The organism is Geofilum rhodophaeum, from assembly GCF_002210225.1.
GTDB classification, from domain to species: domain Bacteria; phylum Bacteroidota; class Bacteroidia; order Bacteroidales; family Marinilabiliaceae; genus Geofilum; species Geofilum rhodophaeum.
This window is the reverse complement of sequence record NZ_MWUJ01000010.1, coordinates 57,672-115,342: the sequence shown is the minus strand read 5'-3', so window position 1 is coordinate 115,342 and position 57,671 is coordinate 57,672. Positions and strand designations below refer to the sequence as shown.

The 57,671-nt window shown below is 47.3% G+C and carries 31 protein-coding genes and 1 tRNA gene (2 of these 32 cut by a window edge); 9 read left to right on the top strand and 23 right to left on the bottom strand.

What is annotated here, in order from left to right:
• From B4W65_RS10670 to B4W65_RS10635, 8 genes are all read right to left on the bottom strand, one after another.
• Positions 1 to 2,834 carry the 5' portion of a SusC/RagA family TonB-linked outer membrane protein gene (locus tag B4W65_RS10670; protein ID WP_088655145.1) on the bottom strand. The gene continues 382 nt to the left of window position 1, outside the view, so 2,834 of the gene's 3,216 nt are visible here — the first part of the coding sequence; the start codon lies at positions 2,832 to 2,834; its stop codon lies beyond the left edge, outside the window.
• 17 nt (positions 2,835 to 2,851) lie between these two features.
• Positions 2,852 to 4,414 carry a fasciclin domain-containing protein gene (locus B4W65_RS10665; protein ID WP_088655144.1) on the bottom strand — a complete coding sequence of 521 codons (1,563 nt, stop codon included), beginning with the start codon at positions 4,412 to 4,414 and terminating at the stop codon, positions 2,852 to 2,854.
• A gap of 44 nt (positions 4,415 to 4,458) precedes the next feature.
• On the bottom strand, positions 4,459 to 6,462 hold the full coding sequence (locus B4W65_RS10660) for a fasciclin domain-containing protein (RefSeq protein ID WP_088655143.1): 2,004 nt from the start codon (positions 6,460 to 6,462) through the stop codon (positions 4,459 to 4,461).
• On the bottom strand, positions 6,431 to 7,984 hold the full coding sequence (locus B4W65_RS10655; RefSeq protein WP_088655142.1) for a RagB/SusD family nutrient uptake outer membrane protein: 1,554 nt from the start codon (positions 7,982 to 7,984) through the stop codon (positions 6,431 to 6,433). The genes B4W65_RS10660 and B4W65_RS10655 overlap by 32 nt, the downstream gene beginning before the upstream one ends.
• Before the next feature lie 13 nt (positions 7,985 to 7,997).
• Positions 7,998 to 11,306, bottom strand: coding sequence for a SusC/RagA family TonB-linked outer membrane protein (locus B4W65_RS10650; RefSeq protein ID WP_088655141.1), 3,309 nt, complete (start codon positions 11,304 to 11,306; stop codon positions 7,998 to 8,000).
• 100 nt (positions 11,307 to 11,406) lie between these two features.
• The gene (locus B4W65_RS10645; protein WP_158522836.1) at positions 11,407 to 14,067 is read right to left on the bottom strand and encodes a fasciclin domain-containing protein; all 2,661 of its coding nucleotides are present in this window, start codon (positions 14,065 to 14,067) and stop codon (positions 11,407 to 11,409) included.
• A 67-nt stretch (positions 14,068 to 14,134) separates the two neighbouring features.
• Entirely contained in the window at positions 14,135 to 16,849 is a 2,715-nt protein-coding gene (locus B4W65_RS10640) for a glycosyl hydrolase (RefSeq protein ID WP_088655139.1), read from the bottom strand.
• 265 nt (positions 16,850 to 17,114) lie between these two features.
• Positions 17,115 to 20,306, bottom strand: a complete 3,192-nt coding sequence (locus B4W65_RS10635) for a cadherin-like beta sandwich domain-containing protein (protein ID WP_088655138.1) — start codon at positions 20,304 to 20,306, stop codon at positions 17,115 to 17,117.
• Positions 20,307 to 20,640: 334 nt separating this feature from the next.
• Here B4W65_RS10635 and B4W65_RS10630 point away from each other — a divergent pair, with 334 nt between their 5' ends.
• The 4 genes from B4W65_RS10630 (at position 20,641) to B4W65_RS10615 (ending at position 26,549) form a co-directional block, all read left to right on the top strand.
• Positions 20,641 to 22,614 carry a LamG-like jellyroll fold domain-containing protein gene (locus tag B4W65_RS10630; RefSeq protein WP_088655137.1) on the top strand — a complete coding sequence of 658 codons (1,974 nt, stop codon included), beginning with the start codon at positions 20,641 to 20,643 and terminating at the stop codon, positions 22,612 to 22,614.
• A 13-nt stretch (positions 22,615 to 22,627) separates the two neighbouring features.
• Positions 22,628 to 23,656 carry a hypothetical protein gene (locus B4W65_RS10625; protein ID WP_088655136.1) on the top strand — a complete coding sequence of 343 codons (1,029 nt, stop codon included), beginning with the start codon at positions 22,628 to 22,630 and terminating at the stop codon, positions 23,654 to 23,656.
• 33 nt (positions 23,657 to 23,689) lie between these two features.
• Positions 23,690 to 25,606 carry a family 43 glycosylhydrolase gene (locus tag B4W65_RS10620; RefSeq protein WP_088655135.1) on the top strand — a complete coding sequence of 639 codons (1,917 nt, stop codon included), beginning with the start codon at positions 23,690 to 23,692 and terminating at the stop codon, positions 25,604 to 25,606.
• A gap of 91 nt (positions 25,607 to 25,697) precedes the next feature.
• The gene (locus B4W65_RS10615; protein ID WP_088655134.1) at positions 25,698 to 26,549 is read left to right on the top strand and encodes a tetratricopeptide repeat protein; all 852 of its coding nucleotides are present in this window, start codon (positions 25,698 to 25,700) and stop codon (positions 26,547 to 26,549) included.
• A 110-nt stretch (positions 26,550 to 26,659) separates the two neighbouring features.
• On the opposite strand, the gene B4W65_RS10610 is transcribed toward B4W65_RS10615, so the two are convergent.
• From B4W65_RS10610 to B4W65_RS10545, 14 genes are all read right to left on the bottom strand, one after another.
• Positions 26,660 to 28,696 carry a RagB/SusD family nutrient uptake outer membrane protein gene (locus B4W65_RS10610; protein WP_088655133.1) on the bottom strand — a complete coding sequence of 679 codons (2,037 nt, stop codon included), beginning with the start codon at positions 28,694 to 28,696 and terminating at the stop codon, positions 26,660 to 26,662.
• 11 nt (positions 28,697 to 28,707) lie between these two features.
• Positions 28,708 to 31,950 (bottom strand): SusC/RagA family TonB-linked outer membrane protein, encoded by a 3,243-nt coding sequence (locus B4W65_RS10605; protein ID WP_240509548.1) that lies wholly within the window; start codon positions 31,948 to 31,950, stop codon positions 28,708 to 28,710.
• 365 nt (positions 31,951 to 32,315) lie between these two features.
• Entirely contained in the window at positions 32,316 to 33,452 is a 1,137-nt protein-coding gene (locus B4W65_RS10600) for a glycoside hydrolase family 88/105 protein (RefSeq protein ID WP_240509547.1), read from the bottom strand.
• 10 nt (positions 33,453 to 33,462) lie between these two features.
• On the bottom strand, positions 33,463 to 37,632 hold the full coding sequence (locus B4W65_RS10595; protein ID WP_088655130.1) for a hybrid sensor histidine kinase/response regulator transcription factor: 4,170 nt from the start codon (positions 37,630 to 37,632) through the stop codon (positions 33,463 to 33,465).
• Positions 37,633 to 37,820: 188 nt separating this feature from the next.
• Positions 37,821 to 40,958 carry a glycoside hydrolase family 2 TIM barrel-domain containing protein gene (locus B4W65_RS10590; RefSeq protein ID WP_088655129.1) on the bottom strand — a complete coding sequence of 1,046 codons (3,138 nt, stop codon included), beginning with the start codon at positions 40,956 to 40,958 and terminating at the stop codon, positions 37,821 to 37,823.
• A 201-nt stretch (positions 40,959 to 41,159) separates the two neighbouring features.
• Positions 41,160 to 41,894 carry a LytR/AlgR family response regulator transcription factor gene (locus B4W65_RS10585; protein WP_088655128.1) on the bottom strand — a complete coding sequence of 245 codons (735 nt, stop codon included), beginning with the start codon at positions 41,892 to 41,894 and terminating at the stop codon, positions 41,160 to 41,162.
• Position 41,895: 1 nt separating this feature from the next.
• Entirely contained in the window at positions 41,896 to 42,936 is a 1,041-nt protein-coding gene (locus B4W65_RS10580; protein ID WP_088655127.1) for a sensor histidine kinase, read from the bottom strand.
• A gap of 38 nt (positions 42,937 to 42,974) precedes the next feature.
• The gene (locus B4W65_RS10575; protein WP_240509546.1) at positions 42,975 to 44,123 is read right to left on the bottom strand and encodes an ABC transporter permease; all 1,149 of its coding nucleotides are present in this window, start codon (positions 44,121 to 44,123) and stop codon (positions 42,975 to 42,977) included.
• Between the two features lie 77 nt (positions 44,124 to 44,200).
• Positions 44,201 to 44,941 carry an ABC transporter ATP-binding protein gene (locus B4W65_RS10570; RefSeq protein ID WP_088655125.1) on the bottom strand — a complete coding sequence of 247 codons (741 nt, stop codon included), beginning with the start codon at positions 44,939 to 44,941 and terminating at the stop codon, positions 44,201 to 44,203.
• Between the two features lie 25 nt (positions 44,942 to 44,966).
• Positions 44,967 to 46,154 carry an efflux RND transporter periplasmic adaptor subunit gene (locus B4W65_RS10565; protein WP_088655124.1) on the bottom strand — a complete coding sequence of 396 codons (1,188 nt, stop codon included), beginning with the start codon at positions 46,152 to 46,154 and terminating at the stop codon, positions 44,967 to 44,969.
• A gap of 28 nt (positions 46,155 to 46,182) precedes the next feature.
• A complete protein-coding gene (locus tag B4W65_RS10560) occupies positions 46,183 to 47,478 on the bottom strand; it encodes a TolC family protein (protein WP_088655123.1) in 1,296 nt (431 codons plus the stop codon).
• A 190-nt stretch (positions 47,479 to 47,668) separates the two neighbouring features.
• A tRNA-Arg gene (locus B4W65_RS10555) sits at positions 47,669 to 47,742 on the bottom strand.
• 139 nt (positions 47,743 to 47,881) lie between these two features.
• Positions 47,882 to 48,229, bottom strand: a complete 348-nt coding sequence (locus tag B4W65_RS10550; protein ID WP_158522834.1) for a DUF4907 domain-containing protein — start codon at positions 48,227 to 48,229, stop codon at positions 47,882 to 47,884.
• Positions 48,213 to 49,223, bottom strand: coding sequence for a Kelch repeat-containing protein (locus tag B4W65_RS10545; RefSeq protein WP_205741257.1), 1,011 nt, complete (start codon positions 49,221 to 49,223; stop codon positions 48,213 to 48,215). The genes B4W65_RS10550 and B4W65_RS10545 overlap by 17 nt, the downstream gene beginning before the upstream one ends.
• A 272-nt stretch (positions 49,224 to 49,495) precedes the next feature.
• On the opposite strand from B4W65_RS10545, the gene B4W65_RS10540 reads away from it, so the two are divergent.
• Both B4W65_RS10540 and B4W65_RS10535 read left to right on the top strand, forming a co-directional pair.
• Entirely contained in the window at positions 49,496 to 50,827 is a 1,332-nt protein-coding gene (locus tag B4W65_RS10540) for a DUF4270 family protein (RefSeq protein ID WP_088655121.1), read from the top strand.
• Positions 50,820 to 52,037, top strand: a complete 1,218-nt coding sequence (locus B4W65_RS10535) for a hypothetical protein (RefSeq protein ID WP_088655120.1) — start codon at positions 50,820 to 50,822, stop codon at positions 52,035 to 52,037. Before B4W65_RS10540 ends, B4W65_RS10535 begins: the two co-directional genes overlap by 8 nt.
• A gap of 15 nt (positions 52,038 to 52,052) precedes the next feature.
• On the opposite strand, the gene B4W65_RS10530 is transcribed toward B4W65_RS10535, so the two are convergent.
• Positions 52,053 to 52,724, bottom strand: a complete 672-nt coding sequence (locus B4W65_RS10530) for a NigD1/NigD2 family lipoprotein (protein ID WP_158522833.1) — start codon at positions 52,722 to 52,724, stop codon at positions 52,053 to 52,055.
• A 163-nt stretch (positions 52,725 to 52,887) separates the two neighbouring features.
• Here B4W65_RS10530 and B4W65_RS10525 point away from each other — a divergent pair, with 163 nt between their 5' ends.
• The 3 genes in view from B4W65_RS10525 to B4W65_RS10515 are tightly spaced (at most 6 nt apart) and all read left to right on the top strand, a layout consistent with a single transcriptional unit that may run on beyond the window.
• A complete protein-coding gene (locus B4W65_RS10525) occupies positions 52,888 to 54,633 on the top strand; it encodes a M23 family metallopeptidase (RefSeq protein WP_088655118.1) in 1,746 nt (581 codons plus the stop codon).
• Positions 54,634 to 54,639: 6 nt separating this feature from the next.
• Complete coding sequence (locus tag B4W65_RS10520; protein ID WP_088655117.1) at positions 54,640 to 56,763, top strand: tetratricopeptide repeat protein; 2,124 nt, start codon at positions 54,640 to 54,642, stop codon at positions 56,761 to 56,763.
• On the top strand, positions 56,760 to 57,671 hold the start of the coding sequence (locus B4W65_RS10515; RefSeq protein ID WP_088655116.1) for an ATP-dependent DNA helicase. Its footprint extends 1,092 nt past the window's final position; only the first 912 of its 2,004 coding nucleotides appear in the window; the start codon lies at positions 56,760 to 56,762; the stop codon falls past the right edge of the window. Before B4W65_RS10520 ends, B4W65_RS10515 begins: the two co-directional genes overlap by 4 nt.

The window sequence follows — 57,671 nt, the reverse complement described above, 5'->3', positions numbered from 1 at the left end:
CGGCGATGATGGTTATAAATATCATTGCCGTAGGAGAAGTTAAACAATGCTTCCAGGGTAAAATTACCGTAGCCAAGCAAAGTATTAAAGCTTCCAAAAAAATCAGGATTAGGATCTCCAATAATCTGGCGATCAGCTTCATCAATAACATTATTCTCATCAAGATCCTCGAAAAGCACATCTCCAGGCAAAAAGAAAACATCTTCCCCGGTGGTAACATGTGGCGTTTTTAATGGCTGCTGAATTAGAGCAGCATCATTCTGAATTACGCCCAGAGACTTGTAACCATAGAAAACACCAGCTGCAGACCCCTCTTCACTAAGTAATTCAGCACCAAGCAAGGAGGTAGTAAAACGACCATTAGGTAAGCCGACAATCTCGTTCTTATAGTGCCCTACGCTGGCACCGACTTCCCACCAAAGACGCGTTAGATTAAGCACCTTCAGATTAAGGGCTACTTCTGCCCCGGTATTCGACAAACTGCCATCATTGACCCAATAATGACCCTTGCCTAAAACCTGAGGATATTCTTTCAACACCAACAAATCATCAGTAGCCTTATTGTACCAATCGGCACTCATGGTTAATCGGTTGTTAAACAAGCTCAAATCCAAGCCAACATTACTGCTGGCAGTTCTTTCCCATTTCAGACCGCTGTTACCAATTCCACCCAAAACCAAGCCATTGCCACGATCCATGTATCGTTGAGAAACCAAATAAGTAAAACTCGCGTAAGGATCCAGATCGTCATTACCTGTGATGTTGTACCCAGCCCTTACTTTCAACTGATTAAGAAGCTTGCTTTTAGGAAAAAAAGATTCCGAAGACGCCACCCAAGCTGCATTTACACCAGGAAAAACACCCCAACTACTACCTAAAAAATCGAAAGCACCCTCGGTGTCTGCACCATAGCGGGAAGAAGCATCGGCAGCGGCCGATAAGGAAACGAAGTAACGGTTGGCATAATTATAATCAAACGTGAAATATCCCGACAAATATCGACTATCGGCATTATCTCCCTTTACACGCCGATATTCTAACTCATTAATCAGATTCCGAACCTGATCGGTTTTGGAGTTGTGGCCTTCGCCATATTCAACACGGTAATTGTTCATTAGATACCGCACCCCCATTCGTCCCGCCAAGATATGCTCCCCATTAACTACATCATTAAATTGTAATCTGGCGTCATTGTACAATCCGACATTACGGATAACCTGTCCGCGAAAAAAATTCTCAGAATAGTCGTCGTTACCTGGAAACAAAATGGGGGCTACACCTTTTACCGGACTGTAATAAGTTTCCTTACTTTTATCGAGACTGTAATCGAAATAATTACTTAAAACGAAATGCTCGCTCAAACGGGCTTTGGGCTCAACACCTACGTTAAAACGATAATGCTTATTGGTATTCAGCGCCAACTCGATAAGGGCATTGGGATTGCTTATTCCGAACAAGTCATAATCTTCCAAAACCGAGGTCTCTGTCCCCCCCAGCGTGTAAGTATAGGGATTTAAAAAGGGCGCCTTTATGGAAGCCAGATAGGAAGGCGAGGAAGACTCGGCAACTCCATCATCCAGTAAATTCCGGTCAACCGTAGTAAAGGCAACATTCATAGCAAGATCCAGGCCATCTCTCAAGTTAATATCGGCATTAAAACGAGTATTCAAGCGCTGCATATCGGTGTTACGCACCACGCCATCTTCACCGGTATAACCAAGCGAAAATGCGTAAAAAGCTTGCTCATCACCACCATCCACGTTAATGTTGTAACTTTGAATAAAACCACTCCGATATACTTCATCGTTCCAATCGGTTGCATTATGATAACGACGGTATTCCAGATTGCCGGGATCATCATTTAGAAAAGCTAACTCCGCAAGGTCAGATGGATCACGGCCAGCAGAAACCAATTGGTCAGAGACATAAATCCGATAGGCATCCCCATCCATTACAGGAATCTCGCGTCCACCCACTTCGCTGATGCCGGCAAAAGCATTTACTTCAATTTTGGTAACCATACTTTTGCCCCGTTTGGTACGAATGTCAATAATGCCGTTGGCCCCCTTACCTCCATAAATAGGAGACCCTTCTTTTATTACATTAATACTTTCAATATCGTAAGCACTCAAGTCGGCCAGGCGATTCCCAAAATATCCTTTATGTAAAGACACTTCATCATAGGCACTATTAATGGGCACCCCATCTACAAGAATAAGTGGCTGACTATTGCGATGAATGGAGTTATATCCACGCAAAAACATAGCACTTCCCAAGCCGCTGACACCGGACCGACGGAGGGAGCGTACTTCACCACCGGCGTACCCATGAATAAACTCATCGGCTGAAAGGTAAGCGCCATGCTTAAATGCATCCAATTTCACCGACGACGCGGGATTCTGACTCTTACGAAAATTAGCCAACAAACCCTCTTCTTCCCCAACCTGAGCACTAAAAAAATCAGGATACAGTTCTACAAAAACCTCGGAACGCCCTTGCAAAGGAACCTCCACACGATTGTAACCAAAAGCTCGAACCTCCACAACATCATAAGGCACTGTGGCAACAATCGACATTACACCGTCCTGATCACTGGTCCCGGCAGCTTCAAACAGCAGCGTTTTGGCCTGTGCAGCCTCCACGGGTTCTCCACTATTTGCATCTACCACCTTTATTACAACTGTATAACCTAACGAATCCGCTGCTGGTGCCTGGGCGCTTAATTCCAAAGAGCCGTAAAGGACACTCAGACAGAAAATCCACAAAAAGACATGCAAACCCGAATGCTTAAAAATCCGGCCCCTGCTTCTATTGCTTATTCTATTCCTTATCATCGTATATGATTTATTGCTTATTCTACAAAGGATTCAACAACGGGTTCCAATACTATTCTATCTATTCGCATCGAACGAGTATATGCTCCGGCTGTTTCCTCCTCCAACTTTGTCTCGTTTGTTATTTGAATGGTCATGGCCGGGGCACTATGCTCATCGGATTGAATATTGGCATATGGCAAATCCAACTCAGTTACAAACAACTTCGTTTTCGAAGCAGGATTGGTTTCCAAAGGACCACTGACACGAACACGTCGCGAACCACCAGCATCGGTATTCAAATGCGTTATCATAAAACTTGCCTTCGAAGGCAGTTGCTTATTTGGATCATTAATGGTTGTGGGCAAAAACTCTACATACAACCTATACTTACCCGCCAAAATATCAGGCAAGGTAAAAGTCACACTGGATTTGGGACTATTACCTGGCAACGACGATTCCAGAACAAGAAAACTTCCGGAGACTTCTTCCTCTACACTCCTTCCCGACCGCACTGAATAAAAGAAATTGGTAAAACTTCGGCCGCTGGGCTCCTCGGCTTCCAGTTCAATTGGCTGTAACCAAGTCAGGGTATCCACAAAAGGATAATGGGATGTTCTGAATCCGCGTCCGTTACTTAAGTCGACAAGCTCAGCTCCCGCAAACAAATATCCCGGATTGTAAAAAATCTCATCAGCCGTACTAACAACAGAATCCAATCCGGAGACATCCCTCCCGTCGGTTCGCAAAACCAAATGATCAACCATAGCCTGACGCGACAATTCCTCAGAACGCTGAAGACCACCGCGGGCTGAAGGGAAATTGTACCTGGGACGAATTTGTGCATAAGCCTCCGTCCAAGCCTCATCCGACAAAAGCAGAACACTGTAAATACTGTCCTCCGAATTTAAAAAACCACGTGTATTCAGAAATGAATTGCTCATAACAAAAACAGAGTCGTATACGGCATTGCCCTCCTCATTAAAGCCAACCTGTACACTTTGCTCAGGATCAAAAACCATCTCAGTTAGAGAATTGATATAAGTCTGCAATGAATCAAACTCATTTCCTGTGGTTAGAAATTCCCAAAGATTTGCAGTATAAGGGACATAACCATCAAGCCGATGAACCAAGCCGTTACCTGCTCTGATGTTATTGCTCTCAAAAGACACGTCGTTGTACAATAACTGCTCTCCATCACCGTGCAAAAACACTCGCTTTCCGTTCATCAGTGGAACAAGGCGATCGGCCACAAACAAACTGTAGGGAAAACTGCCCCTGGTAATATGATTTTCTACAAAATTTCGAACTGCCAGCGGCCCTTCCAGCTCAAGATCGGCCAAAGCAGTGTTAAGCGGAGCCCATACAGTGTAGGTCTGAGAAGCTCCCAAGAGGGTGTCGTAGCCAGCCTCCTTTACTAAAGAGGTAAAAGTACTGAGCTCAGCGTCCGCTTCCAAATAAGTCCAAATACTGGCATAAGCAACAGACTCATTAGCGCTTCCCGTATAGTGCTCGTCCCATTTGTCTTCACATCCGGTTCCCAAAAACAGGGTGACCAGCAGAAATCCTATCCAGGCAAAGCTATCCTTAAATAATTTCATGGATATTTCTTTTATAAAATTAATATTGTAAGGCAACTCAAGTCCTAATCGATGCCTTCAAATTCAATCAACTCAATGGGCATAAACTCCAGATAATCGAGCATAAACTCACCTTCACGTGCAGCACGAACCTCAAAAACATGGCGGCCATCTTCTTCGAAAGTGAAAATCCCTAAAATCTTTCGCAAAGCAGCCGGACTCTTGCGGGCGCTTTCTAACGCTCCTCCACCGTACCACTCAGGGTTAAGCACCTTAAAACTAGCCGGTGCTTTCATGTACCCCCTGTTTCGCATCATGCGATCGTTATCAAAACCATCCGGATCTGTAGGATTATCTCCAGGGGCCTCATAACCAACTTTTCCGCTCGAACCGTCTAGGCGCAAATCCAAAGGAATACCTACTGGCAGTCCATCCCAATACATTTGAGCCGCTCCTCGGAAAGGTGTCGGCTGGTAACCGAAACGAATTTCGTAAGTGCCTGCTGGAATCGGTGGAGTTTCAATCTTGAAATGGTACAAACCAACCAACCAAATTTCGTCACCCTGATAATCCAGAAAACGATCATCGGCTGTCAAATAAGTAAACTGCGTACCTTCAGAGGTCCAGAGTCGCTCCATATAATTAGGCGGAAAATAATAACTCTCTCTGGGATAATTTATCGAATCCAGCTCGGTATAACGTTTACCAACCCGCATATCGTTGTTGCGCAGCTCTCTGAAAAAACTGGCTGCATCCATCCTTATACGTTTGCTGGTTAGCATATCTACCACCTCTTGAGAATAGACCAACACGCCATCAATACCATGAACAATACCGTTCACCGCATCCATATCCACAAAAGTCCCATCTAATCTTACCGCTTTACCGTTGGGCAATTGATTAAACACATTGTATTCATTGGTACTTCTAATCACTTTTACTTCCATTAAAGCATTGGGTGCTAAGGTCTCCAAATACTCGGACATGTCGAAACTCTTGACAGAATGGCTGGTTCCGATTTTAAATCCGGTATTATCGTAGGCTTCAATAAAATATTGCTGAGGAATGGTGCGATCCAACAAGTGATAGGCGACAAAACGATTCAGACTGTTGCGACGATCGGTAATATCCTCAACATCAGCATCCTCAGGATACATTGCATCATACACCTGGCGGGCAAAGTTTTTCATTGATGCCAAATCAGTAATATCATTTTGTGCCAAAACAGAATTACTGGGCACCAGTGCGGTAAATCCGTATTTCCGTTGCCGGGGCACACGCTTAATGACCCCTCCCTGTCCGCCATCCTTATCGGCATGATCTTCGATTAATTCAACAGGCAACTCATAATCGGTATCCTCAATATCCAGCATCAGTGCATACAAGCCTGTTTCGGTTAAGGCTTGACTAAACAAACTAAACTCAGGAATTTCAGCGATAACATCGGGCACTGTATTATCTGTGGGAGAGATTACGCCTTCCAGAATATGTACCATTCCGTTGTGCAATTCAATATCGCCACGCTGAACAAGAGCGCCGTTAATCAAAAAAACATTACGTCCCAACTCATCCGAATCAAAAGCCACACTGATGTTCCTTCCATTCATCGACAAATTAGAAAGCATCCCCTCTCTAAAGGACTCGGTTGAAACCAGAAAATCTTTGATCAAATGGTTATAGGCCATAATGCGCAATGAGTCAACGGTGAAATCAGCAAGCGATTCCTTCCCCTTAGCGGCATAATAAGCACGCAGCGCCTCATTGGTGGGCACAAAACAAGTATACTGTCCATAAGCATTTAACAGCCCCATAACCTTGGTGGTGTCCAATATACGTGTAAATTCAGAATATTCGGGGTTACTGCGAATATAGGCGCCTACTGTTTCTCCCGAAAAAGTATAGTAATTTCCGCCTATATCGTCGCTGTTGCAGGAACCCAAAAAGAGTACCCCGGCAACAATCAACATTTGCATGAGTCGCATCCATTGACCTGCAAACGAGTTTCTAGCTTTAAACACTGCATCCATCGCCATATATTTACTTATTGATTGTTTCACTTTCGATATCATAAAAGGGGTTTTGCTCCAATTCCTGATTGGAGTTCAGTTCGTCGATGTGTATGGGCAAATACAAGGCATCCTGAACCTGCCAGGTGAGACTGGTTCCACCGGAAAATTTCATAGCCACCTTGGCTGCTACAGCCCCTGCATCATCAAGTCTGCGGCCGTACCTTACCAAATCGAACCATCTTTTACCTTCAAACATCAATTCCCTTTGTCGCTCTCGTAAAACGAGTTCGCGCATGCGTTCTTTTGTTGAATAATTACTCAGCTCCAGAAGTGCATTATCTTCATAATTCATGCGGCCATAAACCTGATTTACAAGAGTAAGCGCTTCGGCCAGGCGATCAAGCTCAACCAAGGCTTCGGCTTTTAAAAGCAGAATGTCGGCCAAGCGATAAATAATCCAATTTGGCGTACGGGTACCGAAAGCATAAGAACTGCTGCTTCCATCTGCCGATTCAGTCCGGAAAGCACCACTGTACTTGAAGGCACTATAATTTTCCGAAGTAAAAGGATAAAGAAAATCCTTTTTTCTAAAATCATTGGCGCTTTCGGTACCAGTACCCTCCTTACGGTCAAAAATACGTGGCAGTGGATTTCCCTCTCCCTGTATCAGATTCATAGGAAAGGCCCAGAACCCGTTAGGCACCTGATAAAAACCCAGATACTCGTTTACCCTGTTGTTGTTTTGCACATCACGATCAAATTGCAATTCAAAGATACTCTCCACGGAATTACCCATAAAGAAGACTTCCCGAATCAATTCCTCCCCGGGGACCAACTCCAGGTCCTCATTAGTCAATACAAGATCACAGTACTTCACCGCATTCTCATAGTCTTCCAGCCACAAATAGATATCTGCCATTAAAGCCCGTACAGCCGACCGGGTTATTCGCCCTTTGGTCAACTCATCGTTCTCGAATCGATCGCGACTGTTCTTTTCTGCAAAGGAAAGGTCTTCCAACAATCGATTCAGAATGACAACATCGGGAGATGCCGCAACCTGATAATCCTGGTTATCATCCACACTGGCCGTTTCAATCCAAGGCACTTTTCCAAAAGTCCTAACCAGATAAAAGTAAGTAAGTGCTCTGATGGTCAGGACCTCAGCTTTTATGGAATTGAATTGGGCCTGACTAAAATTTTCATCCTTTTCCACGACTTCCGGCCCATACAACAACAAAGTGTTGCAATAATTAATCACCGAGTACATACTTCCCCATTTGGAAAAAGCATTATTAACAGTAATCTCGCCATTAATCAGGCGAAACATTTCGTAAGGAGCTCCTGCCGTATTGGACACCACATTATCGGAGCGCACTTCGCCCCAAACCAGTATGCGTTCCATATACCCGTCTTCGGTCATTGCCCGATAACAACCAGCCAACACCTGATTTACATCGTTTTCATCCTGCCAGTAATCCTCCAGTACAATTTCACTTTCGGGTCGCAAATCCAGCCAATCGCTGCAGCCTGAGAAAATCATCAAGCCCGGCAACAGAAATAATATAAACAATAGCTTCTTCATAGTCCTTCAAATTTTAAAAACCAACCGTTAAACCAAAAGTAAAATCACGTGATCGGGGAGTCCGATTGTTGTCGGTACTGACACTGAAACTTCCGTAGCCCACCTCGGGATCTACCCCTGTGTATTTTGTTAAGGTAAACAGGTTATTAAACGTCATATACAGGCTCAACTGTTTCATATTATAGCGCTTGAGGATATCCGGAGCTACCGAATAGCTGACCGTTAAATATTTCATACGCATGAAGGTTCCATCCTCGACGTATCGGTCGCTGCCCAACCAGTTGTAGCCATGTTGAAACAGGGCACGAGGGATGTCGGTAACATCACCGTCTTTGCGCCAGCGCCAGTTTACCGCCACACTCTGGTTGTTGTTCGAATGCATATTTTCTGCATACATTCGGGCTGCATTAACAATTTTATTTCCATAACGGAAATTAAAAAATGGAACTATTGCCAGCCGTTTGTATCTGAGGGTTAACCCAAATCCACCATTAACCTTGGGGTTGGAGTTACCCAAATAAACAATATCCAACTCATCAATACTGCCATCACTATTAATGTCCTCATAAATGGCATCACCTCCGCGAAACTCATACTCATTAGTACGATTGTAAGCAAAAACCATGGGCAAAGGCTCTCCATATTCATCAACAAATACATTACCATCTGCATCGCGGGCAACCGGGGCATTTTCCTGGACACCGGGAATATATCCATCGTACTGATAAACGCCCTTGTAGCGGAACCCATAAATGGATCCGTAAGAGTTCCCCTCCTGAATCCGCGAAAGATAACTTCCGTTATCAAAGTTGTAATCTCCATTGTGGCTGCGCAGCACATCGTCGCGCAACTCAACAATGGTATTGACATAGTTACTCAAATTGAAATTAAAGTCGAGTGAAAAATCGCTGCTGCGAATGGCATTTACCGTATAAAAATTAAACTCCCAGCCATTGTTGTCCATAGTACCAACATTTTGCCAGGCCACACCTGAATACCCGGAAGAAGCCGGAAGCCCCAGATTCTTAAACAACAAGTCTTCGGTTCTGCGGTTATAAAAGTTTATATCGAACATATACCGATCATCAAACAAACCAAGATCCAGTCCGTAGTTCCAGGATTCAGTTTTCTCCCATCTCAAATCGGCCAAACGCAAGGTTGTGGGACGGGTAGCAGGCATCCCGGCATAACTGCCGTAGGAAGAATAACGACTGAAGTGCAGATACTCCTGGCCGGGCTGGTTTCCACTGATACCCCAGCTTGGGCGTATGGCCAACATGCTCAACCAATGGCTTGTATTGTCCATAAAGGCTTCATCGGAAATAATCCACTTGGCCGAAACTCCGGGAAAAGTACCAAATTTCCTGTCATCACCAAATTGAGTACTGCCGTCACGCCGTACAGTGAACCCCAGGATATAACGTGACAAATAAGAATAATGCCCACGAGCCAATAAAGCATTAGATCGATAAGCCGAGCGACTGGTTCCCATACCACTTATAAAACCTTCACTACCCGGGTTGGTGATAAGATTGGATGGAAGGTTGGTGGTTCCGTAGCCCTGACTCGAACTATTGCCAGTACGGGTTTGAAAGGAACCGTACAACATAACACTGTGATCGGGATTACTTAATTTGGGCTGCCAGGTGATGTTGTTATCCATCATTACTGTTACACTCTCAGAATCGGCCGTCTCAGCACCATTAACCCCATCGGCATTCCAAAAGTTATTGGTGGCTTCTTTCGGCAAAAAACGATGTATCTTGTTATTGTTCACATCAAAGCTCACATAAATGTTGTATCGCAAGGTGGATTGATAGGGATCCACCAGGTCATACTGCAAACGAAAGGTGGGCAAAATCCTATAATTCTCATGACTGTTGGTTGCTAAATTGGCTACCCCTACAGGGTTGGGCATAAATTTCTGAGAATTATGCAATTCCGAATCCCGTTGAATATTATAATAAACGTCGCTTTCCCGGCCAAGGGCATCTTGTTGGTAAATACTGACGTTGGGCATTTTCCGATAAGCCATTTCCAACAAATTCAATTTCCTTTTATTGTTGTCAGGGTCAGGAATCTGATCGTAATTTCGCGCATTCTCCGAGTAAGTATAGGAGAATTCACTAATGAAACGGATACGATCCGAGACCGAATACTCGAGATAGGAACGAGTGGTAAAACGATCCATTTTTTGACCAATAATTGTGCCCGTTTGCCCCAAATACCCTCCGGAAACCCGAAAACGAGCCCGCTCACCGCCACCCGAAAGGGTAACATAATGATCATGCGAAAAGCCGGTTTGCGTTATGGCATCGAACCAATTGGTATTGTTGTTAAAATTTTCGTACTCTGCAAAATTGGGGTCGTACATAAATTCACGGATGTTCGCAGCTGTTTCGTTTTGCTCACTATTAAAATAGGCCTGTTTCATTAACATGGTGTAATCGTCACCATTCAACATTTCCACGCCCTGAGGCTGAACGGCACGAGTCATGCGATAAGAGTATTGAACACGGGTAGGCCCGCGAACCCCCCTTTTGGTTTTAATAACTAAAACCCCATTGGCCCCTTTAGCTCCCCAAACAGCGGTGGAAGCAGCATCCTTCAACACCGTAATTTCCTCAATATCGTCGGGGTTAATACTCAACATATTGGCAAACTGCTCTTCATTGGCACTGGCAAAATCAAAATTAGGATCAATTTCAACTTCATAAGGAATACCGTTTAATACGATCAACGGCTCACTCGATCCGTTAATCGAGGAAATCCCCCGTATACGCATGCTGGTGCCACTTCCCAGGTCACCTGAATTTCCCACAATATCCAAACCGGCAATCCGGCCCTGAAGAGCGTCATCCACGGAGGTTACTTGAACCCCCTCAAACTCCTTGGTACTGATGGTTTGCACGGCCGTGGAAACCTCACGTTGCGGAATGGCGAAGGTCCCGTCGTTGTGCATGCGGGTTGCTGTAACGACCACCTCATCGACCTGTTGCAGCTCATCCTCCATCACCACATCAATCTGCCGACGGCTGCCAATAGATTCCTGTTTTGTCACAAAACCTATAAAACTATAAACCAATGAATTATCAGGATTCTTAACCCGCAGCACGTATTGCCCGTTGATGTCGGTAACCGTCGCTCCTACAATCCTTTTGGTAGCGTCCACTTCAATAACATTAACCCCAATAAGGGTTTCGCCTGTGAGTGAACCCGTCACCGTTCCCCGAATGATCAAATCTGAACCACCAGCCTGCCCCAACAACCACAGAGGCACCAAAAGAAAACTGAGCAGTATAATACCTATTTTAACTTTCATCAGATATTGTTTTTATTAATTCCTTGTCCTCGATCACAAGCATATGTGCAAAACACCATGCCGCATCTGTCTTTTTCTAAATAAACCTATGACTACTACACTACTCACCACCGTCGACACCACCAAAAGTCAAGACTTTGTCTATTTGATGAATTACCAGGGTGGAAGAGGTGACAATTCGCGAGGTATTGTAGTTGGGGGCATTTGCAGAACCCGAACCCGTAATAGTAAGAAAGAAGTTAGGATTACCATTAGTAAAATCTACATTAAAGATATAATCTCTGGTAACCAGGTTAGAACTCCCCCCATCGGTCAAAACTCTGGCGGTATCCCCATTTTCAGTTTCAATGGTTAAATCATTACCAGACCCGGAAACTCTCAGCTTATAATATTTATTTTTCCTTGTTCCGAATAAGGAAACGGCATCATCGGTTTTAATGGTTGAGGTTTGGTATAAGGCAGGCACCCTAGTGCCACCAACTGTAAGGGCATAATCCTGAAAATGATACCTCAAAAACCGCTCAAGATGTTCAATTGCCGCTTCCTTATTTTCAATATCCTCGGCTGTTTCTTCAGGCATATCGTTAATTCCTACAACACCGGGATAGTCCATTCCGGATTCCCATGGCTGCACAACACCATTCATAATAGCTTGGTTGAGTGCAGCATTGGTCGGCACGTAAAGGGTGTAATGAAAAGAGTTCACAAAGCGAAGGTTTTGGTCTATTCCTACATTATTCGGCCGCAGAACAAACATTTGTAAATCATCTGTAAAACCGCTCATCAGATCAAAAAACACCGAGAACTCGGGGCGGGTACTTAAAACAGAATAAGCGGAGTTAAGGGGGGACTGTAAGGGCCGGTCGATAAGATAGGTCTTACCATTGGCTTGTTCAAAGATGTGCGAAACACCAACCTCCTCACCACGTTCTGCATTACCCATCCCTTGCACGGTCATATTGGGGCTGTCTGGGTTGCGAACACGCAGCAGGGTACCACCTTTAGTAAGCACATATTCCGAATCGGTGGGGAGTGGGCCTACCACAATGTGGTTTTCCAATAAATCCCACAAACGATTTAAAATAAAATCATTCTGTTCATTAACCTCACGGGGAGATGAATATGATATGGTACGCAAAGAATCTCCAACAGTATTGGTCTCAGGATCCCATTTGTAGACCACAGCCTCAACATTTGCAAAAGTCTCATTGTAGCGATACTTAATAGCACCCTTCTGCATAATACTTCCCTCCTTGTGAATTGAGGCAACCGGATCGATGTAGCCTTCGAAAAAGGCATCAGTGGGAACAAAGAAACTGTATTCGCTTTGGAGGGAATTCAGATAAAAGGTATAATCGAGTTTACTCACTATCCAATCGAAGATTCGCGTCGTACTATTGCCTCCAAATAAAACCGGAGCATAAACCGAAATGTAATCGCTGGGCGGATAAACAGTATTGGTTTCATATACCAAGCCGTTTACAGCCATATAACTCTTGTCAATATGACTCAGCTCTATGGGCAAATCATCATTGTTGCTGTCGGTCATCCGATCAAAGCGTGAAGGAACCGAATTAATGAAGGAGGTGCGCATGTGTCGTTGCAGGAACTTCATGACAATATGGTCAGGCACCCCATCCCAGTCACCAAAATAGTCCCTTAACACACGGCCCTCATCTGTGTCGTTAAGAAAGCTCTCCATTGCAGCGTCATTAGGCACCAACATGGCAGCCATATCACCCTGCATAGCAGTAAATTCACTACGGTAAGCATTCCAACCTGGGTTAAAGGGTAAAAGCAAATTCTCAGGGACGGCATTACCATTATCGGGAAACTGTGAAATCCCACCCAGGCTGGCAAAATACTCCTTCACAAACAGAGAGTCATTAAAGCCAGGATTAATCTGACGATATTCCTCCTGAAAATCTCCTACATAAAGGGGAACACTGAATCGTTCCAAAAGCGAAGAAAAGAGAGAGGTTGAATTATTTTCACGCAAATATTCGGCCATATTATGGGGAGGCAGCAACACTTCCGACAAAACGTTCACATAGCCGTTTTTACAAACCACATCGCGTTCTATAATTCGATTGCCAAATATATGCGCATCGCCATCCTGCCGCTCTGAACCCGTAAAGAGTTTAAAATCATTATTGCTGATCCCCACATTACGCATAGGACGGTCCAAAAAATAGACCATCGGTTTGGAGGTGTAATCCTTTAAAAGAAAGGCACCCTTATTCTTTAAACCCTCCCACCAGCGGGTATTCGGAAAAACGGAGCCGTTTTCAAAAGAAACACTATCATAAGGCGATAATGCAGTTGCTCTACGAAACGCACGTCCTTCGAGAAGTGCTCCGTCATTATAATTCGCAAAAGTCTGCATCAAATAGGCATTGTCAACCATGCCATAGTTCAGAATCAGTTTCTTTTGAGTTAAAGAAAGATCTTCGTAACGAGACACACCCCATTGATTATCAGCAAAAAACCTTGAGAAAGCATCATCATCGGCAACAAACAGGGTTTTACTCCCAGTATGCTTTAACACCTCACCGTAACCAACATCGTCGATCAACTGAAGATAAATACTGAAGCGATCCTGCTCAACCAGATAATCATAAATACTGGAACCAAGCCAAGTAGGCTCTTCGTCGTTGTATATATAATCATCCTCACAGGAAACAAGCCACAAACTTCCAACCAGCAGCAATCCCAATAAAAGTGCTTGCCGAACATTTTGTTTCCAAAATCCCTTTTTCATTACTTGTGTCGATTTAATTAACATTCAAAAACAGTAGGACTAAGCCTGAGAAACTCAAAAACCTTCTTCACCACTTAACCATCTGGTGGGTAATCCCTTCAGCCCTTATCACATAATTTCCGGGAGGCAAGTCCCCCACATTTAGACTTTGCTGCACCATCTGGCGCTTAACAAGTACTCCTGTTGTGGAAAATACGCTCACCTCGATGGGATGTAGGCTGTTAACAAACAACTGATCCTTTACAGGGTTAGGAAAAAACTTTAAATCTGCCCCGACTGCCCTGTTCGCAACAGCAACATTTTGTCCAGGCGCCAAATCCATAATCATCCAGGCGACTTCATCGGCCTGCACTACGCTGGCACCACCAGACAACTCTCGCTGCCGAAACAAATTAAACTCGGGACTTCCTTCAGTGGGGTAATATCTAAGCGTGGAGGCAAAAGAATTGTTGTCTGTCTGGAAACTGCCAAAAATTACAGGCCTGGAAAAACCCTCATCTGTGGCAACTTTAATCAAATCGGTGGTTACTGCGCCATCAGCTCCCGTATCGGCCGCTACCATTCGGAAACTACCGATGGCACCCTGACCTCGTTCAATGGCTAAATAATTAACTAACTCCCCAAGGGTAGCAGCTGTGACAGCTTCCTCGGATTTCAAACGAACTTCAAATCCAGTTGTGCTTATATTTCTAATAGCAAGTGCAGTGGGAAATGGAGAACCATTCGAGGCCTGGGTAACGAAGACCAACGGCGCCTCATCAAAAGTTCTCTCAAAGACCACGGGAAACCATTCCCGCTTGACTCGACCAACTTGTCCGACCTCCCCTTGCAGTCCTCCAAAACTATAATCCCCGGCAGGCAAGGAAAGAAGGGCCAATGAGTCTCCCCCCGCAAAATTAGGATTCCTATAATAATTCCAAGACTCCACTTTATATTGAAGATTGCTGGTGGTGGTTGTTCCTATTCGAACAGTAAGCGGCATCACCGACTTAAATCGTGGAACGCCTAAAAAGGCAAGCGGAACCGATGGATAGGTTTCCGAAAAGACCAATTGTGACCAGTCGGAATCTAAAATGGGGAAAAGTCCACCTTCAACAGCTCCGGTGCCCGCTGTCTTCATATACAACACTTCATCGGAATACAACCATGCATCATTGGATGTTTGAACCCCCATACGATACCTAATGGTACCGGCAACCATATCACCAATGGGGTCCAAAAAAGACAGAGTACCCAAATTTTCACTCTCATAAACCGGAGAAAAACTACTTCCATTTATACTACGCTCCAAACGGTAAGCTTTTACCAAATCGCCATTGGGATTGGACCATGCGAGGCGCATGCTGGAAGTAGACCGGTGATAGGAAATAGAGAGTGTTGGCGCAACAAAGGTATATCCTGGAATAACTTCGAACCGGGAATCATAAGCAACTTCAGATTTGTTGCTGGCATAATACTCTCCTGCTAAAGTAAGCTCACCATTTAACACCACGGCCCTGGCATCCTCCACCCAATTGTATATAGAATAACGCTCTATAAAACTGGTTGTATCCAAGACAGTTAAAATAGCCTTCAAATCATTCAATTGCTTTTGCGCATTGGCATCGGTATACGCCCGTGAATCATCTGGCCACCACTCATTGGTCCAATTGGCGCCATTGTTCCATTCTGTAATCCAAATAGGACGGCCGGTACGCTCATGAATGTATTTCAAATCGTTGTACCACTGTTGAGCCGATTTGGCCCAATAGGCATGAATGGCCACAAAATCTACACGATAATTCAACTCATCACAATGATCAATAAAATTAAAAAGTGACCAATTGTTAAAAGGATCTGAAGTGGCCGGTGCCCCCAAACGCAAACCGGAAGCCATAAATTGAGGCCACATAGCAAGCGCTTGATCAAAAGTCAAATTTGATTGATCGGGCCTGTCCGGCTCATTAAATCCAAGCAAATTGGATACGTCGGCTTTATTATTAATAAGATCCCAGGAAGGCCATCCCCCATTTTGACGAATAACCGCATATTCCTGATCGTGCGAAGTAGCCCCTTCAGCATTCCAGTCGTAATACCATGTAGCATTCACCATTTGGTATTCACCGGCATTCCATCCAGCCCATCCTTTCTTTGTTACCCATTGATGTTTAAACACACGAATAAACGAAACATTTCCATCCAGAAAGTCAGGCATGACTTCAAACTCCAAATCCTCTTTGTCCGCAATAAAAACGCGACTGTAACCAGAACCATCAGAGTTGGTGGCTAATGTAGCTTGATAACCCCGCTTTAATTTAAAGCTCCGAATGGCATTATCAAAATCACCCAGTTGATTATGGTGTGTGTGCAATGAAAAAGACTTTGTTTCTCCATCAAAATAAGCTGAAGTGAAAACAGTTAAAGGCTCATAAGAGGCGCTGTGAGGCATTAAAACTGTACCGTGCGCAAAAATGGCAACCCGACCGTTAACGCCATCATAAAAAGGGGATCCCTGAACTTTTACCTGTCCCAGAAAATTGGCTACAACTTCGGAAGGTTTGATGTTCTCAAAAACCACCCAGGCATCTTCGTGATTCAAAGAAACATCAACGCCCGCAGCAAAAGGCGTTGTTTCAGAGGTTATATGCAACTCAAGCGCCTGATCCAAAACCCGGCTTTCGGTTATTTGAACAAGCTCTTCGACCGGAACTGCAGATTGCAGACTGGCGCTACTAAGCAACCAAAGAACCAAAACAAAACCTGAGCACCTAAATACCGAAGGGTAAAAATTATTCCATCTCATAAAGAGCGATTTGTAAAAATTAAGTTAACAACACAAAACAAAAGTAACCGAAGCCAACCAAACCGGATATTCATAAAATTAAAAATGCTGTTACAAATTCGACATAGCCCAAAAAAATCGGAGAACGAGACAAACACCCACAACCACATACCATACTAACAACAAACACATTAACAAAACAACAAACCACAATCTCCAAGAAAAAGAACGGGCTGCCCAAAGGCAGCCCGAAACTTTTCATGAAAAAAGAAAGAATAACATTTCCTTACTTTTTAACAAGCTTAATAATTTGAGAACCCTTGGCAGTATCCACACGCAACAGGTACATGCCAACTGAGGGCAAATCAAATCCGAAATCTGAACCATTCAATGGCGTAGTCAAAACCACACGCCCACTCAGATCGTAAACCGTTACAGTACCTACTGCACCGTTGGCAACCAAATTGAAACTGCCGGATGTTACAGTAGGATAAACCGCAACACGACTGACTTCAGCAGGTTGTGCAACCGAGGTAAGGAAGTCGAAATTAAGCGTATACACCAAAGTGGTTTCACCATCTGCGGCAGTAACTGTAACAACAGCCTGTCCGGGCAACTCCGTAACTTGAACCACCTCGGCAACAGCTGAGCTACCAGTAGCAACCGCGGTGACATAGGGCAACTCTGCGCCTTCGTCCAGTAAAATGGTATAGTCGTACACATAGGGACTGAATCCTTCAATGGTAAGGCCATCTACTGCAAGATCCATCAATGAAGCATCAGCAGAACCGTCCTCAATTGGAGGACTGGTGGCACGTAAACCGATCTCCTCTTCAGACATGCGTCCCATATAAATATTGTACTCATAGATTCCTCCCAGCCAGGTAAGGTCAGCGGTATAGCCACCTTTTGCCAGGTAAGCAGCAGCATTGCTTAGGTCAAACACTTTATTTCTATCGCTCAAAGGTTGCGTACCTATAGCTACACCGTCGATATAGAAGGTCATCTGCTCATTGTCGACCACAGCAACAAAGTGGTGGGGAAGATCATCGTCATATGGCTCAGAATTGATTCCGTCAGCACCAGACCAAGGCTCGGTGTATTTGTTGGTTGAGAACGACAAAGAACTCTTATGGTTCATAAATATGTAATCCACACCCAGATCATCCTGCGTATCACCTAAATAGGCAATCATGGTATTGTTGTTGCCGTTGGTTCCATCTCCACGGAAATAGAGTTCCAGGGTAAATGCAGGATAAGTATTAATGGCAATGGTTTCTGCATCCAACGAGATGTAATCTCCTTGCTCAGCCGTAATGTACTCACCAGAAACAATGGTACCACCCATAATGGTTCCGTGGGCCTGTCCTACCACATCCCGGGCTGTTCCGTCCGCAAAGGTATAAGAGTGACGCAAAGCAAAGGGTTGTTCACGAATGTAATGAACCACGTATTCTGTAGAATAGTTGGCATCCTCGGTAGAAGTAACAGTAACAGTAAAACTGCCACTGTCGCCTTCCAATGCAACGGTTCCAGTACCGCTAATCTCAGTGGCTGCATCAACTGCAGTTGCACTCACCTCTGCTTCGGTAACTTCTTCCCCAATTACCACGTGATATTCTTTGGTAAAACTGTCAAAAGCGGGAAGCAGCTTAAGGCCATTAACAATAAGAGTATCCAAACGAGTTTCGTAAGGATCAACCAGATCCAACACCTCGTAGAGGTTCCAAACAATATAACTGTTGTTCGAAGGTTTGTCATTATACACACCTCCTGCCAAATTATCGTTGTTTGTTCCCAGATACTTGTTGCTTGTATTTGATGCGTATTTTTCGCGCGCAACAGAAATAATATGGAAACGATTGGGCTCAAACTCTTCCACGCGGAAACGGGCACTATCAAGTTCAGCAGGCAGTTCGGCCTGCGGATACATTTCTATATTCCACACCGGATCCTTGGTTATGGCCATGTACTTATCGTTTCCATTACGCAGAAAGTATTCACCCTCCACACCACTTTCTTCAAAAGTATAGACTAAAGAAGGATTGTTGATTTCAGGACGATAAATATAGATTAATGTGGTATCTACTCCTTCACCAATAACAAACCCGGTTCTTTCATGAGTTAGGAACAACTCCTTATTGGCGGCAAACTTGGAAATCCCATAGGTAATGCTATACACCATAGTAGTATCGCCATCTTCGGACACTGAAGTCACCTCTACGGTCCCTCCTTCGGGATTTACCGTATGTCCGCTTACGTTAGTCACCGTTGCACCTGCCCATAAAGCAGTACCAGTTACATCAAGAGTGCTTACGTCACTAGGCAAAATGGAGGTATACTCAGTAACATGTGTATTAAACTCCGGCATCAGCGTACCTGCAGAAAGCTCAAGTCCCGATAGGTTGGCAGAGGTAGTTCCCTCAGCACGTACCACGGTTACGTAGTACTGACTTTGTGTAACACCATCGGCAGCCGTAACCATAACATCAACATAAGTGTCGCCTTCCCCTTCCAATGGTATAGGACCAGCGGGGTAAGGATTGCCCTCTACATCCAGTAAGGCTGCATCGGCAAAATCTACTTCCGGTATGGCCTCTAAAGACACTTCTGTAGCGGCATAAGGCACGGTAAGCGTATAGGTATCCTGAGCCGGATCAAAAACCATATCCCAAGTACCTTCTTCCGCGGTAAGATCAGCCAAATTGGCATTAAAATAGTCCTCTCCCATATAATCAAGAAAACGCTGACCAATTACTTCGGCCGACATCGTACCTTCATAAATATGATACTCCTCTATAAATCCCTTCCATTTTGGGTCATTACTGTAGGGAGTCCATCCTAAAAAGGCCTTCTCTGGACTAATCGACTCTCTGCGATTTGCTTCAGACAGAGGCGTAGATCCACTAAATTCCCCATCCATATACAAGATAATTTCAGTATCGGTAAGGATGGCCACCATATAATGCGTACGCGAGTCGGTATACATTTCACCCTCCACAGCACTTTCTGAAGACCAGGGGTTATCCACAGTGTTAGCTGATATCGCAAGTCTGGAAATGCCATCCTCACGAGAGGGCTGAAATTGAAAATAGTCCTGACCTTTCCAACCTTCAACTGTCCGCCCAAATGAGAATATCGTGGTATAAGAGTTGGGCGCATTGGCGCCGGGTTTTTGCCGGAAAAACAACTCAACAGTTACCGCATCCTGGTATTGAGCAATGTCGAAACTGTTTGCAGGAAAAGTAACATAACCACCATCCAAATCAAGATTCCCATCAACAACACTTGCCGCATCAACCAGCAAGCCTTGTACCCCACCTTGGGAGTCCACCACATAGTTTTGACCATCAATGGTCACTGCCTCCTGAAAATCAAAGGAGTGCTTAAGGGTCTGGGCCATGAGCTGTACAGAGGTACTCCACCCCAATGCAAGCGCAACCACCAAAGACCTCATCAGTAAATGTCTCATTTTCATACTAAAAAAGATTTAGATTAAAAGTACAAACGACGTGTAAACAAATTTTAACACTAAATCAAAATTATGCAAATAAACCTGAAGTAAATAGTAGAAATTCAAAAAAACCTTTCAATTATTAATGCTTTACGCAGACCCACCAGCAAATCATTCGGATCAAAAAAAGGACGGTCAACAAGCATTCAATCAACAAAAAGCGTTGACGACTTACAACACAATTGGACTTCCAACTGGTCGAAAAACTGCCATTTTTTGTACAATTACTACCAAAGAGCACTAACAATATCAGGTAATTTTACAGAAACGTACACAGCAATTAACTGAAATTTTTGAAATGCAAAAAGAACTACGTAGAACAGCGATTTCCCTTTGCTTGGGAATGATGGGATTGCTCCTGCCCTCCCTCAGCCCGGCTGCTCCCATATTGCACTATCGGTTTAATGTTACCGACGACCTTTGGGCCGTGAATGAATTCGCAGAAAACCACAACGGACAGCTGGTGGGTAGCCCATTGTATGTTGACGGGTTTGAACAGACAAGTCTGGAACTAACTAATCACGGACAATATATAAAAGCACCAGAAGATCTTACCGCGAATCTGACTTCCTTCACTTATATGAGTTGGGTCAAACTGGAGACTTTAAAAAAATCGACCCGCTTTTTTGATTGGGGGTCGGGAATTAACGGAGACAATGCATTTATTGCAATGATTCCAAGTTATGGAAGCGACAACGGGGTTATGGCGCTGCGTTTCAGATCAGCCAACGGACAAATTGCCATGGCTTTCTCCAACAAACGATGCCCGATTGGCGTATGGACCCACATTGCACTGAGCTATGTTTGGAACGAAACTACGGAAACCGGCACCGCCACCTTTTTCATCAATGGAGAAGAGGCCGGATCGACCAACAACCTGCCCCATCGACCCGATGATTTTTTAGGAACAACCACCGACAATTATTTTGGCTATTCGCGTTACGAAACCGACACCAATGGCTTTGGGGGAATGGTGGACGAAATAAAACTTTTTTCCACCCCCTTGTCCAAAGAAGATATTCAAAAAGAAGCCGGTCTGGAAGGTCGGGCAGGAGCTTTGCTCATTCACCACAACTTCAGCACCAACCAAGCTGACGACGAGATAATGGATGCAAGTATCTTTAAATTAAAGGCCACCCTTAAAAACGATGCCAACATTATAACCCTTGGCGACAACGAGAGCGGGTATATTAACGTACTAAACTTAGGCGAAAACAATGGATATCTGGACCTGGGAGCAGCTGCAGGCAGTATGCTGGCCCAATGCCAGGACTATACCCTATCGGCCTTTTTCAGAGTAGATAACACCTACACTCGCATACAACAAAACGGCAATTACCTGTGGACCTTTTCCAATTCGGTTAATATGACCAACGACCAAAATGGTTACCTGGCAGCTGATTTAAAAAATCAAGAGCAGGCCATCAGCCCCAAATCCAACACAACTGCTTCGGGGCTCCAAAAGGTGACTTTTGGCCAGGAAGCACTGCTTGGAGGCTGGCATCACATGACCTATACACAAAATGGCCAAACAGGAACGCTGTTTATTGATGGTGTTAAAGTGGCCCAGGAATCCATTAGCAACACCATTGCGTCCAGTCTGTTAAAAAACACACCCACGGGGCCTCTGTATAATTGGCTGGGACGCTCCTGTTTTTTTACAGACGGATACCTGGGAAGCACGTTCATTTATGATTTCAGACTATATAGAAAAGCGTTAACGGAAGCAGAAATCGTAAAAGACGAATTAAAAGTAGAAGAAACCATTGCGCTGTTAGAGCGAGCAACCGCAGCCAATATCGCGACGGAACAAATTGCTGAAAGCTCCAATTTATTCACCAAAAGCAAGCCATTCGCAAGTCATTTAATTACCACTAAAACCGACAACACAGAACATCCAACCCCCTTGGCTGAATTGAACACCTTAACCTTTACGCCAAACTCAATGTTGCTCAATACCATCAATGGCACTTCAAAGGAAATACTCCTGGGGGAAGTTCAAAAGCTAACATTTGCAGGCCTGACAACTTCCATCCAGCTTCCTACAGCAAATCAGAGTCTACAATTACACCCCAATCCTGCTCAATTGTATTTCACCCTTTCTCCCATTCCAGATAGCGGCCTTGCAGTCAAAATCTACAACATAAGTGGTCAATTGGTGGGCCAGCAACTACTCTCTGCTGATAATATGACTGTGAACATTTCAAGCCTGCCAGCTGGCTGGTATTTGATCCAAACCAAACTGGCCAACTTCAAATTATTAAAAAACTAAACCCTGTATAATAATGAGAACGCTCCATTCGCTCTTTTTTGCTCTTCTGCTGCTTTTCTCCATTAATGCAACAGCAACAACGCTCAACCTGCATCGGACAAACAGCCTGATTCAGCGCATACAACTCAGCAGCATTGTGAACATTACAACCGATAACCAAGACAGCACTTTGGTTATTGCAACCAGCGACCATCTGATTTTGCGCATTCCAATCGTCGAAATCGACAGCATCACCTATGGCGAGGCAAGCTATGCCTTACCCGGAGTAACTACGCTTTCGATCGACCCCATGGTTCAAGGCGGAAAAACCAACGGACTGGTAGATATACACGATGACGGCGGGTGCCCGATACTGGAACGGGGTATGGTTTGGGCGGCCCACAGCTACCCTACTGTGGCTGATTACAAATTTTCCGCTGGGGTAACCAGTGGAAAGTTTTACACCTTTTTAAGTGATTTGGATCCGGAAAGGAACTATTACGTCAGAGGCTTTGCCACAAATTGTGAAGGCACCGCCTATGGCGAAACCATAAAACTCGAACAGAAAACCGGCAACGTCACCTACAACCTGGCCGTTGACCCCAGCGCGGCATTCTACGACCAATTGAAGCAGGCTCTGGACAGTGCCTGTTACTATTACAACAGGTACACCACCTTCGAGGCCAACATATATGTGTATTATAACGAAGGCATCCCTACGGCGCAAGCCAGTTACCGCGGCAGTATAGGCTTTGGACCCAACACTTCCTATATGTGGGTAGGAACGGTAATGCACGAAATGGCGCACTATTTTGGTTCGGGAACAACCCAGGCGTGGAAAAACCTGATGGTAAACGGAGTTTGGCAAGGAGCTGCTGGTCAGGCTTTGTGTCAGGAGTTAACCGGACAGACACTCAAGGGCGACGGGGGAACCAACCCCATTCACTATTGGCCCACAGGCATCAACTACCGCAACGAAGTTTCTTCCGTGCAAGACTTAATCGAACACGCCCGTATTGTACAGGCCATGCTGGTTGAAGATGCCAAAATTCCGAATAAGTAAGTTTAAACAATCAACACAACTAAACATAAAAGCATGAAGAAAAGGACGTCATTGTTTACCGCAGTACTGACAGCAGTACTGCTGTTTGTAGCCCCCCCGCAGGGAAAGGGACAAAGCAACAATGTGAAGGAGAAGGACTATGTGGCCTATCTTTTTTCGTATTTCACCGGCAACACCGGTGATGAAGAGGCTGTTCGTTATGCCATAAGTGCCGACGGTTTCAATTACCACAGCCTAAACAACAACCAGCCGGTTATCGATTCAAAGGTCATCAGTTCAACAGGTGGCGTGCGCGATCCGCATTTATTAAGGGGTGAAGACGGCGAGACCTTTTATATGGTGCTGACCGACATGGTCTCGGCCCGTGGCTGGAGCTCAAACCGTGCCATGGTGCTGCTTAAATCGACCGACCTGCTAAACTGGAGCTCCACAGTCATCAACATTCAGGAGAAATACCACAATCAGGAGGATTTGCTGCGCGTTTGGGCACCGCAAACCATCTTCGACAAGGAAGCCGGGAAGTACATGGTTTACTGGTCGATGAAGCACGGCGACGGGCCCGACATTATTTACTACGCCTACGCCAACGAGGATTTTACCGACCTGGAGGGGGAACCTCAAACGCTGTTTCTTCCTAAATCCGGACGCTCCTGTATCGATGGCGACATCATTTTTAAGGACGGCCTTTACCACATGTTTTACAAGACCGAGGGACATGGCAACGGCCTCAAACTGGCCACCACAAAGTCGCTCACCTCGGGCGAGTGGACCGAGTACGACGACTACAAGCAACAAACCACCGAGGCCGTGGAAGGGTCATCTGTTTTTCGCCTAATCAACAGCGACACCTACATTCTGATGTACGATGTGTATATGGCCGGGCGCTATCAGTTTACCGAGAGTACCGACCTGCATAACTTCTCGGTCATTGACGAAAGCATCTCTATGGATTTTCATCCCCGACACGGCTCCATTATCCCCATTACACGTAAGGAACTGATGCGGTTGACCGACCAATGGGGAATGCCGGCTGAATTTCCGGGAATTCCAAATAACCCGGTGTTGGAGGGCTACTTTGCCGACCCCGAAATCATTTACTCCCACCAACATCAGAAGTACTACCTCTATCCAACCAGCGACGGCTACCACGGTTGGAGCGGCACTTATTTCAAGACCTTCTCGTCGGAAGACCTTGTTACCTGGGACGAAGAAGCGGTAATTCTCGACCTGAAGAAGGATGTGGCCTGGGCCGACCGCAATGCCTGGGCGCCTTGTGCCATTGAGGTGAAAAAAGGTAAGAAGTACAAGTACTACTACTACTTTACAGCTGCCCAGAAAATTGGGGTGGCCGTGGCCGACCACCCTGCCGGTCCCTTTACCGATTCGGGCCAACCGCTCATCAATTTCAAGCCTGAGGGCATCAACCGTGGTCAGGAAATTGATCCGGACATCTTCATCGACCCCAAAAGCAAAAAGCCTTATTTGTATTGGGGGAATGGTTACCTGGCCGTGGTCGAGCTCAAGAAAAACATGACCGAAATCAAGCCCAAAACCATGAAGGTGCTGACCCCTTCGGACAACACTTTTCGCGAGGGCGTAGAAGTCTTTTACCGCAACGGATTGTATTATTTCCTGTGGTCTGAGAACGACACCCGCGATGCAGATTATCGCGTACGCTACGGCACTTCTACCTCCCCCACCGGTCCCATTGAAATTCCCGAAAACAACCTGATTCTGTCCAAGCGCCCCGAAAAAGGCATCTACGGCACCGGACACAATTCGGTTATTCAGGTTCCGGGCAAGGACGAGTGGTTCATTGTTTACCACCGATTCAGCCGTCCTAATGGCATAAAAATGGGTGGCGATGCAGGCTTTCACCGCGAAGTGGCCATCGATAAAATGGAGTTCGACGAAGAAGGCCGTATCAAGGTAATTGAGCCTACCATTTGATAAAATACAATTTTGGCACTTACTTTGCCGCATGTTATTGGCTGCTGCCAAAACATGCGGCAAATTGCGTTAAATCCATAAATACAGCATCATGAAAAAAAGCATACTCATTTTAGCCCTGGCTTTTCTTCTTCAGCCGGGAAAAGCTCAAAGTCAGGATCCGGATGTACTCAAAAGCGACGCCTTAATGGCGCAAAGCATCGACGATTTTACCTCAGCTGCCCAGCTCTTTGAAGCAGCCGTTCTGGCCTACGAAGAAAAAGGCGTTTTCGACACCTTAAGTGTTTATCGGGCCGGCATCAACAACATTCGTCTTAAGAAACACGAAAGAGCGCTGGAATTTCTGAACAAAATGGTGCTACAAAAGATCGAGTCGGCCGATTTATATCACGCCATGGCCGATGCCTTTATTGGTCTCAACAACTTTGCGGAAGCCCAAAGTCAGCTCGAGAGAATACCTGAAATTAATCCCGAAGAAGCCCCACAGGCCTATCGCAAACTGGCCACGGTATGCTTCAATGGACGTAATTTTGAGGATGCCATTATGTATGCCGACAAAAGTCTGGAAAACCAATCCGGCGACAGCCACATTTTGCTCATTAAAATGATGGCCCAGGCCCAGTCGGGCAAGGTCAATGAAGCCATCAAAACGGGCGAGGACTTGCTGGCCCTTGACCCAGAAAATCCCAGAGCCAACGAACAGGTAGGCCTGTTATTAAGCCGCATTACCGATATGCAGTACGACCGGGAAAAGAAGCGCTACGACAACCTGGCAAACCCTACCCGGGTGGATTATTCCAATACACGGAAAAAGCTGGCCGATATCAGTCAACAATACCGCAAAGCCATCCCCCACCTCGAAAAAGCATTGGCGGCCAATCCCAACAACACCACAGTAAAAAATGCGCTTGAAAACGCCCGTCGCCGTCTCAACGAGGAATAGCTTTCTAACGGGGCTTGTTCAAAAATATCATCCCCGCTAAAAAAAACGCAAAAGGGCCGGCGCTTTCGCCGGCCCTTTCTTTATAATCAACTCTCCAATACGCCCTTAAATTAATGCCCAATGGGCCCCTGGTTGGCAACTGTAGGCCATCCCGGATTCTGATAAATGGGCGATGTATTCACATCTTCTCCATCTTCTGACGAGATAAGAAAGTGCTGTATGGCAATCGGCTCAAGGTAATGCGCCTCGGTAAAGAACAATCCATTGTAGAAGTTGTTGTTGGACTGAACGATCTGGTAGGGACGCAAATAATCACTTAGGGACGGAGAAGAAACGGTGTTCTTACTCTCATCCGCCTGATCAGCAATTAAAATACCTGCTTCATACTCAGCATTAACCGGTCCCCAGATTTTCATTCCCTCAATCTGGAAGCCATTCAACTGATCCATAGCGCGCCAGCGCAACAGATCGCTGTAACGGAAGCCCTCGCCAATAAACTCATTACGGCGCTCACGACGAATATTGAACAAGGTCGCATCTACCATTTCACCTTTAGAATAGGCACCCCAGTCGACCAAAGCCTCCTGAGCCATATCCGTTGCGGCAATAGTAACGCTGTAATCGGGATTAATCCCTGCGCGTTCACGGATGGCCCGCCAGTAGGCATCGGCCTTTGAATCAATAGTACCCTTAAGCTCATAACTGGCCTCCAGATAAATCAAATAGGCCTCAGCCGCTCTGAAAATAACGGGAGCAGTAATGTCCTGACCCAAAATCTGCATATTGTAGTCAAGCGCATAACCTTTACCCAGCATATAACCAGTAGAGGTAGAATACTTACCATCAGAACTGTAAACCACAGGAGCGGTTTCAAAACGCTCAGGATTGGCAATGTTCTCAAAAGCCTTGACCTCTCCGGGAGCTTTCATAAACAAACGCCAACGCCAATCGCGATCAACCTTCGTGTCCTGAATGTAATCATCACCGGCATATCCACTGGCTGCAGCATAAACAGGAAGCCCATTCTGCATCAAAAACGACTGCTCCATTTGGCGGGTATACCCTTTTTGTGCGCCATGATACAAATAATGGTTGTAACTGTGGGCTCTTCCCAATGCAACATCGTGTTCACGATACATCAACACCTCAGGATAGGCCGATGGGTTGGCTGTTGCAAACATGTTGTAGTAAGCATTCGCCGGCTGATCGGCAGCCTCTTGAATAACCTGATTATTCTCAGTCAACTGCACAGCATCAGCCACTTCAGCAGCGGCCTCCATGGCTTCGTTCAGGAAAAACTCAATTTCACCATCCAGACTTCCACTGGGGAAGCTGTAGTTCTTATTATAGTCTTTTGAAGCGCCTGGCCAACCCGGACCGTTAGGAACCAACGCAGTACCTGCATGATACTTCTCCCAGGTGCCTTCAAACAAGGCAACACGTGCCTTCAAAAGCAAAGCAGTATTACGAGTGATTCTTGTTTTCCCACCAACAGGATTGTCGGTAAGCAACTCAATCGCCTTATCCAAATCCTCCAAAATAAAACGAGCCACCTCATTACGCGGCTGTCGTTTAGAAGCTTCCACCAGCACCTCATGATTATCGGGCTTGGTGTTGGTAATAATCGGAAAGTCACCGACTTTTCTAAGGCGATAGAAATACTCATGCGCCCTTAAAAAATAACCTTCACCCACATAGTGCGCAACATTTTGACTGTTTCCGGTGATTTGCCCCTCCTCAAAACGGGGAACAACCGTCTCCAGATACTGATTGAGTGCATAAATATTGGAAAAATTCCAATGACCGCCAGTCGCACCCACTCTCCAAAGGCCGGGCACATAACGGTTGTTCGACCCCCTGGTTGTGGCATTATCGGTGGCCAGGTCGTTAAAATAGAAAGTCTCTCCGCCACTGCCATAATGAGAGGGCAACTGCCCGCCTTTATCGTGACTGTTTTCGTTGAAGTTATTGTAATCTGCATAGTATTTAATGGTGTAGGCAGCCAAATGCGCCTCATCCCACAAATACTTTTCAGGAGAAATCTGAGATGGCGGTGTCACGTCCAGGAAATCGTTACATCCCGACACAAACAGCACCCCCATACCCATAGCAAAGCCTGCAGCTTTTTTTAATATCTTGTTTCTCATCTTTATTCCTTTTAGAAATTAACACTCATACCAACACTGTAAGTCTTCGAAAGAGGATAAACCGTTCCCCCCTGACGACCGATGCCGGCAGTTTCCGGGTCCATCGTCTTGCTCAAACCCGTAAGAGTAAGCAGGTTTTCTCCAGAAACATAAACCCTGAAATTTTTCAAAGCTATACGGTTGGACAGTACCTCGGGAAAAGTATAGCCAATCTGCAGATTTTTCAAACGCATATATGAAGCATTCTGCAGATACCTGTCCTGCGTTTTATGGTTTTTATTGTTGAAGAGTGGACGTGGGTAGTAAGCATCCAGGTTTTGCCCCAAAGCATGGTTCTCATCGGCTCTAAAATAGTCCAGATGCTCCTTCATAGCTGTTGACCACCACTGACCACTTCCGGTAGCGCCCCAAAAAACCATACTGCCTTCGCCGGGGTCGAAGTCACGTTTTAATACACCCTGCCAAAACATCTGTACATCAAAACCTTTCCACGAAGCATCCAAATGCACACCGGTCAAATAACGTGGCGTATTGTTGCCCAGCTTCCTCAAGTCGCCCATATCCTCCATGGTGTTGCTCCCATTATCCACACGGCCATCGCCGTTTAGGTCGGCATACATAATGTCACCGGCCGCCCAGTTGCTGCCCAGTGCATTCTGTCCACCATTGGGCAAACCGGCCAAATGAGCATCCATTTCCGCATCGGTTCGTGCAATACCAATGGTTTTATAACCGTAAATATCACCAATCAATTCGCCTTCGCGATAACGGCCCAAATCCCCAGTGGGGTTACCGTAGCGCAAGATTCGGGTCTGAGAATCGGCCATAGTCAGGCGTGCGCCGTAACGAAAATCACCAATGCGATCTCTCCATTGCACATCAAACTCCCATCCAAAAGTCTCCAGGTCGGTATTGTTGGTATAAGGAACACCGGTTCCCAAAATAGCAGGCAGTTCTACACCAGGTCCCATCATATCTTTGGTCTGACGCACAAAATAATCGAACGAACCGGTCAGACGATTATTCATCGCACCAAAATCAACCCCAATATTAGTGGTATTGATCTTTTCCCAGGTCAGGGCCGATGAAATAATGCCCACAGCATTGGCCGTATTGGGACGGGCACCATTAATCAACCACAAACCATCAGATGCACCAGTCGACATGGTCAGATAGGTCGGATACCATCCAGTGGTATTTTGGTTGGCCAATACGCCATAAGAAGCCCGCAACTTAAAGGTGTGTAACCAATCGGCTAAACCGCCCCAAAAATCTTCCTGAGCCACATTCCAACCCAAAGATGCAGAAGGGGTCCATATCCAGCGTTGATCGGCCCGATAGCGTGAGGTTCCGTCGTAACGCAAGTTCAGCTCTAACAGGTATTTAGAGTCATAGTCGTAATTCACACGTCCAAAGAAGCCCGCAGTGCTCCATTCTTGATAATTACCCCCAATACTCATATTATCCATATTGGTTGTCAAATCCAAAATAGGCAATTCGGTGGTAATCATATCGGTACGCTGAGCATTCACCCTACGATTCTTAAACTGTTCGGCCTGAAAACCAAAAGTCCCGCCAAAAGTATGGGCGTCAATACTCTGAGTAATGTTGGAGTAAATATTGGGATTTAAAAAAGTATACTTATACGATCCCTCATAAACCTGGTCGTTATTGGGACTGGTAAGCGCTTTATAGGTCGCTTCAGGATTATCCTCGTAATGGGAATACACTACTCTTTGATCCCAGTGCGTCCAATCGTTTCCGCTTTTGACATTCATCTCAGCAATAATGTTCCAATCTTCAACAGGCGTAAAAGTGGCTCTAACCTGCTGGTTAATAGCATCCTTCTGGTCTTTATGACGTCCCCCTTCAGCCATAGTCTGGATATAGTTAATGTCCGACATATAATAACCATTGGGATCCTTAATGGCCCGGGTGGGACGTGCTCTACGTAAAATGTGATCGTAGAACCCCTCGTTCATATTAGAAGGGCGACTGTAATCGGTACGAACAAAACGACTCGTGTAATCCACCTTCACATAATCACTCAAACGGGCAGAAACTTTACCGGTTAAGGTAAAACGGTCAAATTGCTCTGTACCGTAACGCATGAAACCATCCTGCGTCATGTAGTTGGTCGACAAATAGTAGGTTAAATCCTCGCTACCTCCACTCATGCTGAAGTTATGCTCCTGAGAGGGCGACCAGGTTTTATAATACTCTTTCAACCAATCCACATTGGCGTAAGTATAATCATAATTCCATTTACCTCCACTTCCGGGATAAGCCACATCGGTGGGATCAAGCTTCCCATCAAAATAATCCTTCACCAGCTGCTTATAGGATTCATTGTACAAGTGAGAGTTGGACCCGTTAAACTCCGCATCATCATAAAAGTTGACAAATTCCCAGGAGTTTTGCATCTCAGGCATCATTACCGGAGTATTGAAGCGAAAGCTGTTGTTGTAATTAATGGTGGGTTTTCCAGCCTTTCCCGATTTGGTGGTTACCAAAACAACACCAAAAGGCGCCCTGGAACCATAAATAGAAGACGACGCGGCATCCTTCAAAACAGAAATGCTTTCGATATCCTGAGGATTAATGGCGTTGATGTCGCCTTCCATACCATCAATCAAAACCAGAGGGGATCCGGAAGATCCTTGGCCGATGGTTCCGGTACCACGAATATTGATGGACTTTTGGGCATCCAATTCACCCCCAATACCACTGTTGGAGATATTTAGGCCTGGAATGACTCCCTGCAAAGCCTGAACGGCATTGGCTACCGGACGCTCCTCCAAATCGGCAGCCGTCGCGGTACCCACCGAACCGGTAAGATTTACTTTCTTTTGAACACCAAAGCCCACTACTACAACTTCCTCCAGTGCCGAAACCTCTGAAACCAGTGTAATATCAATAACCGAGCGACCTGCAACCGCTACTTCCTGAGTTTCGAATCCAATAAAGGAATACACCAATACCGGATCGGTTGTATTGTCAAGAGGAAGCACGTAGCGTCCGTCAAAATCGGTAATAACGCCCCGGGTAGTCCCCTTTACCACAACATTGGCACCAGGGATAGGCTCTCCTGTTTCATCAACAATCAAACCGCTGACCTGCTGGCCAGTCTGAGGTAGAGCTGCTTTAACATCGGAAGACGTCCAGCCAAAACCGGGAAGCAGCAATATAACAATGGCAAACATTCGCAACAAGAACGATGGGTGCCATATTGTACGGCAATTTAATTTCTTCATGTTTTTCATTCGCTAAATTCATATCAAATAATTCTATTCATCATCTACAAAAAGAGATGCTAAATTATGGCGGTAAAGCCAGAATCTTGATCCTACACCTAATTCTTCTCATAACTTAAAACTGATGTTTAGTTGGTTTATAAATGAGTTGTAATTTCACATAAATTTACACTCCTCCTCAGCTTATGGCTACCACAAAACCATCAGATGGTAGTAATAATTCAATGGCCCATTTTCATTTTTTCAAACACCACCAAGACACTGTTTGACAGCGCAAGGCAAAAAAACATGTCGAGAAAGTACCAAAGAAAAAGCCGGATGTCAGCAAGTGACACCCGGCTTTAAAGCCAAAACAGGCCTTAAGATTATTTCACCAAACGGTACATTTCAGAGGCCGCCAGCAAGAAGGCGCCTACGCCGAAGTTGGAAGTAGAGTTCACATCCACCACCTGACCGGGAATGGCGCGTTCGCCGATGGGTTGCACATACCCCAGGCGACCATCTTCCTGAACCGCCACGTTAACCAAATAGTCCCAGCTTTTGAGTGCTACCGGCAAATAAGTGTCCTTGCTGAGCAGTCCGTTGTTGATGCCCCACAAGTAGCCATAGGTAAAGAAGGCAGTACCGCTGGTTTCGTAGCCGGGAGCATGCTCGGGATCCAGCAGACTGCGGGTCCAGTACCCACCCTCCTGTTGAATGTCTGCCAGTGTTTCGGCCATCTTCTGGTAAATGGCCAGGTACTCGGCCCGGTGCTCATGATCGGCCGGTAAATCGGCCAATATTTTAGCCAAACCGGCAAAGACCCAACCGTCGCCTCTGGCCCAAAAATCCTTAAGGCCATTCAAACTCTTATGTTTGGGATAAATGTACTTTCCGTCGCGGAAAAACAGACCAGTTTCTTCATCGTACATAATGGATTTGGCATAGCTGAAGTACTCGTACAACTTATCCAGATAAAGCTCGTCCCCGGTATGCTTATACAACTTGGTCATTACCGGCATTACCATATAAAGACCATCGGCCCACCACCAGTAATCCGAAGAGTCGGTAGCCATCTGATATTCCATGACCTCAAGCGCACGGGCTATCATGTGCTCTTCCTGCTTAATGTTATAAATATCGATGTAAGTCTGAAAACAAATTTGCCAGTCGCCAAACAGCACAAAATCGTGCGATTCGCCGTAATGGTATTTCCATTCAGCACGGTTGTCCGACTGCGCACCCTTCCATTGGTTGCGCTCCGACCAGGCTATGGAATAGTTTAACCACTCCTGGTTACCGGTAACAAAATAGGCTTCCATATTTCCGGTATGGTAAGCGGCATTGTCCCAAAATGCCCGACCATGCTCGGGATTACTGCTTTGCCAATGGTTATTGACACGGGTCATCACTTCCAACACATCCGCTGCCAGGGGCAAATCATTGTTGTCCGAAGAACAACTGGTGGCGGCAAACAGCAGAGACGCTGCTGCGAGTGTCAATTTTAATCGATTTTTCATCATAGCTATCTAATTAATTATCCAACTTTAAATCTTGCTTATCGATGTACTCCGAAGGGGTACACCCATATTGGTCTTTAAAACAACGCGAAAAGTAGGAGGGGCTCGAAAACCCAACCATGTAAATTATTTCCGAAATGGTACGCTTCTTTTGCACCAGCAATTGTGCCGCAATTTTGAGTCGCTGTACCCGAATAAATTCTTTGGCGGTGTAACCGGTCAAGGCTTTAATCTTTCGATAGGTCTGGTTCGACGATAGGGACAACTCTTCGCTGAGCTTTTCCACATCCAGACCCGGGTCGTCCATAAACTTATCGACCACGGACACAGCGTTGCGCAAAAATTCTTCATCGAGCGACGACAGCGTAATCTTCTCCGGCTCCAGCAACTCTTCGGTCCGGTATTTTTCCTTCACACTTCCACGTGCTTCGAGAATATTCACCACCTTTAAACGAAGACTCTCCATACTAAAGGGTTTGTAAATATAATCGACTGCTCCAATACGCAAACCTTCAATTTCATCTTCGCGCATGGTTTTTGCGGTTAAAAATACCAGGGGGATGTGCGAGGTATCCAAATCGTTGCGTAAAGATTTACCCATTTCAAAACCATCCATTACAGGCATCATAATGTCTGAAATAATGAGTTCCGGAGCAAGTCTCCGCGCCATTTCAAGTCCCTCACTACCGTTGGCCGCAACGTGCACCGAAAACAAGGTCGATAAACCTTCCGAAATAAAGTCCGACAAATCGGCATCGTCTTCTACCACCAGTACCACAGGCTTTTGCTCGTCCTCCTCCTGCCCGGGATCTTCACTCAGCGTTTCAGCTTCACCAACATCTTCTTGCCAGGGCGCCGAATGCTCCATATCCCCAGAGGAGCGTACGGCACTGCTTCCCAATCGCTGATCAAGGTCTACAGGTATCTCAAAACGGAAGGTGGTCCCCTGTCCCGGTTCACTTTCTACCTCTATGCGCCCCAGGTGCTGCTCTACAAAGGACTTGCACAAAAACAGACCAATACCTCCCGTGCTCTGGGTCAACTTTTCATTGACCTGATAAAAACGGTCAAAGATAAGCTCCTGCTGATCCTTACGAATACCAATACCCGTGTCGCTGACCTCCACCGCAAGAACCGGGGCAGCCAGGGCCGGACTGTCTTCCAGGGCAATATGTAAATCCACCTTGCCCTCCTCATCCACAAATTTAAAAGCATTCGACAACAAGTTGTACAGCACTTTTTCAAACTTGTCGCGATCGACCCACATCCTGATTTCTGAGGGTTCGTAATGCATTTGAAAACCAATGTTGCGCGAACGGGCAATGGGCCGGAAGGCTTCCTCCATTTCGTTGAATATGGGCACCACGTTGCAGTGCTGCAGAAACAGCTCCATCTTTCCTTTTTCCACCTTCCTAAACTCCATCAGCTGATTAACCAAACGCAACAGACGACGGGTATTCCGCTGAATCAGCTCGAAGGATTTTCGCACGGGAGCCGGCAAGTCGTTTCGGGCCAGGGCTTCTTCGGCAGGCCCCAGAATAAGGGTAAGCGGGGTACGAAACTCATGGGTGATGTTGGTGAAAAAGTGCACCTTCATTTCGTACAGCTCCTCTTCCTTATCGTGGGCCACCTTTTCGAGCATCAACTTACCCTTTTCTTTTTGACGAATAAGCGAATAGCGCTTGAAAAAGTACAAGAGTCCCAGTAAGACCAACAGGTAAGCCGCATAAGCCCAGGGCGTCTCCCACCAGGGAGGCAGAATATGGACCCTGAGTACTGCGGCTTGTTCACTCTCCATTCCATCGCTGTTAACCCCCTTTACCATAAAGCGATAGGTACCGTGCGGCACATTGGTGTAGGTCGCAGTATTGCGCTGTCCCACGTAATTCCATTCCGTATCGAAGCCCTCCAGAATATAACTGTAGCTGTTGCGCTCAGGACTTTTAAAATCCATAGCTGAGAATACAAAAGTTATGATGCGGTCGTCGTACGAAAAGGTCAGCTCCTCAGCATAAGGCACCGAGGTATCGAAGCCCTCTTTTTTGCCTTCGGGCAAAAAAGTCCTAATGCTCTCATTGGTCAGCAACACATCGGTAAGAGTTACCTCCGGTGGCAGCGACAGATTATCTAAATCCTCGGGATAAAAAGAAATAAAACCATTGGTTCCACCCATAAACATTTTATGGTTAACATCTACAAAGGAAGCATTTCGTTCCATCCCGATGCGCTGATACTCACGCATCATATAGGTTTCCACCACCTCTTCCTTCTGAAAATCGAACTTTACCAAGCCTTCGTAAAAGCCCAAATACAGAAAATCACCATCCCCTTCCATCATATTCATTATAAGCTCACTACCAACATAGTCATAGCCCGGATAGCGCTTAAATGAAATCTGCGGATCGTTGCCGCTGTTATAGCTTTCGACCTTACGGTTGAGCCCTGTGTTGGTTCCAATCCATAAATTGCCGGCCTTGTCTTCGAGCAGGCAGTTCACCACATTATCGTTAATGGTTCTATCGTTTACCCTCGAAAACAAATAGGTAGAGAGCTGTCCCGTAACAGGGTCATAACGATTGAGTCCCCTTTGGGTGGCAATCCAGACTATCCCGTCCCGATCTTCAAGCACAGCACGGATGTTGTCGTCGGTAAGTCCGGCATTGCCCGACCGGAAAGCTTCAAAGCGAAAGGTGTCTCCCTCCTTAACCGCACGCACAAAACCCGATTGCATGGTGCCGATCCACAAGGTATTGGGATACTTACGCGACCACACCAGACTGTTGATCTTATTCCCGGGCAAGGCACTGTTCGTTAACGAATTAAACCCAACAAAGGAAGAGAAATCTCCGCGCTCCAAGTCCTCCTTCGAATAAAAAAGCAAACCGGCATCGTCGGTCCCCACCAACAATCCATCGGGAGTAACCTCCAAAGCCAGCACCGAGTTGGATTGAAACCATTGGTTACCGGTCCGGTACCGCTGGTTGGGAATTCTGTTCATCAAGCGATAACCCTCCTCCATTTTTTGGTAGTGCAACAGCTCATTAGCGGTGCCTACCCACAAATTGCCGGCGTCGTCGCCGGCAAAGGACCGTACCGGACTCTGAAGGGACAAGCCGGGATCCCCCCCTTGAGCAGTGCTGTACCGCTTTATGCCCGATTGTAAAACCGAAGTCCTGTCGATTTCGGCGCTGCCCACCCATAAAATGCCAGAACGGTCCACCATTAGGGCCGATATATTGTTGCCCGAAATACTGTAGGGGTCGGACAGGTCACTGACGAAGGTTTGAAAAAATGCGTCGCCGGGCGACTTCTTTTGCTCTGTCGAATCTAAAAGAGCCAGGCCCTCATCCCAGGTTCCGATCCACAAATTCCCAAGAAAATCGTAATGCAAGCGATAAACATCGTTGGAGCGCAGACTGCCCCTTCCCTCACGCACCATAAAATGCTCAAAACGCAGACTGTCCTTATCAAGCTGAGGCCGCATACGGCTGACACCGCCTCCCCACGACCCAATCCACAATTCCCCGTTGGCCCCCAAGGCCAACTGAGTCAGCGTAGTGTTGTTGATCGACCGCTCCGGCTCCTCCGGATTTGGGATAAAGCGTACAAATGCCTTTGTGGCACGATTCAAATTAACCAGTCCATTGTAGGTGGCTACCCAAAGTTCCCCATTGAGATCTTCCACCACATCATTAATAACGCTTCCTGTTAAAAACGACTCTGCTTCACCCGTTTCAGGATCGACACGAAAAAGTCCGTCGCTCCAGGTGCCCACCCACAGCATACCTTCCGCATCTTCATAAAGCGTCATAATGCGACTTTCAAAAGGATACTGGTCAATCTCATCGGTCTGGGGATTCAGCCGGTTCAGGCCATAGGAAGTCCCTATCCAAATGTAGCCCCGCTCATCCTCCAGTAAAGCAGTAACCTCCCGGTTGCTGATGGTCCGTGGTTCATCACCAATGCCCGATTTGTAAACGACACACTCATAGCCGTCAAAACGCGTAAGCCCATTCCAGGTACCTACCCAGATAAAGCCTTTGCGGTCTTGCAGAAAGACATTGGGCTTGCTGCTCGAAAAGCCATCCTCCATCGAAAAAGAATCAAAATCGAGAATACGTTGCGCCTGTCCCCACCAGGCAGTAACAAACAACAAGCTGGTCAACAAAAGTACTTTGATCATAACAACTCCTCCGGTAAATGAACACTAAAGCAGCTTAAAGATAATCGGAAATTTTTTAACCGGACCGCACAATTGCCGAAAAGCTCAGGATTAAACAACGCTCAGTCCCTAAAGGGAAGGTTCGTAAAGCACGGCGCTTGCGCGCCGCTGCTCCACGAACCTTAAGAACTTATCCTTGTGCTGTATAACTAGCGCTCAAAAGGACGTATAATGTACGAATAAGCGTAACTGTCCTTCAACAGACGATACTCCTGATGTGGCAAACGCCCCCAACTGTCGTCACCGCCCAAACCGCGCTGTGCCAGGTCTACATTCAAAAACACATCGACACGGGGGTAAACATCAATGTGACGAATTCCCTTCTTGGTGAAACCAGGATCCAGATCTTCGGCCCGGTAGTGCAAGGCGGCCACACTCAGGGGCTGCAAGCCTTCCACCATTATACCAAAGCCGTCATCGTTGGTCAGTGTTAACCAGCGCACATCGGTTTTATTGCCCGATTCCTGGGGACGAATGTATTCGAAAAACTGATCGGCCACTTTACTGCCGTACAGCCCCAGGTGCGAACCATAATTGCGGTCCGAATAGTTTTCCCAGGGTCCTCGTCCATAGTACGCAAAGTTATCGTACTCGGGCGCCAAACGCATTTGCATGCCAAAACGCGGCATTTCGGGCAAGCTTTCCATCCCGGCCTTGTATTCGGCATCAACACGAACAGCGCCATCAGGCGTTACCGTATAAGTCAGGTAGTAGTCCGACCGCACATCCCAGAGGAAAATATGCGCCTTCATTTTCACAAATCCGTCGCCCTCGGTAACCTCAACGCTACGAACCTGGCGATGGTCACCTGCCAAACGCCAAATGTTGCTGTTGCGTTGCATGTGGTTACCAAAATCGTTGTCGGTTGGCGCACGCCAGAAATCAGGCATGGGCGCTCCGGCAATTAAGTTACGCCCTTTGTAACGGAAATGACCAATACCTCCTGAGCGCTTGTCGAGACGAAGCTCAAAGTCCGTTCCTTTTACCACCACCGAACGCTCATCGTCCTGTACCTCAAAACTGCCCGAAGTACTTACAAAATCCTGCTCAAAATATTGGTTGTTGGCAAAAGCCAGCTGCTCTGTAGCAATTTCGTGCTTTGCCGGCACCAAAGCCGTATGCTTACGGGTGTGGGCATACACATTTACATAATACTCCTCCCCGGCGGTAATCTGCGGGGCCTGGTAAGCCAAACGAACCACGGTGCTTTTTCCGGGCGCCAGATCGACCTTAAAACTACCCTGCTCACTTACCTCGCCATTCTTCAACAATTCCCAACTGAAATCGTAGTCCGAAAGGTTGGTAAATGAAAAGCCGTTCTCTATCCGAATTTGGCCCGAAGCCAAATTCACTGCCTCAAAAAAGATGTTCTGATACACCTTCTTAACTTCAATCAAACCCGGCTTAATACTGCGATCGGGGCTCACGAGTCCATTCAGGTTAAAATTCTCATCGTGATACAAATGCCCGCTGCCCAGGTGACCGCCATAAGCCCAAAACTCACGGCCATCGCCGGTTTTGGACAAAATACCGGCATCTACCCAGTCCCAAATGAAACCACCCTGCATATTGGGCGAATTGTAAATGATGTCCCAGTAGCGTTTAAAGTTTCCGGTACTGTTGCCCATGGCATGGGCGTACTCACACATAATGTAAGGGCGCTCCACCTGATCACGTGCAGCATATTCCTCCATATTCTGAATAGAAGGATACATCGGCGCCACCACATCGGTATTGCGCTCCTCTCCAGCCTGCTCAAACTGAACCAGGCGAGTAAGATCCCGCTCCTTAATCCAATCGTAGGCATCAAAGAAAACCTGACCATTACCACACTCATTGCCTAAACTCCAAATGATCACACTGGCGTGGTTTTTATCGCGCTCTACGAGACGGCGAATGCGGTCCATATGGGCAGCATGCCACGACTCCAAATAGGCCGGGTGGCGGTTTTTGTCGAACCAGCCCTGAAAGGTAGCACCCATGCCGTGCGTTTCAATATTGGCCTCATTTACGACATACATCCCATACTTGTCGGCCAGCTCATACAACTCAGGCGAGTGCGGGTAGTGGCTGGCACGAATGGCATTCAAGTTGTGCTGCTTCATCACCTGAATGTCTTTGATTATAGTCTCCGCAGGAACATAATGCCCCGTAATATGATCGTGCTCGTGCAGGTTGGCTCCTTTTACCATAATGCGCTGACCGTTGACCAACAACTGGCCGTTCTTCAGCTCAACCGAACGGAAACCCAGCTGGGCTGACGTCGCCTCGATAACCTTACCCGAAGCATCCTTTAATTCGAGCACCGCCTGATAAAGATTGGGCTGCTCAGCACTCCATTGACGAGCATTGGCTACCCTGCGCGAAAAACTCACATCGGCGCTACTGCCGGCAGCTACCTGCACCGTTTGCGACTGGGAAAAGACCGACTGGCCGGCAGCATCAAACAAAGTCAGATCTACCCTGCGAGCAAGCGCAGTATTGCTGTGGTTTTCAACAGTAACTTCCCCCTCCAACTGTCCGTGTCGATAATTCTTGTCGAGCTTGGGACGCAAAAAGAAGTCCTGAATACGTGTATCGGCCGTACTGTACAAATACACGTCGCGCTCAATACCACTCAGGCGCCACATATCCTGATCCTCAATAAAACTGCCATCGGTCCACCGATACACCTCCACGGCCAATTCGTTTTTCCCAGGCTGGGCATAGGCAGTCAGGTCAAATTCCACGGGGTTTTTTGTACCCTGGGCATAACCCACCTTTTGTCCATTGAGCCAAACATACATACCTGAGGTGCCCCCCTTAAAATGCAAATAAACCCTGCGGTTGGTCCAGCTTTCAGGCAAAACAAAATCCTTACGGTACGAACCCACCGGATTGTCTTCCTCGCCTACATAAGGAGGCGTTGCCTGATGCGGATACCGTACATTGGTATAAATGGGTACCCCATATCCTTCCAACTCCCAGTTGGAAGGCACAGGAATGTCATCCCAATGTTCTACATTATAACCAGCCTGGTAAAAATCAACCGGACGCTGGGCCGGATTCGGCGACCAGTTAAATTTCCACTGACCACTCAACAACATATAATAAGGCGATCGGGAATAATCACCACTTTTTGCCAGCTCCGCATCCGGAAACTGATAAAAAGTAGCCCGGGGTTTTTCGGTATTTACCGCAAACACCCGCTCATTCTCCCAATCCCGCTGCTGGGCCGTGGCTCCTACCGCACTTCCCATTCCAAGTGCCAGCATCCAGCTCAAAACCGGAATAAACTTTCTTCTCATGTTCCTATTTTTGGTGATACTTAAACAATCTCACCAAAACTAAACATTCCTTAATCGGCCCTCTACTACATTTTTTAAAAAGGCTGTAACTTATTCCCGAGACACCTCACGAGGCATCCGGCAAAATGCTCATTCTCAAACCTCTGTCAAATTAAGGCCATAAAATGTCGAATTGCCAACAACGCTTATACAACCCCCTGATCACATTAAAAAACGCTGATTCAGCAATGCAAAAAAGGCCTCCTTAACAGAGTCGGAGATGGGCACATAAGTCTTTCCGAATACAATTCTATTTCGTTCAATGGCCACAACAGCATTTAGGTTTACTATGTAAGAGCGATGTACCCGAAAAAAGTCACTGGCAGGCAATTTATCGGCAAGACTCTTCAGCGTGCTTTGCGTAACAACAACAGATGCATCCTTGCAAAACAGTTTCACATAATCCCCCATGCTTTCAATGTACTGTACCTGATCTAAATCCACCCCCACCAATCGCGACTCGGATCGCACCATTATTGACCGTACCGGATTCCCATGGCCCTCTCCAACAGAACCCGAAACAGTTCCACCCCGCAATAAATCAAACCATTGACGCCCTTTTGTTGCAGCACGCAAAAACTCCGGGTAATTAAACGGCTTCACCAAATAATCGAGCGCATCCACCTTAAATCCCTCCAGCGCAAATTGAGGATAAGCAGTAGTAAACACAACACGGGTAGAAGGCGGTATGGCCCTGGTGAGTTCCAATCCGGTAAGTCCGGGCATCTGAATATCTAAAAACAACAAATCGACCGCTTGCTTCATTAGAATTTCCAAAACCTGAAAAGCGCTGGAACACTGGCCCACTAAATCCAAAAAGGGTGTTTTTTCAACATAACCCGCGATAAGACTAAGGGCTAACGGCTCATCGTCCACCACCAAACACTTAATTTTCATATCACAGACGTATACTTAGTTCTACACAATAAAGACCAGCGTTGGTATCGACATCAAAACGATACCTGCCGGCATAAATCAACGCCAAACGCTTGCGCAAATTAACAAGTCCAATTCCGGCTGCCGATTGGTCGCTCGCCGACTCTTCCAATATGCTGTTTTTAAATTGCGCATGCAATACTCCCTGCTTCTCCACCACCCTGATACGAATACTGCAGGCCTTATCGCTACTGACGCCATATTTAAAGGCATTCTCAACCAGAGGCACCAAAAGCAAAGGAGCAATCATACGATTGGGATCCTCCACACGACGATAAAAATCAACATCCAACAAAGCGGTACTGCGCATTCTCATTAAGGCCACATAGCTGTCCAAAAATTCCAGTTCCCCGGAAATAGGCACCCGCTCCGCATTGGTTTCGTACAAATGATAACGCATCAGTCTGCCCAATCGATGAACAGCCGCCTGGGCCTGCTCCTGATCTACCTGAATTAAGGCATAAATATTATTCAGTGTATTGAAAAAGAAATGCGGATTCAACTGCATTTTAAGGTTGCTTAATTCCGATTTCAAATGTTCATTTTCCAAGGCCCTCTTTTGTGCATCCATTTTGGCCCACCTGGAAGTTGACCTCAAGGCTACAGCCACACTAATGGCAAAACCATAAGAAAACAGCATTCCGCTTAACACAATAAAGGGAGGCGGTTTGGGCTCCGCCCTGAAAAACTCATCGGGAGGTGGCGTTGCAAAAGCAAAGGCGTGCCTGAGCCATTCGCCAGCCACCACCAAAAGCAAACAAAAAACATTTATGAGGATAAACCAAGCCATTTTTCGCCCAAAAAGCAAGTGTGGGACCAACCAAAGGTAGTTGAGATAAAAAAATGCCATTGTAACCAGGGTACGCATCCAAAAGCCATGCGTTAAGGGCCGCATAGGCCTGCCGTCAGCAATAGAAAACAGCAAGGGCACAACCAACCAGAAAAACCAAAAAAACAAATGAACAATCCCTGTCTTCAGGAAACTCACCCAAGTTTTATTCATAAAACACAACTTTCAAAATATCAGCAAAGTAAATCAATTTATTCATACCTGAGTGCTGCTATGGGGTCCAAAGCCGCAGCCTTTCGGGCAGGATACCAACCAAAAAACACACCAATAACGGTACACACCCCAAATGAAAGCAGCACCGAGGTTTCTGAAACCGAAACCGGCCAGCCTAAAATACGATCAAGGGCCGCGGATGCGCCCAAGCCCAAGATCACACCAAGTAATCCTCCACCAAAACTCACCATTAAAGCCTCCATTAAAAACTGAAGCATTATATGCAAGCTTCTCCCCCCTACTGCCATTCTCAAACCTATTTCCCGGGTACGCTCAGTTACCGACATAAACATCACATTCATAATACCAATCCCCCCTACCAACAGAGAAATTCCAGCCACAGCAGCCAACAAAAGAGTCATCATTTCAGAAGTCGAACTGAACATAGCAATCAGTTCCTTCTGAGAACGGACTTCAAAGGCGGGTTCGCCGTTACTGATCAAACGTGAGTTTGCACTCAAAAGCATTTCTACTTCTTCAACAGCCTTATCAGACAGATTTTCAGATACAGCAGAAGCGTAAATACTGTGCACATGAGACACCGCCAACATCCGCTTTTGCATGGTAGAATAAGGCAAAAGCACCACATCATCCTGATCCTGACCAAAAGTATTGCTCCCCTTTTGTTCCAAAACACCTATAATTCTTAGCGGAACGGCACCCACCCTAAGAATCTGACCAATGGCCGACCGGCCATCGGGAAAAAGGTTTTCGACTACAGTTTGTCCCACAAGGCACACTTTGGCACTTTGTTTAATGTCCAATACGGTGAAAGCAACCCCCTCTTTAATTTGCAACTTACGAATGTTTAAATAAGCCGGAGCCACGCCCTGAAGCTGAGTGGGCCAATTGTTTGGCCCCGACACCACCTGTCCCCCAGTACTCAGAAACGGAGAAACATCAGACAGATAATGCGCCTCCTCTTCCAAAAGAACCGCATCATCGGAACTGAGCAAAACCGTAGCCGAAGCCTCCATACGCACCCCGCCCCGACGCCCACCAGCAGGCATAATGGTCAGCATATTGCTGCCCATCTCAGAAATTTGCGACTGGATTTGCAACTGCGATCCCAAACCCAGGGCCAACATACTGATAACCGAGGCAACCCCAATTATTATTCCCAACATAGTTAGCAGAGTCCGCATCACATTGCGCCCCATTGCCTTCAACGCCGTTCTTACTAAATTACCCATAGCCATCGCCCCTAACTTATTTCAATATTAGCCTTCAACAAGCCGGCAGCATCCTGTACAATTGAAACCTTCTCATTGGCAACAAGCCGGCCATCCTTTAACCTGAATATGCGTTGCGTAAAAGCAGCCACATCGCTTTCGTGAGTGACAAACACAATGGTTTTTCCCTGAGCATTTAAATCCTGAAACAAAGCCATAATTTCATACGAAGTGCGCGTATCCAGGTTGCCTGTAGCCTCATCGGCCAACAACAATACCGGATGATTTACCAGCGCCCTGGCTATAGCAACCCGCTGCTGCTGACCGCCCGATAATTGAGCGGGAGTGTGGTTAAGCCTATCACTCAAACCAACCTGTTCCAAGGCAAATTCAGCCCTATGCCTTCGCTCACGCGCCGACATCCCTCCATGGTAAATCAAAGGCAATTCAACATTCTCAAGCGCACTGGTTCGCGGCAATAAATTAAAGGACTGAAAGACAAAACCAATTTTCCGGCTTCGCACCCCGGCCAACTGATTCTTATTTAAGCCCCCGACCTCAGTCCCATCCAGCACATAACGACCGGCTGACGGGCGATCCAAGGCACCCAAAATATTCAGAAGCGTTGATTTCCCCGAACCACTGCTGCCCATTATGGATACAAAATCACCTTCCTTAATCGAAAAAGAAACCCCTTTCAGGGCTTCAACCCGAGTGGCTCCCACGTCAAAAAAACGCTTCAAATCAGACACCTCAATAATCCACTTATCCATACCTATCTTTTTTTTGACAAGTCTCTTAATTTCTAGCTCTGGGCGGAGCAGGCACAAAAGGACTGTTGGCAGGGACATCCGGCACAGGCTCCTGCAAACTATTGAAACCGATCACTACTGAGTCAACGGGATTAACACCACTCAAAACCTGAATCAACACCCTGTCGCTTAACCCGGTAACCACCGGAACCTGCAACAAAACCTCACCCTTCTTGACCCAAACCCAGGAGCTTGGCCCACTACCGGCCTTTTGATTTTTTATTTCCTGCGCCATCTTAAGGTCAAAAGCGCCTTCTAAAAGAGGAGCGGGCTGTATATTCAATGCCGAAAAAGGCAGCACCGCAACATCCCTCGCCTCACGGGTAACAATACTGATGGTTGCTGTAAGTCCAGGTTTCAATAACAAATCAGGGTTGGGAGCATCAACAATCACCGTATAAGTAACCACATTACTTGCAATAACAGGATTCAATCGGATCTGGGTAATGGTTCCCCCAAAAACCTCATCAGGGAAGGCATCCACAACAAAAGACACCCGCTGCCCTTGTGCAACCTGACCAATATCGGCTTCATCAACAGCTGCCTCTACCTGCATTTGAGTCAAATCCCTGGCGATGGTAAAAAGTGTTGGCGTATTAAAACTGGCAGCAACTGTTTGTCCCTCCTCCACTGCACGCTCTAACACCACACCGTCGATGGGCGAATAAATGGTGGAGTAATTCAAATTTACCTGAGCCTGATCTACCTCCGACAACAAGCGGTCAACAGCCAGTTGTGCATTTTTAAACTGATAAACCGCCGCCTCAAAGTCACTCTCACTCAACAAAGCAGCCTGATACAGATGCATCGACCGATGGTAAATCTTCTCTTGATAATGCAACTCATTTTCGGCAGAAGCCAAACTGGCCTTTGCTTGCAGCAAACGGGCCTCCAGGGCATTCTTATCCAACTCAGCCAAAACCTGTCCACGTTTCACCACATCGTTAAAATCAACGTAGATCTTTTCTATTACCCCCGAAACCTGAGTGCCCACCTCAACTTGATCAATGGGCTCCAGGGTTCCGGTAGCACTTACTGTAGTAACCACGGTACCTTTGGCCAAACAGACCGTTTTAACCGCCCATTCGGGGCCCGATCGAGGCCTGCGCGAAAGCATCCAAAGGCCCGTTGCCAAAACCAGCACTGAACCCAGTAACAACAATTTTCTTTGCATAAGTTAATGTTTTATTGAAGCGTCCCGTTTATGATTCACCCAAAAGGCCACCGGTAAAATGATTAAGCACTTGCCTTTGCAGCAAAACCGTGTACTTGGCCTGTAGTTGCTCCTTTCCTGCACTCAACCAGACTTCGCGCACCTGCAGCAATTCAATGGAAGTAAGCATACCGAGGGCAAACTGTTCCCGGGCCAGAGCATAACTCTCACCCGCAGCCACTTCCTGTATTTCGGCCGCCCGATAGCGCGCCCAGGCGGCCTCCAGATCCTCGTAGCTGCGCTCTATTTTCTGAAGCAATTGGTTACGTACGTTATCCATCTCCAATTGCTGCTCCTCCAAAGCAAGGCGTCGACGCTGCAGGTTGGCCCGACTTGCAAAGCCGGCAAACAAAGGAATCTTTAACTGCAAGGATACGGCTTGCTGAAGATGATCACCATAATGCGTACTGAGACCGGCCGAAAGCGACAGTTGTGGCAAATAATTGGAGCGGGCCGACTTCAGGTCAATTTCTGCCATATCCAGCCCCAGTTGCTGCATTTTCATTTCGGGACGATGGGCAAGAGCGGAGGAAAAAACTTCGCCACGACCAGGCAATAAAAATCCCGACTGAAACAAGGTATCCGGTAGGGAATCGACTTCAAAGGAGGCCTCAACAGGCAATTCGAGCAATTGCTTTAGGGCAGTTTGTTGCTGGTTGAAAAGATGGGCAGCCGACAATGCAACGTACTCATCTGAAGACAACTGAGCCCTAACATCAAGCAAATCTCGGCGTGTTTTGCTTCCTGCTTCAAACAACAACTGCACTTCTTCAACCTGCTTTTTTGAATGACCTGCCACTTCCTGGTAATACTTCAGATTTTCCCGGGCATATAATACATTCATAAACTGTTCCAACACCCCCACAACAATGTCCTGTTCGGCCGCTTCAACCGACAACAGCGTCCACTGATAATTAAGCTGAGAGCGCTTTAATGCATTCCGCTGAGCCCCGCCCTTATAAACAACAAGACCCGAAGAGAGCGATGCGCTGGAAGTTAGAGCCGATGACTCATTAAGCGTCTCGGCAGCGCCAGTTTTGGTTAAAGACGTGGATGCCGCTGCGCTTAAATCAGGAAAAAATTGCCCCCGGGCCTCCATCCTGTCCACCACCGCCCCTTCGGCAGCCAAGCGTTGCTTCTGCACCTGCAAATTGTGCTTAAGCGCATAGGCAACGCAATCCTGTAGTGACCATACCTTATTCTCCTCCGGAGCATCCCCTGCCAAAAGCGCGGACAATGTAAACCACCCACATAGACACAGGATTATTGTTTTGATTTTTTGCATAACGTAACTGTTTCCAGATTTACCTCTGCAAAAATGCGCCCGAGTCAGGAGGAAAAAAATGAACTTCGACCAACAGGCCGATTTTACCGATAGAAAGGATCGCAGGAAGTACAGCCCCCTAAAACAGGTTGCAAAAACAAAAAGAAAAACCGCAAACCCTTGTTTTACAAAGATTTGCGGTCTTAAAATGTGATCCCGAAGGGACTCGAACCCCCAACCTCCTGGGCCGTAACCAGGTGCTCTATCCAATTAAGCTACGGAATCAATACCCTGCGCTTGTCATTTCTCTTAAACGCGCTGCAAATATAGGCATAATAAGGGAACTGCAAAACAAAACAGACAAAAAAAAACGGTGTTTTTTTTGTTTTAAAACGCCCCAACAAGGGCTCTGAAAACTAAATCACTAATTTGCAGGCACAAGCATCCTAACCCCCAAGTCTGCTAAATCCTCCTCAGAAATTACGGGAGCTTTCCCCCGCTGCAAGCGGGCAACCACCAAAGCAGCCACTTTTGCAGCATCCTCTTGCCGCCAGAACAACAGCCTGCCTTCAACAGCGGGCACATAGGGCTGATAGATACAAACCTTGTTATTGAGCGTAATCTGGTAAGCATAACCCGATTCAAACGCCAAAACATCGTATTGGTAGACTGGTTCAACCACCTCCCGATCGGATACCAGCATATACAACAAGCAGCCCAAAAGTCCAGCCAAAACCAGCAAAAGCGAACCCAATTTAATCGTAAGCCTCATACTCCTCAAATGGATGGAACACATAATTATCATCGAAGCGGTAGCTGCTGCTTCTTCCTGTAGCAACAAAAGCCTCCGTACCCAATGAAAAAGCAACTGCTCCACTGCGGGCTGCCCCTTCAAAATCGGTCTTAGCCACCCACAAATCGGTTAAGGGGTTATACTCCCAGGTATCGGTACGCAGGGAACCACTTTCTCCGGTTGTGTAATACCCCAAACTGCCCATTGTGAAAGCCACACCGTAGGAACGGACTATGGTGTAATCGTCATCGTACGAATCGTCACTGGTATTGGCAATGTCCCGCTTCTGTTCCCACGACAAATCGGCAGCATTCAACTTCCAAAAATCATAGACATACTGCTGATTATTGATGCCACCCACCAAATAAACATTCTCACCGATATTAAAAGCAGATGCCCCAACACGCTTAGTTCCTGGGAAGGGATGCTGCTCCCACACATCACTCTCGGGCAAATATTTATAAAAGTCCTTCAAATGATTCCCATTGTAACCGCAACCGATAAAACCATAATCGCCTACCGAAAAGGCAACAGCACCATAGCGCCCACCTCCGGGATAATCAGCCTTTTGCTCCCATATATTATTGGCGGGATCATAAGCCCAAAAATCACTCAGATAATCAAGACCATTGTACCCTGTCCCCACGTAACCCTTCCCATTTAGAGCAAAACCAACGGCAGAATTCCGGCTTTCACCAGGAAAGGAGGCCTTCTGTGTCCAAAAATTCTGTTCGGCATCGTAGGCCCAAAAATCACCCAAGCGGTCGCGCCCGTCGTAACCACCCATTAAATACCCCGTCTGACCCAGACTAAAAGCAGCAGCCTGACCGCGGGCCACTCCATCAAAGTCCGAACGCCTCACCCAATTGCCAACGGCATCATCTTCCTCTTCATCATCGCCACAGGCTACCCAGCCCAGACTTAAACCGGCCACAGCCAGCAAAAGCCAACTCTTTTTCAACAAGTTCATCATAACTATTCGTTTTTATCCACAATAAAAAATCACAGCGAAGATAAGCGGTGGCACAAGGTCAACAGGAAACAAATCGGTGACCGCCTGCATTTCATCGCCCAAAGCCCCATTTGTGTCGTTTTCCACAAACAGATTCAGGAAAGCATCCTTTAATCGGCAAAAACAAGGTCTCGAACCTGCACACAACGCTCTTTATCCACTACGCTTCCACATTCAAAAAACAAAGCCCTGTTTTGCACCATCAAACCATCAAACAAACCATACAACTCAATATGATTGCAATAAAAAAATGGCTCAGTCTAAGCCCCTTCATCCTGATAATTGCAGTAAGCTGCGAAAACACGGACAATGGACTGGGAAACCACTTGGTTGACCCGCAGGCCTTTTCAACCTACATCGACACCTGCACGGTAAAATTGACCACTCTTAAGTCCGACTCTATAGCAACCTCGGGCAACAACATACTGATTGCAGGAGCCATAAACGAGCCCTGGTGGGGCAACCTGGAAGCTCACAGCTACCTGTCCTTTACCCTGCCCGTTTTCAGCGAACACCGACAAAACGAAAACACCCCCCTGGTAATGGATTCCCTGACTTTTGAAATGCATTACACCGGCAGCCATGCAGGAGACAGTACAGAGGCGCTTGTTGTGAGTTTGCATACCCTTAAGAAGGTATTAACCCTCCCTTCCAACGGAAGCTTTTACAGTCACCATCATCAAGAAAGCGACAGCATCCCCTTGGTGAGCCAATTCCTTCCGTCTTATATCCAACAAAATGACAGCATATCGTTGCGACTTCCCGACAAACTGGGAGAAGAATTACTTGAAAAATTAAGCCTGCACCAAGCCGAATTCGAGAACCAGGAAACTTTCAACCAGTACTTTCCGGGCTTGGCCTTAACCATGCCAAAAAACCATGGCAATACGGGAATATACAACTTTCATCTGAACGACAGCAGTGGAACCATCAACCTCTACTACCACTTTGTTGAAGAATTTAAAGAACAGCAACAAATCACCATAAAACCCAACACCAGCACCAGCTATTATCAAATCAAGCACAATTATGCCGACACACCCTTCGCCGCCTTAAAATCGGGATACAATGGTCTGGCCGCCACTACCACCAACAACGAAGCGGTAACAGCAGGACTTAGCGGATTCTTGATACGCATCGAATTTCCCTACCTCAGAAACATCCTGGAACTGGGAAAAACAGGCTATGTCGATTATGCCGAACTGATTTTACGTCCGGTAGAACACAGCTACCCAACAGAGTATCCTCTTCCCGAAACCCTGCAATTGTATGTGGTCGACGAAAACAACAGCGCTACCAATGCCGTCACCTCTGCCAATGGCACAGAACTGCAAACCGGTGATCTGCAAACCGATGAAGAGTTTCAAACCCATACGCAATACGTTTTCGACATCACGGATTTTATCAATACCGAAATCAATGCCATTGGGATCAACAAACGCGCACTGCTACTTTCCCTGTCCGATCAAGACTTAAACAGTATGGCGCAACGTGTTATACTGGGCAACACCCGGCACAAAACTAATCCTGTTCAACTCATAATCAGATACAACAGATATGAATAAATGGTCCATTTTCCTGATTTTACTTATCAAGCCCTTAAGCGGAGTCAACGCCCAGCACCTCACCTCCTCGCCATACTCCATGTATGGCCTGGGGCAACCCGAAATTACTGCAAGTGCCTCCAGCCTGGCAATGGGCGGCATCGCGGCAGGGCAAAGCAGCTCCAGGCACATCAATCTCTCCAACCCCGCCTCATTAAGCAGCATGGATAGTCTGACCTTCTACTTTGATTTGGGCGTAAGTGCGCGCAACTACACTTATTCGCTGCAAAATTATTCCGAAAAACGTAATGAGGGAAACTTCACGCATTTCGCAATGGGAGTAAAGCCCACCCAGTGGTGGGGCCTGTCCGCAGGTATTGCACCCTACACAACCGTTGGATACAACATAAAAGACTACCAGTACATTGAAGGAAGCACTGCCCTACAGGAAGTGCATTTTGAAGGAACAGGAGGCTTGACCAAATTATTCGTCTCCAACGGATTTTCCTTATCCAGGAACCTAAGTGTGGGCTTTACTGCCGCCTACATTTTTGGGAACATCTACCACAACGAACTCCAGTCCAACATAAACATAGAACAAAAATCATACACCCGGAGTCTGCGCACCGAGTATGCATTTCTATACCAAACCTACTGGCTAAAAAACAAAGCCTTGAACATTGGCCTGACCTACAGTCCGGTTAAAAAAACGGTCCTTACACACGAACAAAATGTCAGAGACCAAAACGACAACATTCTGCTGACCGAAAACCCGGCCAACACCACACAATATCTGCCCGAGCAATTTTGTCTGGCCCTAAGCACGCAGTTGAACGAAAAATGGAATTGGGGCATGCAGTTTGAGCGCCAAAACTGGAACAAAAACACCACCGGAAACGCATCAATAAAACTGGCCGACCTTAATCGCTTCAGCATGGGTGCAAGCTGGACCCCCAAACCACGAAATGCAAGAAAACTAATGGGTGCAAGCACCTATCGACTGGGATGGAGCATCGAAAACTCTGGCTACATCACATCCGGAATCAATCCCATGGTATACAAAGTTGCTGCGGGGATAGGCTTCCCTACCCATCGCAGCTCCTCTATAAATGTGGCACTCTCCTACCAGAACGACAACGCCAACAACAAAGCATTGAGCACCGAAGTATGGCAGCTCAGCGTAGGTTTCTCCCTACTGGAAAATTGGTTTGAAAAACCAAAGTTCCGGTAGGCGGCCACGCCGCCCCTACTCCCCGTAACTATAAGTCAACACCTCCTCAAAGTCACTGTAACCATCGGGACTCTTGGCACGCAGTACAAAGGGTACCTCATCGCTGTCGTCCACCCTCAAATCTTCCAGCAAAAACGAAACACTCCCATTCAAGCGGTAGTTCACCGGATCGTTGTTTCGGTTGTGCCGCACTTCCAAAACAGGCAGACCGTCCTCATTTATCGGTGCATCCACATCCTGGGCCAAGGTAATGAAGTGAATCTTCCGGCCGCCGCCATAACTGAACAACACCGTCAGGTAATCGCCACTGATCCAATAATCGTTAATGGTCAAAGGATCATGGCCAATGCTGTCGGTCGTCTCCGGCGTCAGCTGAAAAATCCCCTTCGTCAACATTTCCGAGAGGTCGTTCACCTTCACCAAATGATCAACATCGCCCTCGCCATCCTCCAAAATGGTATAGTTCACCCACACACGCTGACCATTAAACACCTCAAAGCCCGGCACATTAGAAGCCGACGGAAACAAACGTTTTCCACCATCCGTCTCCAGAATATAGGGACGCACGCCCACCGTCTTCACCGTAGCCGTCGTCACCCAAAAATCACCCAGGGAATAGCCCTCATCGTCGTCGCAGGCAACTAAAACCATAGGCAAAGCCAGCAACAAAAACCACAACTTTTTCATATTCGTACTGTTTAAAAGGTTATACATCTGAAAACTTACATACGAATGATGCACAACAGCACGCCGGGTTGCTTCTCAGCCGGACGGAAATTATCGCCTTTGTGGCCCGAAAATTGCTTAGGTTTTACTTATTTTAGCAGTTTAAGATAAAAAGGAAAACTCCATGTCCCATAAGTCCCTCCATACCATAGTAAGACTATTCACCCTTTTCATTTTACTCACCTCAGGCGCTTCACCTGCACGAGCAGGTGAAGCCACACGACCTCAGTGGGACTTTCACTTTCCTATGGACCTGCCCACCTTCGTCAGCGGCAGCTTTGGCGAATTGCGCAGCAACCACTTCCATTCCGGCGTTGATTTCACCACCGGAGGAAAAACCGGACTGCCCCTCTATGCCATCGATGAAGGCTACGTTGCCCGCATCGCCGTATCGCCCGTTGGTTTCGGGAAAGCACTCTACATAGCCCATCCCAACGGCTACACCTCGGTATATGCGCACTGCGACTGGTTTTCAAAAGACATTGAAGAAGTAGTTCAAAATCTTCAATACCAAAAAGAGTCCTTTGCCATCGACGAAAGTTTTGCCCCCGGTCAGCTCCCCGTAAGTCGCGGCCAGGTCATTGCCTACTCTGGCAACTCAGGCAGCTCGGGAGGCCCCCACCTGCATTTCGAAATTCGGGAGACCGCCACCCAAAAGCCCCTTAATGTACACCACTTTGGTTTGCCCGTTGAGGACGACGTTCCCCCACACATCGAAGCCATCGTGCTCTACCCCCTCGATGAGCAGAGTCACATCAACGGCAGCAGGGAGCCCCTCTACCTGCCCGCCACCTTTCACAGCGGACAGTTTCATCTGCGCGGAAATCCCCAACTGACCGCCGCCGGCACCATTGGCGTAGGCATAGAAACCATCGACTATTTCAGCCACTCCTGGCGACGCTGCGGAGTATACAGCGTACAACTACGGGTCGACAATGTGCCCTGGTTCCGCTCCCAAATCGACGGCTTCCTATTTGCACAAACCCGCTACCTCAACAGTCACATCGACTACGCCCTGCGTCGCCAACAGCGCAAAGTCGTCCAAAAAAGCTTCCTCGATCCCCTAAACACCCTGCCCTTTTACACCACCACCCCCGAAAAGGGCCGCATCCGCATGGAGGGGGGACAAACACGGCAACTCAGTTACGAAGTTCGCGATGCCGCCGGCAACAGTTCACGCCTCACTTTTCAGGTAAACGGAGCAGCAGCAAAAGCGGGCCCCAAGACCAACACCGCACCCCAACTCCTTAAAATAAACCCCTTTCAACCCTATTTCATCAGCATCGACCACTTCAAAGCCGAATTCGAAGCCCAAACCTTTTACACTGAAGTCCCCGCTCTGTTCGACCTGCAGGAAAATCCGGGACTGGGTATTGGAGCGCATTTCAGCGTACTCAGCGAAGACATACCCGTCCAGCGCTTCTTCACCCTCACCCTGCCCCTGCCCGTAGAATACCAAAAAAGCAAGCGCATTTGCGCCGCCCGGGTCGTCAATGGAAAACTGCTTTATGCCGGGGGACAAACTCAAGACGACCACCTGGTGCTGCGAACCCGGGAACCAGGCACCTACTGCCTGAGCACCGACACCACCCCGCCCGAAGTACGCCTGCTCAGCCTGCCGGCCGGACGCAACTACAGCCGCAGCGACCGCATCCGTATAACAATCAAAGACGACTTCTCGGGCATAGGCAGCTACCGCGCCACCATCAACGGCCAGTGGGCCTTGTTTGAATACGACGCCAAAAACAACGTACTCAATGGCTGGTTCCGTTCTTTGCGCCTGACCCAGGGTCAGCGCCACCAACTCGAGCTGGTCGTCACCGACCAGCTCGGCAACCAAACCAATTTCAGTACCGAATTCCTATATTAGACCGCTATGCTGAAGGCACGACATATCCTCCTCCTCTTGCTGCTGACTTTGCAGCTTCCGATCAAAGCACAGATCGATACCGACCGTATGACCATCATCGGTCGCAATGCCCTGTATTTTGAGGACTATGTATTGGCCATTCAGTACTTCAACCAGGTTATTCAGGCCAAGCCCTACCTCAGCGAGCCCTACTACTTCAGAGCACTAGGAAAATACAATCTCGACGACCTCAAAGGCGCCGAACAAGACGTGAGCAAAGCCCTGGAAATCAACCCCTACATTGCCGACGCCTGGAACCTTCGGGGCATCGTTCGTCAAAAACTGGGTCGCACCCCCGAAGCCCTCAGCGATTACCAGAGCGGACTCCAACTCGAACCAAAGAACATCAACCTACTCATCAACAAGGGCATTGCCGAATTGCACGGTAAGGATTACGAAGCAGCCATAAACACCTACAGCACTGCGCTGCAACACGCCCCCAAACTCCTTTCAGCCCTCCTCAACCGTGGTCACGCCAAAGTCGCCTCGGGCGATACCCTGGGGGGACTGGCCGACTTCAGCAAGGCCGTGGAGGCGAACCCCTATGTACCCGACGGCTATGCGAACCGGGCCGTCGTTCTTTACCAACTCAACGAATACGAAAAAGCCCTTGCCGACCTCGACAAAGCCGTGGAACTGCGTCCCGAAGACGCCCGCTTTTATATGAACCGAGGCATCATCCGCTACCAGCTCGACGATTTAAGAGGCACGCTCAGCGACTTTGACAAGGTGATAGAACTGGAACCCCGCAACGCCATGGCCTACTCCAACCGGGGCATCTTGCGGGCCCAGGTGGGCGACACCAACCGGGCCATTGAGGATTTCTCCAGGGTGCTGGCCCTGCGTAGCGACGACCTGCTGACCCTCTACTACCGCGCCATGTTGTACACCGAAATCGGCTCCTACCGCGAGGCGCTGGCCGACCTCAACATAGTGGCCGACAATTATCCGGATTTTGCGCCCGTTTACGAGACACGCGCTCACGTGCGTCAGAACCTGGGCGACACCCACGGGGCCGAACTCGACTACGGTACCGCTGTTAAACTCAACCTGGAGCGACGTGAACAAGTGGCACAAAACGAAAAAAGCAGCGGGGCGACAGCCGACAGCGAAGAAGAAAAACCGGCACGCAAAGCCACCCGCAGCGAAAACGACCGCGACATACGCAACTACAACAAAGTGGCCGTACTCGACGATTTTGGCAACGAACCCGACGAAGAGCCGGCCACCAACCCCTTACGGGGACGCATTCAAAACCGCAACATCGTCATCGATATGGAAGGGATATTCGGCATCACCTATTACCCCGACGACAGTCTGGTCCACCGCCTCCCCTATTTCCACCTGGAAATCGATCGCATCAACCGCCAACAACCCATCCCCCGAACCTTGCGTCTGGCCAATGCCGAACTCGAGGCCGATCGCGAAAAAGCAGCCGCCATATTCAGCCAAATCAGCGCGCTGACCGAGCAGCTGAAAACCGCCCCGGAGGCCGACCAGGCGACCCTCTACTTTGCCAGAGGCACCCTCTACAACACCGTGCTCAACCTCAACAACGCCCTCGACGATTTTAACCGCGTTTTAAGCATCACACCCGATCACCTGCCGGCCCTTTTCAACCGGGCCTACACCCGCTTTAAAATGGTGGAGACCATACGCAGCATGGAAGCGGAGCTGCCCGAAGCAGGTGCGCTGCAAACGGGCGGCACCCTCACACGCCCTGCAGCAGGCAGCAACGAGGGCGAGGAGCGTCGCATCCTCGATTACGACCTCATCAACGACGATTTGCAACACATCACAGACCTCACCCCCAATTTTGCCTTTGCCCACTACAACCTGGGGGTAGTTCAGGCACAAATGCGTAACTTTGAGACCGCCATAACGCACTTCAGTGCAGCCATAGCGGCACAGCCCGACTTTGCCGAAGCCTGGTTCAACCGGGGCCTCATCCGCATTTTCCTCGAACAGGAAAGCGAAGGCACACTGGATTTAAGCAAGGCGGGAGAACTGGGCATATTTAAGGCCTATAATGTAATCAAGCGCTACGGCATAGGCGCACAACCGTGGAGCGACAGCGAAGAAGAAGAATGACAGAATTACCCGAAAAGATAGATACCGACAATGCGGAGTTTCAGGACGCCCTGCGTCTTATTCAACACACCAGTTCATCGGTTTACCTCACGGGCCGGGCAGGAACGGGTAAATCGACCTTCCTGCGCTACGTCTGCAACCACACCCACAAAAAGCACATTGTACTGGCCCCCACCGGCATTGCCGCCATCAACGCCGGCGGCGTAACCCTGCACTCCTTCTTCAAAATTCCCTTTAGGCCCATACTGCCCAACGACCCCGACCTCTCTACGCAAAACCGAAGAATCTACGACTTCTTAAAATACAACAGCGAAAAGCAGAAGCTGATCAAGGAAGTGGAGCTCATCATCATCGACGAAATATCCATGGTGCGGGGCGACATACTCGACTTCATCGACCAGGTACTACGCGTCTTTTCGGGCAACCGGCACCTGCCCTTCGGCGGCAAGCAAATGCTGCTGGTGGGCGATGCCTTTCAGCTCGAGCCTGTGGTCAAGCGCGACGAGTGGAGCATCCTGAGTCGCTTTTACCCTACCCCCTTTTTCTTTTCGGCCCGCGTTTTTCAGCAAATCCCCTTGGTGCAGATCGAGTTGCAAAAAGTCTACCGCCAAAGCGACCCGGTGTTTGTGGGACTCCTCGACAAGATACGGGTCAATAAGGCGCAGCAAATGGACATTGGCGCAATCAACCAGCGCCTGCAGCCGGGCTTTGAGCCGCCCCGCGAAGAGCTCTTCATCACCCTGGCCACCCGCCGCGACACCGTCGATTACATCAACGAACAACGACTCAGCGAACTCACCACCCCCGCCCACAGTTTTGCCGGCGACATCCAGGGCGAATTCCCCGAATCCAGTCTGCCCACCCTCAAAAACCTGGTACTGAGAGAAGACGCCCAGGTAATGTTCGTA

Coding starts and splice junctions, on each gene's coding strand:
- B4W65_RS10560 (WP_088655123.1), bottom strand. CDS start 47,478: ATGCAAAAAATCAAAACAATAATCCTGTGTCTATGTGGGTGGTTTACA.
- B4W65_RS10610 (WP_088655133.1), bottom strand. CDS start 28,696: ATGAGAAACAAGATATTAAAAAAAGCTGCAGGCTTTGCTATGGGTATG.
- B4W65_RS10620 (WP_088655135.1), top strand. CDS start 23,690: ATGAAGAAAAGGACGTCATTGTTTACCGCAGTACTGACAGCAGTACTG.
- B4W65_RS10565 (WP_088655124.1), bottom strand. CDS start 46,154: ATGCAAAGAAAATTGTTGTTACTGGGTTCAGTGCTGGTTTTGGCAACG.
- B4W65_RS10530 (WP_158522833.1), bottom strand. CDS start 52,724: ATGAAAAAGTTGTGGTTTTTGTTGCTGGCTTTGCCTATGGTTTTAGTT.
- B4W65_RS10575 (WP_240509546.1), bottom strand. CDS start 44,123: ATGTTGGGAATAATAATTGGGGTTGCCTCGGTTATCAGTATGTTGGCC.
- B4W65_RS10550 (WP_158522834.1), bottom strand. CDS start 48,229: ATGAGGCTTACGATTAAATTGGGTTCGCTTTTGCTGGTTTTGGCTGGA.
- B4W65_RS10615 (WP_088655134.1), top strand. CDS start 25,698: ATGAAAAAAAGCATACTCATTTTAGCCCTGGCTTTTCTTCTTCAGCCG.
- B4W65_RS10605 (WP_240509548.1), bottom strand. CDS start 31,950: ATGAAGAAATTAAATTGCCGTACAATATGGCACCCATCGTTCTTGTTG.
- B4W65_RS10650 (WP_088655141.1), bottom strand. CDS start 11,306: ATGAAAGTTAAAATAGGTATTATACTGCTCAGTTTTCTTTTGGTGCCT.
- B4W65_RS10590 (WP_088655129.1), bottom strand. CDS start 40,958: ATGAGAAGAAAGTTTATTCCGGTTTTGAGCTGGATGCTGGCACTTGGA.
- B4W65_RS10635 (WP_088655138.1), bottom strand. CDS start 20,306: ATGAAAATGAGACATTTACTGATGAGGTCTTTGGTGGTTGCGCTTGCA.
- B4W65_RS10595 (WP_088655130.1), bottom strand. CDS start 37,632: ATGATCAAAGTACTTTTGTTGACCAGCTTGTTGTTTGTTACTGCCTGG.
- B4W65_RS10660 (WP_088655143.1), bottom strand. CDS start 6,462: ATGATATCGAAAGTGAAACAATCAATAAGTAAATATATGGCGATGGAT.
- B4W65_RS10665 (WP_088655144.1), bottom strand. CDS start 4,414: ATGAAATTATTTAAGGATAGCTTTGCCTGGATAGGATTTCTGCTGGTC.
- B4W65_RS10525 (WP_088655118.1), top strand. CDS start 52,888: ATGTCCCATAAGTCCCTCCATACCATAGTAAGACTATTCACCCTTTTC.
- B4W65_RS10630 (WP_088655137.1), top strand. CDS start 20,641: ATGCAAAAAGAACTACGTAGAACAGCGATTTCCCTTTGCTTGGGAATG.
- B4W65_RS10585 (WP_088655128.1), bottom strand. CDS start 41,894: ATGAAAATTAAGTGTTTGGTGGTGGACGATGAGCCGTTAGCCCTTAGT.
- B4W65_RS10655 (WP_088655142.1), bottom strand. CDS start 7,984: ATGAAGAAGCTATTGTTTATATTATTTCTGTTGCCGGGCTTGATGATT.
- B4W65_RS10600 (WP_240509547.1), bottom strand. CDS start 33,452: ATGATGAAAAATCGATTAAAATTGACACTCGCAGCAGCGTCTCTGCTG.
- B4W65_RS10520 (WP_088655117.1), top strand. CDS start 54,640: ATGCTGAAGGCACGACATATCCTCCTCCTCTTGCTGCTGACTTTGCAG.
- B4W65_RS10540 (WP_088655121.1), top strand. CDS start 49,496: ATGATTGCAATAAAAAAATGGCTCAGTCTAAGCCCCTTCATCCTGATA.
- B4W65_RS10535 (WP_088655120.1), top strand. CDS start 50,820: ATGAATAAATGGTCCATTTTCCTGATTTTACTTATCAAGCCCTTAAGC.
- B4W65_RS10570 (WP_088655125.1), bottom strand. CDS start 44,941: ATGGATAAGTGGATTATTGAGGTGTCTGATTTGAAGCGTTTTTTTGAC.
- B4W65_RS10580 (WP_088655127.1), bottom strand. CDS start 42,936: ATGAATAAAACTTGGGTGAGTTTCCTGAAGACAGGGATTGTTCATTTG.
- B4W65_RS10545 (WP_205741257.1), bottom strand. CDS start 49,223: ATGATGAACTTGTTGAAAAAGAGTTGGCTTTTGCTGGCTGTGGCCGGT.
- B4W65_RS10645 (WP_158522836.1), bottom strand. CDS start 14,067: ATGAAAAAGGGATTTTGGAAACAAAATGTTCGGCAAGCACTTTTATTG.
- B4W65_RS10625 (WP_088655136.1), top strand. CDS start 22,628: ATGAGAACGCTCCATTCGCTCTTTTTTGCTCTTCTGCTGCTTTTCTCC.
- B4W65_RS10640 (WP_088655139.1), bottom strand. CDS start 16,849: ATGAGATGGAATAATTTTTACCCTTCGGTATTTAGGTGCTCAGGTTTT.